This window comes from Streptacidiphilus anmyonensis, assembly GCF_000787855.1.
Taxonomy (GTDB): Bacteria; Actinomycetota; Actinomycetes; order Streptomycetales; family Streptomycetaceae; genus Streptacidiphilus; species Streptacidiphilus anmyonensis.
In genome coordinates, this window is record NZ_BBPQ01000046.1 from 8,272 (window position 1) to 63,405 (window position 55,134).

The following is a 55,134-nucleotide window of genomic DNA, read 5'->3' on the forward strand; positions in this document are numbered from 1 at the left end:
GGGGCACCGCGGCCCGGCGCTCGCCCCGCCCTGCTGACCCTGCCGTTCGGCGTCGCGGGCGCCCGGCACAGCCCGCTGCTGCTGCTCGGCGGGCCCGGCTGGCGCTCGGCGGGCGCGCCGCAGGCGGCCGTGCGGCCGGCGAGCCTGCGCGCGGCGGTGGACCTCGCGGTCGCCGCCCGGGACGTGCTCGTCGCCCCGCCCGTGAGCGGGCGGGCGGGGCGACGGTGACGCGGCCGCAGGCTCAGACGGTGCCGACGCCGTCGCTGTAGCCGGTCATGTAGAAGGTGCCGAAGCCGTTCTGCACCGGGTCCCCGCTGTCGTTGACGCAGCGCAGGATGCCGCCGCCGCCCGCCCCGTTCAGACACACCGTCATCAGGTCGGTGAGGACGACGCCGGGCGCGTCGGGCACCTCGTAGGCGCGGTCGGTGTAGATGTTCGCGTTCAGGTCGAAGAAGCAGTAGCTGCCGAGCCCCCACGCCTGGTGGTCGGTGACCGAGTCGGCGACCTTGTAGGCGGCGTAGCCGAGGGTTCCGCCGTGCGTCCAGGCCGACTGGGTCGGCACGTCGTAGGGGTGCTCGTTCTGGAAGAAGTAGGTGCGGCCGTGGTCGCCCTTCCAGAGCACCTCGTACTTCTGGTAGTGCTCCACCGCCAGGCCGTAGGCGGTGACCCGGTCGCCGTTCACCTCGATGCCGGTGTCGGCGGGGTTGACGGTCCAGCCGACCGAGCCGTCGTTGCCGTGGTCGGCGCGCCACAGCCACAGGTTGTCGCAGACGACGTCGTTGCTGTCGATCCGCACGCTGACGCCGGCGCCGCCGGGGACGGCCCCGCCGATGCGGGCGTAGACGTCGAACAGGGCGGTGGGGTCGGCCGAGTGACGGGTCCGGCTGCGACCGTCGCCGACCTGGAGCAGCACCGGTGAGTGGGCCGAGGCGGCCTCCAGCAGCACGCCGGCGACCGTCACCCCGCCCACGTCGGCGACCTCGATCAGCGCGTTGCCGTGCGTCGCCTGGAGGGTGGCGAGCCCGAGGCCGAGGACCACGGTGCCGGGGCGGCGCACCTCGATCGGGGCCGAGAGCGGGTACACGCCCGGGGTGAGCAGCAGGTGCCGCCCCTGGGCCAGCGCGCGGTTGATCGTCGCGGCGCTCTCGCCGGGGCGGGCGACATGGAAGCGTGACAGCGGGACGCTGTGCCCGGCCGCCCGTCCGGAGGTCCAGGTCGGTCCGGCGGAGTTCCCGCGCAGCGCGGGCACGAAGACCTGGTAGGAGCCGTCGGGTCCGGCGGTCAGGAACGGCTTCTCGCGCACGGTCGGGGTGCGGTCGACCACGGTCCAGGCGGGGTTCGGGAAGTGCTGCGCCGGGGCGCCCTCGGTGCCGACGAAGACCATGTTCCAGTTGGACCCGGTCCAGCTGCCGAAGTGGTCGTTGCGCGAGAGCCACTGCTGCTGGGAGCCCGAGTCGACTTGGCCGTCCACCACGCTGTCGGCCAGGAAGCCGCCGCTGGACCAGCGGTTGCCGGGCGGGCTGGGCCACAGCGTCATGTCGCCCTTGACGTGGGTCCGGCGCATCGGACCGGCCTGGGCGACGGCCCAGCGCTCCAGGCCGTCCGGCGGCACGATGCACAGGTTCTCCGCCGCGCGCCAGAAGTTCTGGGTGCCGTTGCCGCCCAACCACTGGGCGTCCACGGTGACGTGGCCGTTGATGACGACGTCGTCGGGCGAGTCGCCGAGCCCCAGGACGTGGGTGTAGAAGCCGACGTTGATGTCGACGTCGTAGGTGCCGGGCAGGAACGCGAGCGCGTAGCGCTCGGTGCCGAACTGGTTGGACTGCTGCGTCTGGAAGACGGCGTCGACCTGGGCCTGGATCGCCGCGTCGCCCATGGAGGGGTCGAACAGCAGCACGTTGGGGCCGAGGTCCGGAGCGGCCGGTCGACGGGCCCCGGCGGAGGACGACGGCGCGGCGGAGGCCGAGGGCGTGGGCAGCGCCCCCGCCAGCGGCAGCGCGGCGGCCAGGGCGATCGAACGACGCAGGACGGTACGGCGGTTCGGGGCGACGGGCATTGCTCTCCCAGCAGTGGACGGGTGGGGTCAGAGAGCGCTCTCTGCGGGAGTGAAGCACTGCCACTGATGGTGCGTCAATGGAGTGGAGGCAATCCCGGCCCCGGGCTCGCCGTGCGTTCACATCATGAAGCCGGAGGAGCGGCCGTGCCGGCCTTCGGTGCGAAGGTGCAGAATCGAAGGCATGGACGCCCTCCGCCACGGAGCCGAGCGGCTCCGCCGCGACGTCGGGACCGCGATCTTCGCGCGGGTGGCGGGCCCCGACGGCGAAGAGGTCCGCAGTCGGATCCACGACACCCCCGGCCCCCGCTGGTTCGGCCCGGACCGGCCGATCCGCACGGTCCATGCCGACGCGTCCATGTTCGTCGGCGGCCTCAGCGCCCTGCTGCTGCAGACCCTCCATCCGCTGGCGATGGCGGCCGTCGACCAGCACTCCGCCTACCGGCACAGCCCCTGGGGCCGCCTCCAGCGCACCAGCGTCTTCCTCGCCACCACCACCTACGGGACCGCTGCCGACGCGCAGGCCGCGGTGGACCGGGTCAGGTCCGTGCACGCGGACGTCCACGGCACCGCCCCCGACGGCCGCGCCTACGACGCGACGGACCCGCACCTGCTGGAGTGGGTCCATCTGGCCGAGATCCGCTGCTTCCTCGCCGCCTACCGCCGGTACGGCGCGCAGCCGCTGACACCGCGGCAGGAGGACGGGTACGTCGCCGACACGGCGCGGGTGGCCCGCGCCCTGGGCGTCCTCGCGCCGCCGACGGACGTGGCCGCGCTGGAGCGGCGGTTCGCGGAGTTCCACGCCGAGCTGTCCGTGACACCCGCCGCCCGCGACGCCGCCCGGTACCTGGTCCTCGACCCGCCCCTGCCGCTCGTCGCCAGGCCCGCCTACCTCGGCCTCTCGCTCGCCGCGGTCGACCTGCTGCCCTGGTGGGCGCGGATCGCGCTCGGACTCCCGCTGCCGATGCCCGTGCGCGCCTCGGCGCCGGTCGCCGGCCACCTCCTGGTCCGGGGCATCCGCTGGGCGACGCGTCCGCCGCAGACGCCGCGCGCTCCGGAGACGCCGAGCCCGCCGGGCCCACCGGACCCGCCGGACGCATGAGGCCGGGCCCCGCGCCCCAGGGGGCTTGGACGCGGAGCCCGGACCTCAAGGGAGGCGCGTCGGCGCCGGGGGACGTATCGCCGACCGCCTCCCTCGTGTCGGCCGCGGTTCGTCCTGCCGCGCCGACGGGCAGCGCCTGCCCCGTCCGCAGCCGGGCAAACGGGCCCGGGGGGAACGTGTGCGCCGCGTCGTCGGGGGCAGGCGCATCCCCGCGGGCGCGCCGTCAGGCCCGGTCGCACCCCTGTCGGAAGAGGGAAGAGGAGGACCCCCCCATGACCACCACCGTCTCGGCGCTTCGCCAACACACGGGCTACGAACCGGCCATGGACCTGTCCGGCTTCGAGGTGCGGGCGTCCGACGAGCGCCTCGGCAGGATCGCCGGGCACGCCGACGCCGACGGTGACGCGGACCGTGGCGGCGAGCCCCTGCTGCTCCCTGTCGGCGCCATCGTGTCGATCGACCTGACCGACCGCGTGGTCCACCTGGACTGCACCCGCGCGCAGGTCCGCGGCGCCGGACGGGCCGTTCGCGGGGGCGCCCGCTACGTCGTGCGGGAGGCCTGATCCGATGGGGCGGAAGCCGGAGCTTCCCGGACCGGTGACATGGGCCTGGGCGTGGCAGGAGGAGGCGGCCTGCGCCGAGCGCGACACCCGGCTCTTCTTCCACCCGGCGGGCGAGCGCGGCCGGGACTTCGCGGACCGGGAGCAGGAAGCCAAGCGGGTCTGCGCCGCCTGCCCGGTCATCCGCCAGTGCCGCGACTACGCCCTGGCCACCCGCGAGCCCTACGGCGTGTGGGGCGGGATGACCGAGGACGAGCGCGGCACCGTGCTGCGCCGCGGGCCCGGCCGCGGGAACGGGCGCGGTGCTCAGCGGCGCGGCGGCCGCGGGACGAAGCCGCTGGTGCGCGCCCGGTAGTCCGCGTAGCCGGGACGGTCGGCCAGGTGGCGTTCCAGCAGCGCCTTGCCGCTGCCCGCGGTCAGCAGGAACGTCATCACCAGCGGTGAGACGACGGTGGCCGCGGCGACCGGCACGCTGGTGCAGGCGAGCAGCCACAGACCCCACCAGACCAGGAAGTCGCCGAAGTAGTTCGGGTGCCGGGTCCACGCCCACAGGCCCCGGTCCATGATCCGGCCCCGGTTGGCGGGATCGGCCTTGAACACGTGCAGTTGCCGGTCGCCGACGGCCTCGAAGGCGAGACCGACCGCCCAGACCAGCGCTCCCGCGACGGCGGCAGGGCCGAGCGCCTCCGGTGCGTAGCAGGCGGCCTGCACGGGCAGGGACACCAGCCAGACCAGCGCCGCCTGGAGCAGGTAGACCATCCGCAACGCGTACCAGGCCCGTCCCGCCGAACCCCCTCCGGCTTTGGCCAGCAGCCGTGCGTATCGCGGGTCCTCGCCGTGGCCGCGCCCGCGCCACGCGATGTGGACGGCCAGCCGCAGCCCCCACGCCACCGTCAGCGCGGTGACGAGCGCGCGACGCGCCGGGTCCCCGTGCCCCTGCGTCGCCGCCAGCGCGCAGGAGGTCGCGGCGACGGCCGCGAACGCGAGACCCCACGCGCTGTCGACGATCCGGTGCACCCCCTTGACCAGCGCGAGCGCGAAGGTCGCCAGCATCACGGCGAGCGAGGCCAAGGCGGCCGCCCCCAGGCCGACCGCGAACGCCGCCCACGGGAACCCGCTCACCGCGTCGCCCCTGACGCCGCCGACGCGCTCATGCGCGGCCCTCCCGGGTCAGCTGGATCTGCCGGACGTCGAGGTAGCCGGAGCGGAACCCGGCCTCGGAGTAGGCGAGGTAGAGCGTCCACATGCGCCGGAACGCCTCGTCGAAGCCCAGCCCGGCGAGCTGCGCGGCGTGCGCGGTGAAGCGCTCGCGCCACAGCCGCAGCGTCTCCGCGTAGTGCTCCCCGAAGCCGTCGCTGCCGGTCACGCGCAGGTCCGTGTGCGTCCGGGTGACGGCGTCGACGGCCTCGTTGGAGGGCAGCATGCCGCCGGGGAAGATGTACTTGTGGATCCAGGTGTAGGTGCGCCGGGTGGCCAGCAGCCGGTCGTGCGGCATGGTGATCGCCTGGAGCGCCACCCGGCCGCCCGGCGCGAGCATCGCGTCGATGGCGCGGAAGTAGGCGGGCCAGAACTCCACGCCCACGGCCTCGATCATCTCGACGCTGAGCACGGCGTCGAAGCGCCCGTCGCGCACCGGGTCGAGCCGCCGGTAGTCCTGGAGCCGGATCTCGACCGCGTCCGCGAAACCGGCCGCGCGCACGCGGTCACGGGCGAGTGCGAGCTGCTCGGTCGAGAGCGTCAGCGACAGCACCGTGGCGCCGCGCCGGGCCGCGCGGACGCACAACTCGCCCCAGCCGGTGCCGATCTCCAGCACCCGGCTGCCGGGGCCGACGCCGGCCAGGTCCAGCAGGCGGTCGGTCTTGGCGTGCTGCGCCGGTTCCAACTCCGCCCAGCGAGCCGGAAGTTGGGGGAAGACGGCGCTGGAGTAGGTGAGCGAGTCGTCGAGGAAGAGCCGGAACAGGTCGTTGGAGAGGTCGTAGTGGGCGCGGATGTTCTCCCGTGCGGCGTCCTCGCCGTTGGCGTCGTCCGGTTGCCGCCGCTCCCAGAGGCGTCGCAGGCGCTGGAGGGCGGGCGGGACGAGCGTGGTCAGCTGCTCGGCCATGACGGTCAGCGCGCCGGGCAGGTCGGGCGCGTCCCACTCGCCGGCCTGGTAGGACTCGCCGAAGCCGATCAGGCCGTCCGCGGCGAGGCGCGCGGTGAACGCCTCCGGGTCGTGCACCACCAGCAGCGGGCCGCCGAGGCCCAGGACCTGCCCGCCCATCACCACCCGCAACGGCAACCGCCGCAGGGCGCGGGTGATGACGGCGCGGGCGACGGCGGTGCGCAGCGGTGAGCTGGCCGGCACGCGGACGACGTCGGCCCAGCGCTGCGGGTCGAGCCGGTCCCGCAGGAGCGGCGTCGGCTGCGTCTGCGAAGTCTGCTGAAGGGTCACTTCAAGCCCTCCTGGGGCTGGTGGCGGGGACGGGGCAGGACCGGCAGCCCGCGAAGGCGCAGCCGGACGCCGTGGAAGCGGATGGCGAGCGAGCCCGCCAGTGGGGCGAGCGGATGCCGCAGGGCGGAGGCGGCCAGCGTCCAGGGCGTGCAGGGCCGGGCCGTTCCGTGGACGGTCGCGGTGAACGCCGGCGCGCCGTCGAGGTCGAGCCGCACGGTGAGGTCGAGCCGCTCGCCGGGGACGGGCAGACGCATCCGGTAGCGGCCCGCGACGGGGAGGAAGGGCGAGACGTAGAAGACCTTCTCGGCCGTCGCGCCCACGGCGGCGTCCGGGCCCAGCAGGTAGGCGTGCCGGCCGCCGTAGGTGTTGTGCACCTCGGCGACCACCTGGGCGAGCGAGCCGTCGGCGTCGTGGCACCAGTAGACGGTCAGCGGGTTGAACACGTACCCGAGGACCCGGGGTTGGGTGAGCATCAGCACCCGTCCGTCCGGGACGGTCGCGCCCTGGCCCGCCAGGAAGCGGTCCAGCGCGGCGCGGATGGTCGGTCCGCGGCCGTCGAAGTGGTCGCGCGCCGAGAAGCCCGCCAGCGGCCGCAGCGGGCGGGCGACACGCGGGAGCCGGTCGACGTCGACGAGCCAGTAGTAGGTGCGGTGGTCGAGGCGGTAGCGCTGCCGCGTGGTGCGCACATGGCGTACGCGGCTCTCGTAGAGCGTCGCCGGGGCCGACCTCGCCTGGGCTGACCTCTCCTGGCCCGACGTCGCCCGGCCGGACGTCGCCTGGGCTGACGCCGCCCGGGCGGGGGCGGGCGACGAGGCCGCGGGCACGCTGCTCACCACGCCACCCCCAGCGCGGCGGCGGCCGCGACCCCGGATCGGCAGCCGTCCTCGTGGAAGCCCCAGCCGCGCCAGGCCCCCGCGAACGCGCAGACCGACGTGTCGAGTTCGGGCAGCCGCGCCTGCGCCGCGACGGACTCGCGGGTGTAGACGGGATGCTCGTACTCCATCTCGTCCAGGACCGAGGCCGGGTCCACCAGCCCGCCGCCGTTCAACGTCACCAGGTACCGGTCCGGGGTGTCCAGCCGCTGGAGGCGGTTCATGTCGTACGAGACCTGCACCGCCCCGGCGTCCGCGTCGCACGCCGGGAGCCGGAGGTTCCACGACGCCCGCGCGGCACGGGACCGCGGCAGCACGGAGGCGTCCTGGTGCAGCAGGGCGGGGTTGCGCGAGTATCCGAACGCGCCCAGCAACTCCCGTTCGGCGGCGGTGGGTTCGTCCAGCACGGCCAGTGCGTGGTGCGGGTGCAGGGCCAGGACGACGCCCCGGAACGCCCTGGCCCCTCCGGCCGCGTCCCCGACCTCGACGCCGCCGGCGCCGCGCACGACCCGCGTCACCCGCGTGCCGGCGCGGACCTCGTGCAGCTGCTTGGCGACCCGGCGCACGTACTCCTGCGAACCGCCGGTGACGGTGCGCCAGGTCGGCGAGCCGGTGACCGCCAGCAGGCCGTGGTGGTGCAGGAAGCGGAACAGGTGGCGGGCGGGGTAGGCGAGGGCGACCTCCCCGGGGCAGGACCAGACGGCGGAGACCAGCGGGGTCAGGAAGTGGCTGGTGAAATAGGCGGAGAACCCGTGCCGGCGCGCGAACTCGCCCACGGTCGGCTCGGCCGGGTCCGCCGCCCCCGCCAGCAGACGGCGGGCCCGCCGGTGGAAGACGGGCACCTCCGCCAGCATCCGCAGGTACCGGGGGTCCGCGGCCCGGCGGGGCTGCGCGAACAGCCCGCGCGGCCCCCTCGCGCCCGCGTACTCCAGACCGCAGCCGTCGCACCGCACCGACATGCTCATCTCCGACTCCTGGGTGGCCACCCCGAGTTCGGCGAAGAGCCGCAGCAGGTTCGGATAGGTGCGCCGGTTGTGCACGATGAACCCGGTGTCGACGCGCTGCGGCAGCCCGCGCCCGTCGACCAGTTCGTGCGTGTGCGCGTGCCCGCCGAGCCGCTCGTCGGCCTCGTAGAGGGTGACGTCGAACCGCTTCTGCAGCACGTGGGCGGCGGTCAGCCCGGCCACCCCGGCGCCCACCACCGCGACCTGTTCCCGCACCACCGTGAAACCTCCCCAGGTCCTCGACCGGTCCAGCTCCGACATGAGGCATTCGGAGCCGCCGGGCGCCCGGACGGGTGGGCCGGCGCAGGAATTCTGCGTCCGGCACCCGTCCGGGCGCCGCGCGGCTGCGAAGAAGGAGCAAGAGGATGGATCACGCGGGCCCGGCCGACCGGGCGCCGCCGGAGCCAAGGGGATGTGGGAGCGCCGTGGACGGACCGCACAGCACCAGGAGGGGCGACGGCTCGGAGCCGACGTTCCTCGGCACGCCGCCGGTGCCGGGGCAGCGGCCTGAGGAGCTGCTGCTCCAGGTGGCGAAGGGGGACCAGGACGCCTTCGCGGCGCTGTACGAGCACATCGCCGGACCGGTGCTGGGCATCGTGCGCAGTGTGCTGCGCGACCCGGCGCAGTCGGAGGAGGTCGCCCAGGAGGTGCTGGTGGAGGTCTGGCGCACGGCCGCCCGGTTCCGGCCCGAGAAGGGCGGCGTGATGGCGTGGGTGCTCACGATCGCGCACCGGCGGGCGGTGGACCGGGTCCGCAGCGCACAGGCCGCCACCGACCGCGAGCACAAGGCGGCCCTGCTGGAGCAGACCCCGGCCTACGACGAGGTGAGCGAGGCGGTGGACCACCGGCTGGAGCGCGAGCACGTCCGGCGCTGCCTCCAGGCGCTCACGCGGACGCAGCGCGAGTCGGTGGTGCTGGCGTACTACCGCGGCCTGACCTACCGGGAGGTCGCGGAGCTGCTGGCGGTGCCGCTGGGCACGGTCAAGGCGCGGATGCGGGACGGCCTGATCCGGATGCGGGACTGCCTGGGGGTGACGGCATGACCGGCGCCGACCTGCACATGCTCGCCGGGGCCTACGCGCTCGGCGCGCTCGAGGAGGACGAACGCGCCGCGTTCGAGGAGCACCTGGCCGACTGCGACTCCTGTGCGGTGGAGGTGGCGGAGTTCCAGGCCACCAGCGCCCGCTTGGCCCAGGCCGCCGCGCAGAGCCCGCCTGCGGCGATGAAGCAGCAGGTGCTGCGGCGCATCGCCGAGGTCCGGCAGGAGCCGCCGCAGGTCGAGGTGCCCGCTCCGCGCGCTTCGACGGCCCCCGCCCGGGCCCGCCGGGGCGCGCGGTTCGCCCTCGCCGCGAGCCTGGCCGCGGCCGTCGCCCTGGGCGGCGTCGCCGCCTGGCAGTACACCCGCGCCGAGGAAGCCCACCAGCAGGCCCAGCAGGCCCAGCAGGCGCAGGCGGAGACGGCGCAGATCGCCGCCGTGCTGTCCGCCCCCGACGCCCACGCCGTCGTCGGCGCCGTCGGCGGTGCGGGCCAGGGCGGCCACGCCACCGTCGTCACCTCGCGCAGCGAGAACAGGGCCGTCTTCCTCACCCCGGGGCTGCCCGACCTCCCCTCGGGGAAGACCTACCAGCTCTGGTTCGACGACGCCGGGGTCATGCGCCCGGCGGGCCTGGTAGCCCCGGGCGCGAGCGACCAGACCGTGCTGCTGAAAGGTCCCCTCGCCCAGGCCCAGGGCATGGGCATCACCGTCGAGCCCGACGGTGGTTCGCTGCACCCCACCACCGCGCCCATCGCGCTGATGCCGTTCGCGGCCGCGTGAGGCGCAGGCCGGGTCAGTGCCAGTCGCTGATCCTGAGGTCGCGCGGCGCGGGGTCGCCCTCGCCGGTCTCCAGCAGCTTCTTCAGGCTGAGCAGGAAGGTCGCCCACTTGGTGCTGCAGTGGTACATGAACTCCACCGGCTCCCGCCAGCCCTCGTGCCGGAAGCGGACGATCGTGAAGCCGTCCGCCTCGGAGAGGTCGAAGCGGACCCGTGTGCCGATCCACTCTGCGGGACCGTCGACGACCTCCCAGAGCACGAACTCCTTGGGGCGGGCGTCCAGGACCGACATGTCGAAGCCGCCGGGCTCGAACCGGAACCGCAGGACGCCGCCGACGTCGCCGTCGCCGTCCGTGTCCTCGGTCCACCAGCCGGCCAGGCCCTCGACGGTGGTGAGGGCCGCGTAGACCTGCTCCGGGGACGTGGTGACCCCGATCCTGTGCAGGATGTCCACCATGACGATGCCTCCTTGCGTGTGTCTTTGCCTGTGGTCGTGATGCGCATGCGCATGCGCATGCGTGGTGTGTGCGGGTGCGGGTGCGGGTCAGGTTTCGGGCCGGGGCTCCCGGCTCTGCTGGATGGCCTCGGCGATCCGCTTGATCCGGCGCAGGCGCGCGTCCCAGGCGGCCCCGACGGAGGACAGCTGCGCGACCGCGCGGGCGAACTGGGCCTCGTCCACCGCGTATATGCGCTCGCGGCCGGACGGGGTGGCGTGCACCAGGCCGACGCGGTCCAGCACGCCGAGGTGCTTGGCGACCGCCTGCCGGGTGACCGGCAGGCGCTCGCTCAACGTGGTCGCGGTGCCGCCGCCGTCGGTCAGCAGCAGGTCGAGCATCCGCCGCCGGATGGGGTCGCCCACCGCGGACCAGAGCTCGTCGTCGACGATGACGCTCACGGCGCCTGCACCAGCTTGGCGACGTAGGGGGCGAGCCGGGGCAGGTAGTGGTCCCAGCCCGTGACGTGGTCGCGGTACTGCTCCTCGAGGACGGCCGCCTCCCAGCCCTGCTCCCGGAAACCGGTCTCGGTCAGGCGCAGCAGGGTGCCCGCGCCGGAGGGGACCAGGTCGAAGGTGATCAGGAGGGAGTTGTCCGCCGCCGCGGACTCGTTCTCGTCGTGCATCCACCGGAAGGAGAACCGGCGGGGCGGATCGGCCTCGACGACCGTCAGCGGCACGGCGTGCGCGTCGGGCGAGGAGCCGTCTCCGAAGGTGAGGACCCCGGTGGCGCCGGGCGCCGACTCGAACCGGGCGTCGTCCGGCCACCAGCCGCGCAGGTGCTCGGGCGTGCTCACGACCTCGTAGACCACCTCCGGCGTCGCGTCGACGTGGATCTCCCGTTCGATGCTGCCGAACTCCATGGCGCTGCTCCTCGCTCTCGGCTCTCGCAACCTTTGGTTGCTTATCACTCTAGGCCGGTGGGCGAAGATGCGCAACCAAAGGTTGCCTGAACGGCGCGACGTGTCGCGCGAGTCGATCGGAATGGCCAACTCCGCTTTCTGTGGCGGAGGGTGGGGGTCGAGGAAGATCGTCGAGGTCGGGGGTGACGGGGTGATGGGTGACAGGGCCGCGTCGGGCGGGGCAGACTGGGCGTCGCCCGGCCCGGAACCATGTCTCGCACTTCCTCGGGACCGGCGGGGCGTCGATGCGTGTCGCAGTCACAGGGGGAGTCCGCATGTCCCGCACCATCTCCAGTCTGGTCGGTGAGCCGTTGTCGCGGCTCAACGCCGAGGTCACCACCGCGGGCGCGGAGCTGGCCCCGACCGGCGACCCGTGCGCCGTCCGCGCCGTCATGGACCGGGCGGTCGGCGCGGCCGCCGCCGTGGCGGTCCTCGACAACGCCGAGCTGCTCTGCGAGCCCGCCCACGACCGCCGTGCGCTGCTGCGCGCCCAGGAGGCGCTGCACGCGGCCCGCACGGCCGCGCTCTCCCTCGCCGCCCCGGCCGGAAGCGTCGAGGGCATCGACGCGATCATCCGCGCCATCACCGGCGCCCTGGACACCACGCGCGCGTCCTCGACCTGAGGTCCCGGCCCGTCCGGGGGTTCGGTCCGTTCCGTGCTCGGGCGCGGCCTGTGGGTCGGCCCGTCCCCGGGTCCACGCGCCGCCACGCGTGCGTCGTGACCGGAGGCGCGACCGCCGTTTCCCCCCGATCGGGGGGCCGGAGTCCCTCCTGTCGGGGTATGCACTGCGTGTATACCCCGTATGTATAGTCGTCGCATGACGATCGGCCACACCCTGTTGGGCCTGCTGGAATCCGGCCCGAGACACGGCTACGACCTCAAGCGCGCCTTCGACGAGCGCTTCGGCCACGACCGCCCGCTGCACTACGGCCAGGTCTACGCGACCATGGCGCGGCTGCTGAAGAACGGCATGGTCGAGGTCGAGGGCATCGAGGCCGGCGAGGGCCCGGACCGCAAGCGCTACGCCATCACCGACGCCGGGATCACCGACGTCGAGCAGTGGCTCGCCCAGCCCGAGAAGCCCGAGCCCTACCTGCAGAGCGCCCTCTACACCAAGGTCGTGGTCGCCCTGCTCACCGGGCGCAGCGCGCAGCACATCCTGGACACCCAGCGCTCGGAGCACCTGCGCCTGATGCGCGAACTCACCCGGCGCAAGGCCGGCGGAGACCTGTCCGACCAGCTGATCTGCGACCACGCCCTGTTCCACCTCGAAGCCGACATGCGCTGGCTGGAGCTGACCGCCGCGCGGATCGACCAGCTCGCCGAGGAGCTCACCCGATGAACCCGATGACCCCCACCGCCCCGTCCGCGCAAGGCGCCCACCCCGGCGGCAACGGCGCGCCGCTGCTCTCCGCGGCCGGCCTGCACAAGACCTACGGCGCCACCCCGGCGCTCGCCGGAGCCGACTTCGAGATCCGCGGCGGCGAGATCGTCGCCGTGATGGGCCCCTCCGGGTCCGGCAAGTCCACGCTGTTGCACTGCCTCGCCGGCATCGTCAGCCCCGACGCGGGCACCGTGCACTACCAGGGCCTGGAGCTGAGCGCGCTGAGCGACGCCCGGCGCAGCGCGCTGCGCCGCTCCGACTTCGGCTTCGTCTTCCAGTTCGGCCAGCTCGTCCCCGAGCTGACCTGCCTGGAGAACGTCGCGCTGCCGCTGCGGCTCGCCGGGACGCGCCGCAAGGACGCCGAGGCGCGCGCCGCCGAGTGGCTGGAGCGGCTGGAGGTCGCGGACATCGCCACCAAACGGCCCGGAGAGGTCTCCGGCGGCCAGGGCCAACGCGCCGCCATCGCCCGCGCCCTCGCGCCCCGACCGCGCGTGGTCTTCGCCGACGAGCCCACCGGAGCCCTGGACTCGCTCAACGGCGAGCGGGCCATGCAACTGCTCACCGCCGCCGCCCGGGACACCGGCGCCGCGGTGGTCCTGGTCACCCACGAGGTGCGGGTGGCCGCCTACTCCGACCGCGAGGTCGTCGTCCGCGACGGACGCGCCACCACGCCGGCGGCCGCGCTGTGACCGCCGCGGGGGGAACGCCCGACACGGGGGAGCGCCTCCGGAGCTGGGCGCGCGATCTGGCGCTCGGCGCCAGGTTCGCCCTGTCCGGGCGCGAAGCGGTCGTACGCACGGTGCTCAGCGCCCTCGGCGTCGGGCTCGGCGTGGCGATGCTGCTGCTCGGCACCACGGTCCCGGGCCTGGTCGCCGACCGCTCGCAGCGCGGCGCGGCCCGCGACCTCACCTACTTCGGCGCCCCGCTCCAGCCCGGCCCGGACACCATGCTCGTCGGCGACGGCGACACGTCCTGGCACGGCGAGGACGTCTACGGCAGGCTCGTCAAGCCCGAGGGGCCGGCCGTCAAGGTCGTCGCCGGGCTGCCCGCCTACCCGGCCCCGGGCACCATGTACGCCTCACCCGCCCTCCAGCGGGTCCTGACGTCACCTCAGGGCGCACTGCTGCGCGAGCGGCTGCCCTACCGCATCGTCGGCACCATCTCCGACGCCGGCCTGCTCGGGCCCTCCGAGCTCGCCTACTACGCGGGGGACGGCTCCCTGCGGTTGGCGAACAGCACCATGACCAGCGACGCCCTCTACCGCACGAACAGCATCGGCGGCCACTACGTCGACAGCGGGATGAACCCGATCCTCGTGCTGCTGTCCGTCGTCGCCTTCGTGGTCCTGCTGCTGCCCATCGCCGTGTTCGTGGCCACGGCCGCCCGCTTCGGCGGCGAGCGGCGCGACCGGCGCCTGGCCGCGCTGCGGCTCATCGGCGCCGACATCTCCGGAACCCACCGGACCGCGGCCGGAGAGGCGCTGGTCGGCGGAGCGCTCGGCGTGCTCGCCGGGTTCCTCTTCTTCCAGGTCGGCCGGGTGGTCATCGGCGGCATCGAGATCGCCGGGCTCAGCGTCTTCGCGCACGACGTCACGCCGGGGCTCGGGATGGCGGCGCTGATCGCCCTCGCCGTGCCGCTGTGCTCGGTCCTGGTGACGGCCCTCGCCCTACGCGGGGTCGCCATCGAGCCCCTCGGCGTGGTCCGTCGCTCGATGCCGGTCCGCCGCCGCCTGTGGTGGCGGCTGCTGCCGCCGCTGCTCGGCATCGGACTGCTCGTCCCCGCCCTCAACGGCGGCGTCGGCGACGGGAACTCCACCCTGCTTCCGGCGGGGATGCTCCTGCTGCTGGTGGGTGTGGCGTCGCTGCTGCCCTGGCTGATCGAGCGGGTGGTGGCCCGGATGGGAGCAGGCCCCGTGCCGCTCCAGCTCGGCAGCCGCCGGCTCCAGATGTCCGGCGGCACGGCGGCCCGCGCCGTGGCCGGGATCACCGTGGCCGTCGCCGGCGCGATCGGCATCCAGACGCTGTTCGCCGGGGTGACCGGGCTCTACACCAAGGACACCGGCCTCGACCCGCAACACGTCCAGGCCCAGCTCGGGCACGGCATCACCGGCTCCAGCGAGCTCGACGAGCTCACCAGCCGGCTGCGGGCGACCGCAGGGGTCCTCGGCGTGAACGCCCAGGTGACCGCTGGCGCGGTCGAGCCGGGCAAGGCCGGCACCTCGCCGTCGGACTGGAACCGGATCCAGCTGACCGTCGGGGACTGCGCCGCCCTCCAGTCGGCGGCCCGCATCAGCGACTGCCGTCCCGGCAGCGTCTACACCGTCGGCGTTCCCGCCGGAACCGTGCTGGACCTGGCCGATCCCGACGGCGACGGCCCGCGCCCCAAGCCGCGCCTGTGGAAGGTGCCCGCCGGAGCCGCGCAGACGGTCCTGACCGGCTCGGGCAGCGGCACCGTCGTCAACGACCCCGAGGTCCTGGCCACCCCGCAGGCCCTGTCGGTCGACCGGCTGAACCTGCCGTACGCCCAACTCCAGCTGCGCCTGGCCCCGAACGAGCAGGACGCCGTCGAACGCGCCCGCAACGCGGCGGTGTCGGTGGATCCCACCCTGGACGTGACGACCGTCAGCTCCAGCGTGACACTCCACTCCTTCGACGCGCTGCGCCGAGGTGTGATCGTCGGCGCGGCCGCGACCATGGTGCTGATCGGCCTCAGCCTCGCCCTCGGCACCATCGAGCAACTGCGGGAGCGGCGGCGGCTGCTGGCGGTCCTGGTCGCCTTCGGCACGCGGCGTTCCACGCTGGCGCTGTCCGTCCTGTGGCAGACCGCGGTGCCGATGTTCCTCGGCCTCGGCCTGGCCCTCGGCTTCGGCGTCGGCCTCGGCGCGATCCTGCTGCGGATCACCCGCTCGCCGGGGGGCTTCGACTGGACCTCGGTGGCGGAGCTGGTCGGCGCCGGTACGGCCGTCGCCCTGCTGGCGACCCTGATCAGCATGCCGGCGCTGTGGCGCCTGATGCGCGCGGAGGGGCTGCGCACCGAGTAGCGCGCGGCGGCGCCGCCTGGTTCGAGATGCGGTGTGACGCGGTGCGACTCGGTGTGATGCCGCGTATGCCTTGTGATGCCGCGTCAATCAGGCGGCGCCGGTGACGCCCGGGGGGATCAGGCGGCGGTGCAGCGGCGTGTAGCCGGTCTCGGGTGCGCCCGGGAGACCCACCTCCTTGATCGCCGCGCCCAGCCGCGCGCCGAAGTAGCGCTCGAAGTGCTCGGGGCTCTCCCAGACGTCGGTGATCTGGAGAGCCCCGTCGGCGAAGGACGCGACATGCAGGACCAGCCCGTCCGGCGCGTCGCCCTCCAGATCCACGAGGGCGCTCACCCGGTCGTACTGCTCGGGCGTGACGCCGGGCCAGCGCATCGTCATGACGACAGCCATGGTGGGCCGTTCCTTTCAGCCGTTCAGAACTGGGCCGGGGACTGGATCGCCGCGGCTACCTGGGCGGTGTCCTCGGTGCCGCGGTAGTGGACGATCAGCCCGTAGCGGAGGGTGAAGTGGTGATGGAGGTTCATCCGGACGGCCCGCCCGCTGGCCCGGTGCCGGGCATGACAGCGCACCACCGTCAGCACGTCGTCGCCGCTCGCGGCGTACACCAGCGGCGTGAAGTCCTCCACGTCCATCGTGGCGCCGAACGCCTGGAAGAACGCGCCGACCTCGGTCTTGCCCCGGCGCAGGCCGTACCAGGGCGCGACGTTCGTCGTGGTCTCCACGCCCCAGTCGACGTCGTCGCTCAACGCCGTCAGGATCCCGGCCGCGTCGCCCTTGCGGAACATCTCGTAGCACGAGCGGACGATCTCGATGTTGCCGTCGGTACTCATCGGTCAACCTTCCAAGCCACGTTGCGCCTCCCTGCACCCTAGGAAGCGGCCGCGGCCCGCACCGACGGCGCGAGCAAGCACACCCGCCGATTCACCGGGACGGCCCAGCAGTCACGCGGGCGGTCCGGCGGTGCTCAGCTACCGATGTACATGGTGCAGACCCCGCCGACGTCCTGCAGCACAGCGCCGAACGCCTGGTTCGGATCAGCGGTGCTGCGCGAGTACCAGACGTCGCCGGGCGACGCCTTCCAACCGGCGTGCCGTCCGGCGAACAGCTCGATCATCGGAAAGACCGATCCGTAGAGGTCGTACATCGAAGGAACCTTCCGCAGCGACGAAGTCGCGGCGAAGGTTGGAACGGCATCGCAGTCGATCGTGAAGTAGGCGAACAACGCGTTGCCCTCGCCGTCGAGCCACCCGACGTAGTGCACCGGGCCCATCGGCGCGCCGGTGTCGATCCGGAAGTAGCGGAACGCACGTTCCCAGGTGGTGTTCGACGACGTGTAGGAGAGCGCGCCGGGGAACTGCTCCTTCTTGCTGCCTCCGCCGAAGGAGAGCACTGCCGTGACACAGGCGATCGCCGCCAGCAAGGCCGATCCGGCCGTCACGGCGACCAGGCGTCCCCGCTTGCGCGAGCCCGCCGTCGTACGCTCCACCCGTGCGTCACTGCTGATCGTCTTCACGGAGTTGCTCCCGGACTCGGCGCGCATGGCACGGACGTCGTACTGGTGATCGTTCGTCGAATGGTAGTGGCCATGGACGGCGGTTCCCGGCGACGTGGTGTCAGTTCCCCTCGCCGGAGCGGCCCGCCGGGTGCCAGCGGTGGATCGCGAGCGCCGCGAGGAGAGTGGCCGCGGCGAGCGGGAGCCAGAGCGCGGCCGAGCCGAGCGCGAGAAGCGCGGTCAGCACGGCCGGGGAGACCGCGAGCCCGACCCCGCTGCTCAGCTGGAAGCGGGCCAACGCCGCGCCGAGACGGTCCGGTTCGGTGGTCGCGACGACCAGAGCCGTCGCACTGCCGGTGTACATGATCTCCCCGGCGGTCAGCACCACGGACACCGCCGAGACCCCGAGCGCGGCCCAGACCCCGCCCGCCATTCCCGCGAGCCAGAAGCCGAGGTACGACCCGGCCAGCACGACCCCGGACGCCGCCATCGCGGTCCGCCGACCCCATCGCGCCGTCCACAGCACCACCGCGACCTGGCAGAGCACCACCAGCACGGTGTTGCCGACGAAGATCCCGGCGCCCCAGGCGGCGCCCGCGTGCAGGGTGGTGACCAGGAAGGCGGGCAGAGCCACCTCCAGGACGTTGAAGTTGAACGCGTAGGGGAGGTTGGCGAGGTCGAACACCGTGAACCCGCCGCGCGCCGACCGTCCCGCGGCCGCGCGGCGGCCTTCGCTGCCGGGGAGCACGGGGAGCACGGGGAGCACCCGCACCCGCAGGGAGGCGACGAGCATCCCGGCCAGCAGGTAGCCCAGCGCGGTGAGGACCGCCAGCAGCCGCAGCGCCCCCGGGCCGCCCGCCGTCGCGACCGTGGCGATCAACGCCCCCGCCCCGAGTCCGGCATTGCGCACCGCCCGCCCCGCCGCGAGCGCTCCGTCCCGCAGCCGCTCCTCGGCGACGGCGGCGACCAGCGCCGCGTGCGCGGGCGGCCAGCACTGGTTGCCGACGCCCAGGAAGAGCGCGGCAGCGGCGAACACCGCGAGCGGCGACACCCCCGGGACGCCCGCCGCCAGGAGCAGCGCGACGCCCAGCACCCGCACCGTCATCGCGCCGGCCACGGCGGCTGAGCGGGCGCCCCGGTCGATCCAGCGCCCCGCGAACGGCACCGCCGCGAGAGCGACCAGGAACCCGACGGTCATGGCCAGTCCCGCGCGGGCCACGCCCAGGTGCAGCACCTCGACCCCGTACAGCAACAGGAACGGACGCAGCAGCCCCGAGCCCAGGGCGTCGACCGCGAGGGCGACGACGTACCGCGTACCGCCCCCGGCCCGCAGCAGCGCCCGCCACCCGGGACTCCCGGCGCGTGCGGCGGGGTCCGGCGAGGGGACGTCGGCGGACGTGCCCGGTCGGGCTTCGGCAGGTCCCGAGGCGGTGTTCGTCACGGTACTCACGGCGGTGCTCGTGGCGGTGCTCATGGCGGTGGTCATGCCGCTCACCGTCGCGCCGGGCGCGGGCACCGGTCACGTCGATTGACGACTCCCGTCAACCCGCGTCCGCGATCCCGCCGTGACCAGGCAGGATGGACCGCATGAGCCTCGTCGTCGACATCACCGGACTCCCCGACGAGCGGCTGCTCTTCGCCGCCTCGCCGCTGGCCGAGCTGACCGCGATGCTGCACGTGCTGGCCGCGCCGCCGCACCACCCCGCCAGCGTGTCCTGGGCGGCCAGGGTCCGGGCCGGCCTCGGCATGGAGCTGGCCGAGCGGCTCGGTGAGGCCGAGTTCCTGTGGCGCTCGTCCCGCGCCGACTTCCTGCTGCCCGCCCGTCCGGCCGCGACGCTCGCCGAGGAACTCGACGCGGTCGACGCGCTCGACGACGACCGGTTCGTCTCCGCGGCCCTGGTGACCACCTGCGGCTCGGACCGGGTGCTCTTCGGCACGCCCTCCCCGCTCGCCGACACGGCCTCCCGGGACCGGGCACTGGAACTGGCTCTGGCCCGAGGGCCGCAGCAGGCGGCCTTCGCGGAGCGACTGATGGCCGACCCGCCGACCGTCCGCGCCCGGCTGCGCCGCACCCTGGAGGCCTGCGGCCCCGCCTTCTTCGACGAGACGTGGCGCCGGATCCGCCCCGAACTGGCCGCCGATCTACGGCACAAGGCCGAACTGCGGGCCCACCGCGGCCTCGGCGAGGCGCTGCGCGCCGTCTCGGCGGCGATCACCCTGGAGGAGCCGGGGCCCTCCGAGACGGGGGGAGGCGGCACACGGCGGCGCATCGTCATCGACAAGCTTCAGGACAACAGCACCAGCGCGCAGGGTGACGGGGTCACCTTCATCCCCTCGGTCTTCGGCGAGCCGCACCTGGTCTGCGTCCACGCCCCGGGCTGGCGCCCGGTGCTGCACTATCCGGTGGCGTCCCCCGACGCCGCACCCCCGGTGCGGATGGACGTGGTGGCAAGGCGCCTGGAGGCGCTCGCGCACCCCGTCCGCCTCCGCCTCGTCCGCACCCTGGCCCGCGGCCCGCACACCACCGGCGAGCTCGCCTCCGCCTGGGAACTGACGGCACCCGAGGTCTCCCGCCACCTCACCGTCCTACGCAAATCCGGCCTGCTCACCTCCGTTCGCCGCGGCCGCTACGTCCACTACGAGCTCGACACCCGCGTCACCGCCTCCCTCGGCGCCGACCTCCTCGACGCCGTCCTGCGGTAGCCGTTGCCGTGCGGAAGCCTCGCCGGGTCGACGCACTGGGCGCGGCGCCGGTGGGCTGACGGTCCAGAACGCCTCCCAGCCAAGCGATCCGCCGGCTCGGCGATTCGCTTAACCGTCCGTCAGGTCCTTGGCCATGACACGTTCCCTGCCCGTGCCGTCAGGCAGGAGGTCACCCAGCAGGCCCGTGTCCGCGAACCCGTGGCGCTCGTAGAGAGCGACGGCCCTGACGTTGGCCGGCATCACGGACAGGCGCAGACGGGTGGCACCTCGCGCTGCCGCCCACCGCTCAACCTCCCGGATCAGGCGGTCGGCAACCCCTCTGCCACGGGCCAGCGGACTGACCCACATCGAGATGAGCTCGACGCTGTCCTCGGCATGCTCGACCGGAACGCCGCTGGCCATCCCCGCGGGGCGACCGTCCACCACCGCAACGACGTTGAGTGCACCAGGAATCCCCAGACGGGCCCGCCATCGGTCCTCGCGATCCCCGGACCCCTGCCACTCCGCAAGCGTCGACCCGAACGCATAGGGCGCCTCCGCAAGAGCCGCCTGCCGCAGCTCCCGCCAGATCGGCCAGTCGTCGGGTTCCAAGGAGCGCAGTTCCACCATGACGCAGACCCTGCCGGATGCACGTGGGCAACGGCAACGGCTTTAGGCCCCACTCCGCCGCGCTCCGACTCGAAGTCGTCCTCGCAGTGGCCGACGTGCTCGGCGCCCTCGGCCCAGAACACATCACCAGTAGCACGCTACTCAGGTACAAGATCGGCCCCCCACCGGTCGGCGGGGAGACCGTCCGTTGTCTCAGTCGTCGGAGGAAGGGTCCCAGGGCTGCCGCAGCTTCGCGTCCAGAGCGCGCGGCAGCGCGGCGCTCAGCTGCCAGACGACGACGGCGGTCAGTGCCAGGAACGCGAAGCGCAGCGCGTCGCCGACCAGCAGGCGTCGCAGCGCCTCGGCAGCCGCCTGCGCCGTCCAGGCGCTCTTCAGCGCGGTGAAGTCGCCGGTCCAGCGGAGGCAGGCCAGGAACGAGATCCACCACACCGTCAGCAGCGGAGCACCGCGGCGTCGGCGTGCGGGGGGCCGCGCCGCGGCCCACAGGTCATTGACGAACATCTTCGGCACGAACAGCTGCGCCACCGGGACCAGCCAGCCGAACAGCGCCCACGCGGGGTGACGGCGCTGACCCTGGGGCCATATCCGCTCCGCGAGTTCGCGCATGCTCCAGAGCCAGAAGACGAACAGCGCCACGGCCGCGACACCCGTCGCCTGCCACCACCCGGCCAGATTGCCGACCCACATGTCCGCCACCACGCGCGCGTTGTCGGCCGCGTCCGACTCCTGGTGCGCGAAGGTCCGCAGCACCTGGTACTTGTGCCAGCCCGCCGCCTCGGTCGCCGCCGTCATCAGGACGAAGCAGACGAACATGCCGCACACCCACAGGGCCAGCCCGCCCCGTGGCCTCGCCCACCTGGTCATCCCGCCTCCCGCAGGTCCGCCGACGCGGACTTTCCGCAGGTCGCAGGGGATCCTAGCGCTGTGGGTGCGGAATGCAAGGGGTGGGTCCACGCGGGCGCGGAGCGGCTCGGAGCAGTGCGCAGGCCGACGCGCGGGCCGACGTGCAGGCCGACGCGCGGGCAGGCGCGCACCGGCTCGAAGCCGCCGGGCAGTTGATGCCGGGCCGCCCGCGCCCCTGCGCGGACGCGCCCTCCGTTTGACCGGGGCCGTCGCGGTTAGACGCTCCGTCATGGAAGGCAGATACAGTGCGGCGGGCGCGGCCCGCGGAGTCATGATTGTCACCGATGTCGTCGCAGGCATCCTGGTGCTGTGGATCGTCCTCTACGTCCTGAAGGCCAACCCCTCCAACGATATGGCGCACTGGATCCACAACGCCGCCGACTGGTTGGCGGCCTGGGCGCACGACCTGTTCACACCGTCGGAGGGTTGGCTGCGCACCCTGCTCAACTACGGCATCCCCGCCGTCGCCTACCTGCTGATCGGTCACACACTGGCCAGTCGGATCCGCTGAGCTTCGGCAGCAGCGACAGGCGTCGCGTGCTGCTTCCCTGTGGCGGCGGCGCATCCGCCCTTCGCCGAGCTCGTCCAGGGCTGCGGCCTCGACTCGCCCGCATCGGGTCGGCCTGACGCCAGCCGTCCGGTGGTCGGGAAACGGTCCGCCCCGCGGCGCGCTGCGCTGCGGGGCGGACCGGCGGGGGCGCGTGCCTGGCTAGCGCGCCGGGGTCTCGGTGGCGCTCGTGGCCAGCGGGGTCGGCGCGTCCTGCGGCGGGACGTGCCGCCCGGTGAAGGCCGAGGCGACGGCCGCGACCAGGCAGGCGGCGAGCGCGAACCAGAACGCGACCGCCAGCCCGTCCTGGAACGGCCCGGTGACCAGGTGCGGGAAGAAGTCCCGGCCCGTCAGGTAGTCCGCCCGTCCGGCGGGCAGGTGCTGGAGCACCTGGGGGCCGAGCAGCTGCCGGATCGGGTTGTAGCCGAGGAAGGCCGCGAACAGCACCGCCAGCGGCGGAAGCTGGGAGACCTTCGCCGCGACCGGCGCGGGTACGCCCTGCGCGACCAGGCCGTGGTTCATCGCGCCGGGCAGGCTCTGGGCCAGGCCGAGCACGATCAGGCTGAAGAAGAGGCCGATCGACAGCACCATCGCCGCGTTCTGGAACGTCGCCGTCATGCCCGCGCCGACGCCGCGCTGGCGCGCCGGGACCGCGTTCATGATCTCGGCGCGGTTGGGGGAGGCGAACAGCCCCGCGCCCAGGCCGTTGAGGACGAGGATCGCCGCGAAGGCCGGGTAGGGGAAGTCGACGGGCAGCACCATGAGCAGGCCGAAGCTGAGCGCGTTCAGCAGCGCGCCCGCGATCGTGAAGAACCGCGACCCGAAGCGGTCGGAGAGCAGACCGGAGACGGGCGCGGCGACCAGCAGCCCGACGGTCAGCGGGATCATGTAGATGCCCGCCCACAGCGGGGTCTGCTCGAAGCTGTAGCCGTGCAGCGGCAGCCAGATGCCCTGGAGCCAGATCACCAGGATGAACTGGAGGCCGCCGCGTCCCAGCGCGGTGAGCAGGTTGGCCAGGTTCCCGGCGGCGAAGGTCCGCAGCCGGAACAGCGAGAGGTCGAAGAGCGGCTCGGCGACCTTGGACTCGATGACGCAGAACACGACCAGGAGCACCACGCCGACGCCCATCGCCGTGAGCACCCACGGGTTGCCCCAGCCGGTCGTCGCGCCGTGGTAGGGCTGGATGCCGTAGGTGATGCCGACCAGCAGCGTGATCAGGCCGGCGGCGAAGGTGAGGTTGCCCCACCAGTCGATCGCCGCAGGCTGACGGTGACCGGTGTCCTTGAGCTTGAGGTAGGCCCAGATCGAGCCGAAGACGCCGACGGGGACGGACACCAGGAACACCCAGCGCCAGCCGACCGGGCCGAGGACCCCGCCGAGCATCAGGCCGATGAAGGCCCCGGCTATGCCCGCGATCACGTTGATGCCCAGCGCGGTGCCGCGCTGCCGCGCGGGGAACGCGTCGGTGATGATCGCGGTCGAGTTGGCGAAGATCAGCGCTCCGCCGACGCCCTGCACCACGCGCCACCCGATCAGCCACAGCGCGGCCTGCGTCCCGCTGCCCCAGGTGAGGGACAGCATGATGGAACACGCGGTGAAGACGGCGAAGCCGAGGTTGTACATCCGCACCCGGCCGAACATGTCGCCGAGCCGACCGAAGGTGACCACCAGAACGGCGGTGACCACCATGAAGCCCATCATCATCCACAGCAGGTAGCTGGTGTTGTGCGGGTCCAGCGGGTCGAGGTGGATGCCGTCGAAGATGTTCGGCATGGCGATCAGCACGATCGACTGGTTGATCATCACCATCAGCATGCCGAGCGTGGTGTTCGACAGCGCCACCCACTTGTAGTGGGGCCCGTGCGCGTCCTCGCCCTCGGGCGGAGCCGGAACAGCCACATCGGGGACGGATTTCGATCCGCCCGGTCGTGAGGCGGCGGGCGAGCTGGGTGGCATGGTGAGGGCTTCCCTTCGGTCAGTGTGCTGTACAACTATTTCAGGCCGAAGGGGGCCCTGTCACGGCCGGACCGCTCTGCGCGACCGGTGCGTAGCGTGCGGAGCGGGGCGGACTGGGGTGAACCAGCGGGGACCGGCGCAGACCGAGGCGCACGGCGGCTCACCCGGCCGCTGCGGCGCCCGGCGGGGGGTGTGCTTCTAGCGCCCGGAGGAGCCGAATGCGTGCTCGGCTGGTGCCGGGCCGCGGTTGGCGAGCCAACAGCCCCGGATGGTGGCGACCTTGACGTCGAGGCCGCGGTCCCAGGAGAGGAATCCGGTGCTGGGCATCCGCAGTGGGGTCCGTCGTCCGTTCGCCTCGCACAGCACCACGCGCCGTCCGCCGCTCCACGGCTCGACCGAGACCTCGGACACGTCGGTCCAGGCGATGGTCCGGCGGCGCAGGTTGTGCACGACCGCCGCCTCGGCGGTCAGGGTCACCCCGAGGTGTCGATTCAGCGTCCAGGTCCCGACCAGGGTGAACACCGGCAGTCCGAGCCCCAGGATCCGCCACCCGAGCGGCAGGACCGGCATCCCGGGCCGACCGTGCGGCCAGAGAAGAGGATTTGTCAGCTGCATCAGGAAGATGGAGCCGAAGATCAGCGTCAGGGGGAGCGACTGCTGCCACGAAGCCCGGTAGCGGATCCGACCGCCGGTGTCCGACGATTCCACTCCGCCGTGGAGGGCTGCCCGCTTCATGTTCTTCCCTCCCTGCCGCACGAACGGTGCGGGGCATCATGCCTGGCCAGGAGCTGATCACGCAACGGCTCAGAGTGCCTCGGCCGTCCGGTAGACCGAGACGTGGGATCGAGAGTCTTCAGTGAACTCCGCTCCCGTCCAGTCGGCGTGCCGGGACTCGAGGGTCATGCCGGCGAGCTCGGCCATGAGGTCGAGTTCCGCGGGCCAGATGTACCGGTGCGGGCTGCGGCCCAGGCGGGCCTCGTGGCCGGGCGCGGCGTCGAAGCGGAAGTGGTGCGAGACGACGTGCTGGTGCAGGACGTCGTAGGTGTCGAGCCCGATGTAGCCCGGCGCCGACTCCCAGACCACGGCCTGCTGGCCCGGCGGGAGCTGGCGGAGTTGGGGGACCCAGAGCTCGATCACGAACCGCCCGCCCGGCGCGAGATGGCGTGCGGCGTTGCGGAAGCAGGCGACCTGCTCGGCCTGCGTGAGCAGGTTGGAGATGGTGTTGAAGACGAGGTAGGCGAGCTGGAACTCGCCCGGGACGCGGGCCGTGGCCATGTCGCCGACGACGACCGGGACGGCCGCCTCGTCCACCTTGGCGCGCAGCCGGTCGACCATCGGCTGCGACAGCTCGATGCCGCTGACGGGGACTCCGCGCTCCGCCAGCGGCACGGCCACCCGGCCGGTCCCGATCGCGAACTCAAGCGCCCGTCCGCCCCCGGCCAGCTCGACGAGGCGGTCCACCGTCGGTCCCAGTACCTCCGGCGCGAACATGCCGGTTCCGGGTGTGTCGTAGTTCTGTGCGGCCTGGTCGTCCCAGATCTCACTCTGAAGCATGAGCGTTGATGCTTCCGCGCCGGCCGGCCGTCGTCAACGCAGTTTCGTCGCAGCCGACAGCCGACAGCCGACAGCCGACGTGCGGCTCCCCTCACGCCGGGGCGCGAGGGGAGCCGGGTTGCGGGCGGGTCAGCCGAGTTCGGCGGAGAGGAAGTTCGCGCCGTTGTAGGTGCCCCAGCCGGTGACGCGGTCGTAGCCGGTGCCGGCCTTGTAGGCGCCGTTGCTGCCGCTGGTGACGTCGTGGAACGCCTTGCTGTAGTTCGACGACTGCGCCAGGGCGTAGATGGTGGAGTTGGCGAAGCCGAAGGACGCCTCGCCCTTGGCCTTGGCCTCGCTGTCGTAGATCGCGGTGAAGGCGGCCCAGTTGGGCGCGGCGGCGCTGGTGCCGCCGTACTCGTCCCAGGCGCCCTCGCTGTAGACCGACCAGCCGCTGCTCGGGTTGGCGTCGGCGGAGATGTCCGGCACGTAGCGGTAGCTGCCGGTGTCGACCTTGCTCTGGAAGCTGGGGGTGGCGAACTGCGAGGAGACGCCGCCGCCGCTGCCAGACCAGCCGGCCTCCTTGCTCCAGCCACCGGAGGAGGTCAGCGTGAGCGTGGTGCCGCCGGTGCCGGACACCCACGGGTCGCTGGCCGGGAAGTCCACCGACGTGCCGCCGTTGCCCGCGTCGTCGGAGCCGCTGTCGCCGGAGGCCGCGTAGAAGGACTGGCCCTGGGCGGCGGCCTCCTGGAGGTCGGTGTTGACGGCGGTCAGGTTGGAGGGGGTCTCGCCCGCCTCGTACTCGCCCCAGCTGGTGGAGATGACCGGGACGTCGTCGCTGACGAGCGCGGCGTAGACGGCCAGCTCGCCCGCGTCGCTGTTGGGCGCCTCGTAGACCTTGACCGACGCCTGCGGGGCCAGGGCCTGGACGACCTCGATGTCGAGCTCCACCTCGTCCTCGCCGGAGGTGTCGGTGGTGCCGCCGCCCGCCGTGCGGACGGTGGGGGCGGGCGGGGTCAGCGAGTAGCCCTTGTCGTAGGTGGTGACGTCGGACTGGCTGTACGCCGAGAACTCCAGCAGGCCGACGGTGACGCCGCTGCCGGTGTAGCCGGAGCTGATCGCCGAGGCGACGTTGTAGGCGGAGCGGGCGTGCGCCGGGGTCAGGCCGGGGTGGGTGGCCTTCGGCGCGGCCTGGGGGGACGCCTGCGCGCCGGTGTTGCGGGCCAGGTCGCTGTGGTAGTGCGCGTAGTCGTTGAGGCCGGCCACGTCGGTGACGGCGGCGGCGATCGAGGCCGGGAGCACCGGGGCGGCGGTGTTCGCGTAGAAGTCCTGCTTGGCGGAGGCGTCGTGGTAGGTGGCCAGGGTGGTCCCGAACGCCTTCTCGACCTGGGCGGCCGTGCCGTCGGCCTGGAGGGTCAGGTGGTTGGCGCTGAGGGCGCCCACCTTGAGGCCCTGGCTCTTGAGGTAGGCGGTCACCTGGGCGACGGTCTGGGCGGTGGCGCCGAAGCGGTCCGCGAACTGCTTGACCGTCAGGTAGTGCTTGTACTCGGCGGAGTGGGGGTCGCTGACCCGCTGCAGGAAGGACGTCAGCCCGGCCTGGTCGCGCAGGGCGAGGCTGAGCGTCACGGGTATGGACTGCCGCGCGTCGATCGCTCCGCCGCGTTGCGCGTGGGCGATGGCGGGGAGCACGTCGCCGCGCAGGGCCGCCGGTGCGGCGGGCGCGGCGTGCGCGGGGGAGGCCACGGCGAGGGCGAGGATCGGCAGCGGGGCCGCCAGCAGCCCGACGGCGGAACGGAGCGAGAGCTTCACGGGGTGTCCTCCTGGGACGAGGGGATGCGTAACGTCCGTGCTCTGGAGCGGCCTTGCTGTGGGGCCTCCGCGCTCGACGGCGGCCTTGTCCGGCAACGGTCCTGCTCGACGACGGCCGTGCTCGGCAGCGGTCCTGCTCTGCGGCGGCCTTGCGCGGAGCGGCAGGGTGTCAGGGCGTGAGGGGCACGCCCCGGCGGTCCTCAGCGGGGGATCAGGAGGGACCGCCGGGGCGGCGGGGTCGGGCCGGCCGGCGGCCGGGGGCGGGCGGGCCGCCGGGGTGCGTTGCCCCGGCGGCGGAGGCGACACCGCCGGGACAACGACTGGAAGGGCCCGGTGTCAGAGGCTGTTCCAGGTGATGGAGAAGTTGCTGCCGCTCAGCGAGGTGATGGTGGCCTCGGCCGTGCCGGAGTCGGAGACCATGTTGATGCCGGTCGGGTTGGTGCCGGCGAGGCTGGAGCCGTTGACCGTGTTGTTGGTGAACTTCACGGTGCCGAAGTCGTCCAGCGGCAGGACGCTGCCGGACCAGGGGGCCTCGGCGATGACCTCGGCGGAGGAGCGGGCCAGGCCGCTCTCGCGCTTGGTCGTGGTCTTGGTCCAGCCGCGGGTCTTGTCGGCCAGCGTCAGGGTGTAGCTGTTCGAGGCGTAGCTGACCGTCTCGGTGATGGTGTCGCCGGGGCGCACGGTGTTGCTGTAGGTGACCGGGTTGGCCGGGTACATCTCGTACCAGGCCGAGTACTCGGCCTGGCCGCCGGAGCAGTCGGCCTCGGTACCGGTCTGCTCGACCGAGCTGGAGTTGTAGCCGTCCAGGCCGACCCAGAAGCTCGAGTAGCCGTCGCCCTTCGAGCAGTTGACGGCGGGTTGGACGAACGTGGTGCTGACGCTCGTGTACGGGCCGCCGGTGGCCGCGTAGCCGGACCAGTTGTCGCTGGTGGTCGTGGTGTGCTTGAGGCCGCCGCCGTGGCTGATGAAGAACGGCGTGCTGCCGTGCTGGCCGGCCACGTGGTGCATCGGGGCCTGCAGCAGCGCCGCGGCCGGGGCCGCCGCGGCGGTGGCGGTGGGGGCGAAGGCGGCGAGGGTGAGCGCGAGGGCCGAGCCGGGGGCGAGTATGCGGCGCAGGTGCACGAAGGATCCTCTCTGCGGGACGTGCGGCGAGGTGCGGTTCAGTGCGGTGCGTGGCGACGGCGGGCATACGCGGGCATGCGAGGGCGTGGGGGAGCCCCGCGCGGCGGTGCGGGCGGTTCGTGGGTCTGCCTGGCGCTGTACGGAGCGGACAGAGCGAGGACGTCACTGTCCTTGGCCCTGTGAGGCGCTGACACCCTGTCGCGTGGTGCCTACATGAGAGTAGGACTGACGTGCACACGCTGAACAGGGGAACGGGCGGAAAACTTCTGAGAATCCTCTGATCCCGGCCCGGTCGACCCGCCCCGGCCCCGTGTGCGGGGACTCCTGAGCCACCGTCAGGACCGAGGGCCGAGCCGCCCTGGGCCCGGAGTCTCCGCAGGTCGTCGACGTGGACCGTCGCCGCGACGGCCTCGCGCCCCCCATGCCCGGCCCGCCCGACGCCGGCGCTCCGTACGCCGACAGTGTGATCCACGTCTCCCGCCCGGACGGCGCGGGGCGCGCACCCGCGCGACTGGCTTGATTCGGCGTCAGATCAAGGCCCCACCCTCTGCCGTGGTTCCCGGATCGGGCCGGTGGGGGCGGACTTGACTGGCTGCCAGGATGCGTCCGGTATGCGCCGAAGGGGTGTTTTGTGCGATGAAGTGCTCGCAGCCGGGAATGCCTGACCGTGCTTGGCGTACGAAGGGCGTTCCCGGAACCGGGCGCCCGTCAGTTGAGTCCATGGAGGACAGCTGTGAAGAGTATCCGCGTGACCGTCATCGGAGCCATCGCCGCCGCGGCGGTGCTGGGTGTGGTGGCTCCGGCGACCGCGCAGGCGGCGCCGCGCAGCGTTGCTGCGGTGCAGACCAACCACCACCGTCACTGCGACGGCGACCGTGACTGGCGCTGCCGTTGGGACCACGACCACGCCCGTCACTGCCGTCACCACCACGGTGTCGAGGCCGGTGGCGGTGGCATGGCCGCGCTGGTTGCAGCCCGGACCTCGCACATCGGTGGCTGACAACCCCGCATGCGGTGGCGGCCGCTCTGTTGCGGCCGCCACCGCGGTCTTGCTCGCGACCTGCCTGCTCGCCCCGGCCCTGGCCGGCTGCGGCTCGGACGCGCACCAGGCGGCGGCCGTCAAGGCCGGAGCCGCCGCTGCGTCGGCCTCCGCCTCGCCGTCGGCGGGGCAGGGCACCCCGGCCGCGCGCCCCGTCGAGCCGATGACCCGTTCGGACCCGGAGCGGATCAGCATCGTGCGCCTCGACGTGAACGCGCCGCTGGTCCCGGTGGGCCGGGCGTCGGACGGCACCGTGGCGACCCCGTCGTTCGCCCAGCCCCACACGGCCGGCTGGTACAGCGGCTCGGTGACCCCGGGCCAGCAGGGCACCTCCGTCATCGTCGGGCACGTCGACACCCCGACCGGGCCCGCCGTCTTCTACCCCCTCGCCGTCGCCCGTCCCGGCGACACCGTGGTGGTCACCCGCGCCGACCACAGCGTCGCCGACTTCACCGTCGACGCCATCAAGGTCATCCCCCGCGACGACTTCGACGAGAGCCAGGTCTACGCCGCCACCGGCCGCCCGGAGATGCGCCTGATCACCTGCGGCGGCACTTTCGACAAGGTCACCCAGGAGTACTCCAGCAACGTCGTCGTCTACGCCCACCTCACCGGCGACCAGACATGACGTACCCTCAACTCCAGTCTCCGCCGCCGCGCGCCCGACGGCGCAGCGAAGGCCGGCCCGGCTACCTCGACCTCCCGGCCAGGATCCTGGCCGCCGTCGGGCTCGCGGTCGACGGCGCGGTCCACGCCTACCTGGCCGGCCACTACGCCCTGTCCGCGCCGGGGATCAGCATCGGCACCTGGTTCCGGGTCGAGGCCGTCGTGGCGGGCCTCGCCGCGCTGCTGGTGATCGCCCTGCGGCGGCTCGTCAGCGACCTGCTGGGGTGGCTGACCGCCGCCGTCGGGCTGATCGGACTGATCGTGTACCAGTTCGCGGGCCTGTACGAGGCCAGTCCCTTCGTGGACCTCAACGAGCTGCTCTGGACCGCGGAGCGGACCCTGTCGCTACCCGCCCAGGGTCTCGCGGTCGTCTGCCTCACCCCGCTGCTGGTCGAACGCCTTCACCGCACGGCCGACCGCCCCGCCTGACGCCCCGCCATGGCGGCCGCGGGCAGCCACCGAGCCTTGTACAGGCTGCTCCTGCTGACGCTCTGGACGCCGTCGGGGACGTGGAAGGTGATGGTGGAGGTACACCACTCGCACGGGTTCTCGCCGTCGGGCGCCACGGTGACCACCTGGCCGCCCACGGGGTCGTCGCTGATGCTCTTCACCCCGGGCCCGTCGATCTCCGCCGCCCCGGAGTACGACACGAACGCCTTGCCGGCGATGGAGTACTGGTAGACGTGGCTGTCGGTGGTGACCCACAGCAGGCCCGGAGCGGAAGCCACCGCGTTCACGTCGTGGCCCTCGCGGCTGGGCAGCGCGACGGACCGCACCAGGTGCAGGCGCGGACGGGCGGCGGTGCCGCCGACGCTCAGCGCCACCAGCCTGGTCGTGCCCGCGGCCCACAGGAGCCCCCCGGCCGGATCCCACTGGAGGCCGTGCGCCCCCGCGAGCTGGAACTGGGCGTAGTGCATCGAACGGGACGACTGCGAGGCGGTGTAGACGCGCACGAAGTCCTGCGTGCTGGCGGCGACCGCGATGTTGCCGTCCGGGAGCACCTCGAGGGTGTGCGCGTTCGCGTCGGTCCGTCCGGCCCACCGCACCGTTCCGTCGGGCAGGGACACCATCGCGGCCAGTCCACCCGACGCGCAGGTGAGCAGCCAGTGCTCGCCTCTCCACAGCCGGTACTTGGCCTCGCTGACGTTGCTCCAGGTGCGCTTCGGGCTCAGCCTGGCCAGCGAGCTGTGGTCCAGGGGCGACCACGACCACGAGGCCGCGCGGACGGCCCGCATCGGGTGCATGGCGTGCTGCCAGGACGGGTTGTTCGCGTCGAGCACCAGCACCCGCTCGCTGGCCTGGTCCGCGGCCAGCAACAGGCTGCGCCCCTGGCTGCCGTCCGCGGACGGCCGAGCCGCCCGTGGACGGAGCCCGGGTCTGCTCAGGGCCGTGGGGGCGCCGAGGCCGAATGCTCCGGCGGCCTTGATCACGGAGCGCCGGGAGGTGCCGGCAGGCGCGGGGAGCGGCGAGGGCGGACAGGGCGAGGCTGCGGATGCATGGGAGAAGATCACCTCTCCACGGCAACATGCGGAGGCCCGTCGACGCGGAAGCAACACGCGCGGTTCGCCCGGACGCAGGGGGATGGCGCGCGATAGGCGGGGCAGACGAATGCGCCGACGGGGACAGACGCTGGGCCGGCGCGGCCGGGCGATGCACGGGGCGGACGCGGCGCTGGTGGGCCCGAACGCGGCCTGATCGCACGGGTGGCGGGGCTCGGCGCGGGCGCGACGGTGGCGGGGCCCGACCCGGGTGTGGCGCTGCTGGGCCTGGACTCTCGTCCTGGCGCGGGGGTGGACGGGGTGTTGGTGGGTTCGAGCGGACCGCGTGCGGGAGGCGACGGCCAGGGCTGACGGGCCGGGCGGATGCGGCGGTGGCGGGGCCCGACCCGGTGGGGCGCTGGTGGGCCCGAACCCTCGTCCGGGCGCGGGCGCGGGCGAGGGGCGGGGCGGACGGGGTGTTGGTGGGCGAGAGCCGGGGCTTGAGCGCGAGAGCCGACGGCCAGGGGGCGGATGCGACGGTGGCGGACCCGGTTCCGGCGTGGCGCGGACCCGGCGGGCAGCCCGGGGGCAGGCGTGGTCGCCGGACGCCGCCGCGTCCGAGGAGTGTTGTGTGACGTCCCGTCAGCGCTGGTCCCGTTCCTCCAGTGCGTCGCGCAGCGCGGCGCGGGAGGTGACGCCCAGTTTCGGGAACGCCTGGTAGAGGTGGGTGGAGACGGTGCGCGGGGACAGGAACAGCTGCTGCCCGATCTGCTTGTTGGACAGGCCCGCGGCCGCCAGGGTCGCGATCTGCCACTGCTGCGGCGTCAGCACGTGCCCGTCGGGACGGACCCGGGCCGAGGCGGGGCTGTCGCAGGCGCGCAGTTCGCTGTGCGCGCGTGCGGTCCAGGGTTCCGCGCCCAGGCGCGCGAAGGTCCGGGCCGCCGCGCCCAGCAGGAGGCGGGCCTCGGCCTCGTCCTTGCCCCGGCGTAGGCGCTCGCCGCACCAGAGCTGGATCCGGGCCTGGTCGAAGGGCCAGCGCTCGGCCCCCTCGACGGCCAGGGCCGCGTCGAACCCCTGGACGGCCTCCTCCTCGTCCTCGGCCGCCAACGCGGCGGAGCCGAGCAGGACCATCCGCAACCGCGGTGACACCCCGTCCAGCCCGGCGGCCCGAGCCGCTCGGACATGGTCGACGGCCCTCCCGCGTCGGCCGCTTCGCACCGCGGCCTCCGCCAGGTCGAGGACCGTCCACAGCGCGTGGCCGGTGAACGGAGCCAGGGTCCCGGCGGGGGTGATCGTGCAGGCGTGGTGGTACGCGTCGTCGAACCGGCCCTGGGACAGGGCGAGCAGGGCCCTCGCATGCGCCGCGTAGCACCGCACCGCGTGCGCGCGCCGGGAGCCGGCCCACTGGTCCATCTGGTCCGCGAGACCGCGCGCGGTCGTCTCGTCGCCGCAGGCCGCGGCGACGCAGGCGAGGGCCCACTTTCCGGTGAACGACCGCAGCGGGTAGTGGTACTCGTCGCAGAGGTCGAGTCCGTTGCCGACCACCTGCCGCAGCTCCGTCCACTGGCCGGTGAACCAGGCGTGACTGCCCCACAGGAACGAGGCCTGGATGGCCGGGAAGTTGTTCTCGCCGGTGCGCCCCCCGCGTGCGGTGCGCCGCAGCGGCTCGTCCATGGCGCCGAGCCGGTCGGCGTAGGCGGCCGCGGTACCGATCCTGACGATCCGGATCGGGTCCGGGCTGCCGGGAAGCGCGGCGACCGCCGCGTCCAGGCGGGCCCAGTCGGACGGCAGGGCGCGGGCCGGGTCGGCGAAGGTGGCCCGCAGCAGGATGAGCGTGTCGGGGACGTTGACGCACTTCGCCAGCGCCTCGTCGCACTCCGCCCACAGCTCGGGCCGGCCGCCGTAGACGCAGACCATCAGCAGCGTGGACAGCGCCTCGCGCAGGGTCGTGTCGGCCAGGTCGTACGGCTGCGGCTGCAGGGCGATGGCGCCGCGCAGTACGCGGTGCGCGGTGTCGATGTCGCCGTAGCTGTTGAGCAGGTACAGCGCGGCCGCCACCGCGGCGGCGGGGGAGTCCGCGTCGGGCGCGACCCGCCGCGCGTCGTCCAGCAGGCGTGGCACGTCGAGCACGTCGCCGGTGAGGTTGGCGCCCATGTACGCCGCCTTGGCCAGCCGCCGGGCCTGTGCGGCGGTGGCCGGGCTCAGCTCGGCGGCGCGGACCAGCGCCGACACCGCGTTCGGGCCGTCACCGCGCTGCGCGCTGATGTCGGCCACCTGTTCGAGCAACTCCGCGATCTGCTCGTCCGGCTCCACCGAGGCCTGGGCGAGGTGCCAGGCGCGCTGTTCGGGGACCGCGTCCCACGCCTGGGCGAGCGCGCGGTGCGCACCGCGCCGCTGGTCGCTGGTGGAGAGCTCCACCACCGCCGAGCGCATGAGGGAGTGGCGGAAGGTCAGCCGCCCGGTCGCCTCGTCCACGCGGACGAGCTGGAGGCGTTCCGCCGGGGCGAGATGCTTCAGATCGCAGCGCCCCGCCACCGCCCGGACCACGACCCGCAGATGGCCGCTCCCCTCGAGCGCGGCCACCAGCAGCAGGTGCCGGGTGGCGGCCGGCAGGGTCGTGATGCGGGAGGCGAACGTCGACTGGAGCCGCTGCGTGAGCGGGATCCGCTGCGGCAGGGCCTGCGCGGCGGCCCGCTGCGAGTCGGTGAGCGCGGCCGGGAGCTCCAGCAGCGCCAGCGGGTTGCCCTCGGCGTCGGCCATCAGTCGGCGGCGCACCCGGGGTGCCAGCGCCGGGAAGTGACGGATCAGCAGCTCCTCCGCGGCCGCCTCGCTGAGCGGGCCGAGTTCGTGCGATTCGAGCCCGGTCCGGTCGAAGAAGCTCGCCTCCCCGAGCCTGGACGCGCACAGCATCCCCGTGCCGGCCCCCGCGAGTCGGCGCGCCACCCGCCCGAGGACCACGGCGCTGGCGCGGTCGAGCCACTGCACGTCGTCGACCACGACCAGGGTGGGCGCGGAGCCGGCGAGGTCGACGACGAGCGAGACCACGGCGTCGGCGACCGCGTCATGACCGGGCGCGGAGCCGGGCGCGGAGCCGCGCTCCAAGTCGTGCTCCAAGCCGCGCTCGAACTCCAGGGCCGAGGCCAGGACGGGGGCGTGGGCCGCGGCGGTCCGACTCTCGGGGAGCGCGGTCAGCAGCTGCCGCAGCGCGGCGTAGCCGGCCTGCGCGCGGTACTGCACACCCGTCGTGTGCAGGACGCGCATCCCGGCGCCCTCGGCCTCCCGGGCCAGGGCGTCGAGCAGGGCCGTCTTGCCGACCCCCGGCTCGCCGAGCAGCGCCAGCGCGCCGGCCCCGCGCGGGACCTCGCCGAGGAAGTCGCGCAGCCGCGCCAGGTCGGCACCCCGGCCCACCAGCGGCTCCGCCGCGCCACCGCTCCCGCTGCCCTCGTCGCCCACGCGCGCCCCCCGTGTCGAACCACCAGAACCGTCTCCGACCGTTTCGGATCATCGACGGTACCGCTCGGCTCGTGACTGTGGAGTCGGCCGTCCCCGTCCCCGGACACCCGGACAGCCAGCACGGGGGCTCACGGTGGGACACCGCCGCCCGTGGGGCGTCAGTCGCGGGCGGCCGGTGCCGCCGTGCTGGAGCGGACGACCAGGCGGGTCGGGACCAGGACGACGCCGCGCTCGGGAGTGTCGCTGCGGATCTGGCGCAGCACGCCCTCGACGCAGAGGCGGCCGACCTCGCCGAAGTCCTGGTGCACCGTGGTCAGCGGCGGAATGAACGCGGTGGCCTCGGGGATGTCGTCGAAGCCCACGACGCTGACGTCCTCCGGGACCCTGCGGCCCTGCTCCGCCAGGGCCCGCAGCACTCCGAGTGCCATCTGGTCGTTGGCGGCGAACACGGCCGTGCACTCCGGGGGGAGCTCCAGGCCGGCCTGATAGCCGGACTCCGCGGACCAGTCGCCGTAGAGGACGGGCGGCCGAGTGCGGTCGGCGTCCTCCAGTGCTGCGAACCAGGCCTGGGCGCGGCGCTGCGCGGCGAACGAGTCCTTCGGGCCGGCGATGTGCCACACCGTGCTGTGGCCGAGCCCGAGCAGGTGCTCGACGGCGAGCCGGGCGCCGCCGCGCTGGTCCGTGTCGACGACGCTGTAGCGGTCTCCCGCGTCCGAGTCGACCACGACGACCTGGACCTGGGGTGGCAGCTGCACCGTCGTGGAGTCGAGCAGGTGCACTTCCATGATCACGATGACGCCGTCCACGGCCAGTTCCCCGAGGCGGGTGAAGGCGCCGCGGACCCCGGTCTGCGTCGGCACGGCGACCGGCATGAGGGTGATGCCGTAGCCCTCCTGGGCGGCCGAGTCGGCGATCGCCTCCAGCGTGCGCATGTTGCCCGTCGTGGAGAGGGTGAACAGGACGACGCCGAGTGTGTGGAACCGGCCCTGCTTGAGAGCGCGTGCCGCCCCGTTCGGGCGGTAGCCGAGCTGTTTCATCGCGGAGAGCACCCGCTCCCGGGTTTCGTCGATCACCCCCTCGTGACCGTTGGAGACGCGGGAGACGGTCTGGGACGAGACGCCGGCCAGGCGGGCGACGTCCGCCATCGACACGCGGCGGCGCAGGCCGGCCGCGTGTGGGGCCTCGTCGTGCGACGCGGGCTCCGGCTTCGCATCAGCTGCCTTCTTCACGCCTGTCCCTTCGTCGCCTGCCGCTTCGGCGTACGAACGTGCGATCGGCGACGGATCTCGACGCTCGTGGGGCCGCCTGGCGCTGCCAGCCTCAGGTTACTCCGGCGTTTACGTCACCATCCAGGACCGCGCCTCTGCTGCTCCGCGGGGACCCGAGCCGCTGCAAAGCCGGTACGCCGCGACATACAGTGAGGTCGGGGGATGCCCCGCGCAGGGAGTGCGACATGTCAGCCGGCGCCGAACAGCAGACCGGGCGGCTCTCCGGCATCCGGGGATTCGCCTTCGTCGGACGGGACGAGGAGCTCGCCGCCCTGGTCGCGGCGCTCTCGGCCCGACCCGCGATCGTACTGCTGCGTGGGGAGGCCGGCATCGGCAAGTCCCGGCTGGTCGCGGAAGCCCTGGCCGTCCTCAGCCGCGCAGGGGTGGGGACGCTCGTCGGGGTCTGCCACCCGTTGCGCGAACCGCTCCCGTTCGGCCCGGTCATCGACGCGCTGAGCCGCATCGGTCCGGTCCTGCGTCCCGGCGCGCACATCGGCGCCGCGGCCGGGGCACTGGCCCCCTGGCTGCCGGACCTCGCCGACCGGTTGCCCGCCCCGCCTGACGAGCCGACGGGGACCGAAGGCCGGCCCCACGCCGCGTGCCGTGGGACCCAGATGCTGCTGTCGGCCGCCGCCCCGGTCGTCATCGTCATCGAGGACCTGCACTGGGCGGACGACGCGACCAGGGAACTCCTGCTGCTGCTGGCCGGATCGCTGCCGGACGACGTCGGCCTGGTCCTCACCTACCGAACCGAGGAGCAGCCCGGCCCCTTGCTGGGCCGGGAGTTCCGCAGGCCGGCCGGCGTCGGGCTGCTGGAGTTGTCCTTGGACCGGCTGAGCAGGACGGCGGTGTCCCGGATGGCTCGTGCCGCGCTCGGAGGACAGGCTGCCGGCGAACTCACGCAGGCGCTCTACGAGCGCAGTGTCGGGCTGCCGCTGATCCTGGAGGAGGACCTGATCACCCTCAGCGGGCGTCCGGCCGCCGCGGAGCGGCCGGAGCTGCTGGGGGTCCCGCGCAGCCTTCGCGAGGTGCTGGCGACGCGGATCGAGGGCATGGCGCCGCAGACCCAGGGACTGGTCGCCGCCGCCGCAGTGGTCGCCGTGCCGACGGGGGAGCAACTCCTGGCCGATGCAGCGGGATTGACTTCTGATCAAGGAGCCGTGGCCATCGAGGAGGCACTGGAGCGGAGCGTCCTGGTCGAACACGGACCCGACGCCTACGGCTTCTCGCACGCGCTGGCCCGACGTGCCGCGTACGACGCACTGCCCGGGCCGCGACGCAACCGGCTGCACCGGCGGGTCCTCGGGCTGCTGTCCGCGCAGGAGCCGCCGCCGCTGGTCCAGCTCGCGCACCACAGCAAGGCGCTGGGCGACAGCGACCTGTGGCTCCGGTACGCCCGGGCCGCTGCCGAGCAGGCACTGGCCGTCGGCGACCTCGGCACAGCGGCCGCGCAGTTGCGCCAGATCATCGACCACCCGGGGCTGCCCACCGGTGAACTCGGCGATGCGGCGCGCTCGCTGGCCGAGGCCGTGGCCTACACCACCGACGCGTCCGACGCCGTCGTGGCGGCCCTGCGGCGGATCGCCGCGACACCCGGTCTCGCGCCGGCCGTGCGCGGTGAGATCCGGGCTCGCATCGGCAACATGCTGCGCATCCGGGTGGGAGGCTCCGCCGGGGTCGAGGACCTTGAGGCCGCCGCAGTGGAGTTGGAGGCCGACAACCCCGCCCATGCGGCCAAGACGTTCTCCGTGCTGGCGTCGATGGACACCGGGGATGCCACGGCCGCGGAGCGGAAGGTCTGGATGGATCGCGCACTGGCCCTGCTCGAACGCGTCGACGACCCCGAGACTGCGGCGATCGTCCACGTCAACCAGTTGGTGTCGGTGCCGGCGTGTGCCGACCCCGGCGTTCCGGGCCTGGTGGCCGCGCTGTCCCGTGAGACCGGGTCGCCCAGGCTGCTCCAGACGACGGCGGTAGGGCTGTCCAACGCGGCCGAGATCGCGTACTGCGTGGGCCTGGATGCACGGGTGCGGGCCTGGGCCGACGAAGCGATCGCCATCGCGGAGAAGGCCCAGATGTCCGGTCTGATGCCGTACAGCCGAAGCTACGCCCTGCCGTTGACCTGGGCCGCCGGGAGGTGGACGGAGTGGGACGAGGCCCTGGCCGAGTACCGTGCCCGCTCTCCGGACAGCCCGGTCACCGACATCGGCCTGCTGGGCGCGGCCCAGGGAGTGACGGCTGCGGCCCGGGGCCACAGCGCGCGCGCCAAGGCGCTGTTCGAAGGGGCCCTCGCGCAGGACGCGACCAGTGTGCTCACCATGCCCTCCTCCGCCGGTCTGGCTCGGCTCCACCTCGCGCGCTCCGAGCCGGATGCCGCGTGGCAGGTCCTTGCGCCCGCCGTCCGGATGCTGCGTCGGCGGGAGGCCTGGCCTTTCGCCTTCGACCTGCTCCCCACCGCCGTCGAGACCGCGCTTCTGCGGTCCGACCGCCCCACCGCGGTGTCCCTGGCCGAGGAGCAGTTCGCCGGGATCACGGGACTGGAATGCCCAGGGGCGGTCGCCGAGCATCATCTCGCCGACGGGCTGCTGTGTGCGGTCGACTCCCCGGCCGAAGCCGCCGCGTGCTTCGAGCGCGCGGCCGACCTCTGGCTGGCGATCGGCCGCCCGTACCCCGCCGCGCTCGCCACCGAGCGCGCCGCCCTCGCCCGGTTGGCCGACCCGACCGTGGAAGCAGGCCTGCTCGCACGGGCGACCGACGCGTTCGACCGCATCGGTGCCGCAACGGACAGCTCACGCTGCCGCCGCCTGCTGCGCACACTCAACGCCGGAAGACCACCGCAGCACGGCTCCCGCGACACTCGAAGCGCGCTGTCGCCGCGTGAACAGCAGGTAGCCGCACTGCTGGCCGACGGCGCCTCGAACCGGGACATCGCCGAGGCGCTCTACCTCTCGGAGCGTACCGTGGAACATCATGTCGCGGCCGTGCTAAGGAAGTTGGGGACAACTCGGAACGTTCTCAAGCGCAGCTGACCTACGGCGGCGTCCGTTGGCGCGGATATGGGGCGGACCAACTCCCGGGAAACAACATGAGGATTCGTCGTGTTAGCGGTGTTTGGTAATGTGTTTTTGTGTGTTCATTTGTTGATTGCCTTGTCTGTACAAGTGGGGGCTTGACTCGTGGGCGCCGCAGCCGCTGTCCGGCGGACGGCATCTTCATCCCACCAACGAGAGGACGTCCTCGATGGACCCTCGCATCCCACGGATCCGGGGCGGGTTCGCGCGCCTGCCCGTCGCCGCCCTGGCGGCCGTACTCCTCGCACTGACCGCGCCGACCGGAGCCCGCGCCGCCACCGCGAGTGCCAACCTGTTGTTGAACGGGGACGCGGAGACGTCCCAGTGCAGCCCCGGCGGCTGGGAGGAGACGACCGTCCCCGGCTGGCAGATCGCCTCCGGCGATCCGGTGATCAACTGTTACGGGGTCCCCACCGGCGCCTCCGCGACCACGCCAGGACCCTCCGCGCGCGGCGGAGCCTACTTCCAGGGCGGCGCCCGCGGAGCCTCGCGGCTCTCGCAGACGACCGACCTGTCCAGCGCCGGGGGAGCGGTCGACTCGGGCACGGTGCACGCGACCCTGTCCGGGTGGCTCGGCGGCGTCGGCTCCGACGGCGACGCCGCCACGGTGACGATCACCTACCGCGACGCGTCGGGCTCCTCGCTCGGAACGGCGTCGATCGGCCCGGTCAGCGCGACCGACCGCGCCGACACCACCGAGTTCCTGCAGCGCAGTTCGACGACGACCGTGCCGGCGGGCACCCGCTCCGTCGTCACCACCGTCGACTTCTCGCTCACCTCGGGAACGAACAGCGAGGCCATGGCGGACGACCTGTCGCTGACCTTGGACGCGTCCGTGACGGTGCCGACGCTCGCCGTCCCGGCATCGACGGTGCCGCGCTTCGACCACGTCTTCACCGTCATGCTGGAGAACAACAACTACTCGGCCACATCGAACACCGCCGACAACGGCACCGGCATCATCGGCAACACCTCCGCTCCCTACATCAACGGCACCCTGCTGCCGATGGGCTCGCTGCTGACGAACTACCATGCCGGAACACACAACTCGGACCCGAACTACGAGCAGATCGCCTTCGGCAACTCCTACGGGCGCAGCAGCCAGTCGGGCAACGCCAACTGCATCACCAGCCCGTCCTGCACCGCGACCAACAATGGTCTGGGGGACAACCTCGACGCCGCGGGCCGCAGTTGGAAGCAGTACACGCAGAGCCAGACCAGCAACTGCCAGACCGCCGACAGCGGTGAGTACGCAGCCGACGACGTGCCGTTCTACTATGCGGCCCGGATGAAGAACGACAACGCCTACTGCCAGGCCCACTGGCAGCCGCTGTCGCAACTGCTGGGCACCGACCTGGCGTCGACCGCGACCACACCGGACTTCGTGTGGTTCGACCCCGACTCCTGCGACGACATGGAGGACTGCGGCATCGCCGCGGGCGACACCTGGCTCAGCCAGACGCTGCCCACGCTCTTCGCGTCCCCCGCCTGGACCCAGCAGAAGTCGCTGCTCGTGCTCACCTTCGACGAGGACGGCTCCGGCAGCTACGCAGGTTTCGGCACCGGGCAGACCAACCAGGTGATGACCCTGGTGATCGGCTCACAGGGCACGGTCAAGGCCGGCTATCTCGACGCGAACCGCTACGACCACTACAGCACCGCCCGCGTCTTCGAGGGCGCGCTCGGTCTGACCGCCACGATGACCGACAACGACAAGTGGGCCACGCCGTACAACGAGGTCTTCACCGCCGGCTCCGCGCCCGCCGACGACTTCAGCATCGCCGACACCACCTTCGCCGCACCGGTCAACCAGGGCGCGTCCGCCGGCGCCGCCGTTGCCACCGCGGTCACCTCCGGCGCCGCTGAGGCCGTCACCCTCGCCGCCTCCGGCCTGCCCGGCGGCGTGACCGCGACGTTCGACCCCGCGACGGTCACCGCCGGCGGCACGTCCACGATGACCTTGCACGCCGCCTCGAGCGCTGCACTCGGCACGGTGACGGCCACCGTCACCGGCACCAGCGGGTCCACGACGCACTCCGTCCCGTTCACCGTGACCGTCGGCGTCCCCGGCAGCGGCGGCGGTCTCGTGTCCGGGGGCACCTACGAGATCATCCAGGGCGGTAAGGCCGTGGACGACCCGGGATCGTCGACGACCGCGGGCACCCAGTTGATCGTGTGGGGTCTGCACGGCGGGACGAACCAGCGGTGGACCTTCACGCAGAACGGCGACGGTTCCTTCCAGATGAAGAACGCCGTCTCCGGACTGTGCGCCGACGACTCGGGCGCGTCCAGCGCGGCCGGCTCGAAGATCGTGCAGTGGACCTGCACGGGCAACAACAACCAGCGCTGGACCGTCGTGCCCAGCGGGTCCGGCTACGCACTGGTCGACAGGGCGAGCGGGCTGGCGCTGACGGCCGGCGGCGCAACCGACGGCTCCCCCCTGACCCAGCAGCCCGACACTGGTAGCGCGCTGCAGACCTGGGCGTTCACCCGGGTCGGCTGACCGCGGTCCAAGAGGCGCGGCGCCCGCCGCCAGGCGGGCTCCGCGCCGAGCGGAAACGACTACCCATGAAGTCGGCCGCCGGTACCCACAAGAACGCCCCGGTCGATCGGTGAATGGGTACCGACATATCTCGACGAACCGCTCCGGCCTCATGTCTGCTGAATGGAGAAAAGGAATTTCCCACCGGTCGACACCGGTGGCGGCACAGAAAGAAGCAGAGCGGCATGGATGTGGAAAATGTGGTTCAGTACCCGCAGAACAGTGCCATCTACCTGCGCTGCTACCCGGCGGACGCCTGCTATCTGATCGAGTGCTCAATCACGCTCAGCGAATACGCGAAAAGTCTGCGCCTGGGTGACCCGACCGTTTTCATGGACAATGGCCGACGTTCCTGCGAGCCCCGATTCGCACTGGAGTCCCTGCTGTACGCGGTGGAATGCGGCCTCTACCGCACGGTCATCATCCCGGGGCCTTTCGTCTTCTCCGTCCGCGACCGCGAAGCCATGGAATGCGTGCGCAGACTCGAGTCCCTGGGCTGCCGTGTCCTCCAGCTCTCCCGCGAGTGGACCAGGAGCGGATGCTGATCCCGCCCCGCGCAGAGGTGACGGGCCCGCCGATTTCGGCGGGCCCGTCACCGTTTCATCTCCGGGGTGTCCGGCGGGCTACGTGGTCAGAGACCATCGCTGATTGCCGGCGCCGTCGCAGGTCCAGAGGTCGACGCCGGTGCCGTTGCCGGTCGCCTGCCCGGCGACGTCGAGGCACAGTCCCGACTGGCGGCCGACGATGCTTCCGTCGGACTGCACCGTCCACTTCTGGTTGGCGCCGCCGTTGCAGGGCCACATGTCCACAGTGGCGCCCGGGGACGTCGACTGGTTGGCGACGTCGAGACACAGGCCCGACTGGGTGCCCTCGATGCTGCCGTCGGCGCTCAGGCTCCACTTCTGGTTGGCGCCGCCGTTGCAGTCCCAGACGTCCACCCCGGCCCCGGCCGAAACCGACTGGTTGGCGACGTCGAGGCAGCGTTGGGACTGCGCGCCGACCACCGATGCGGCCCCCTGCGACCAGGTCCCGGCGGAGGCGTTCAGGGTCCACGGGCTGTACCAGGACATCGAGACCGAGGTGCCGGTGATGGTCAGCGGCAGCCAGATCATGGGCGACCCGCCGAGGTCCGAGGTCTGCCAGCGGTCGCCGGCGTAGATGTACGTCGTGCCCGAGGCGCCCTGGACAGGGATGATGTTCGCGGTCTGGCTGTCGTACGTGTCGGTGCCGCCGGGGGCGAAGGACTGGAAGGCGGACCACGGCCCGGCGAGGGAGGTGGCCGTCGCGTAGACGTTGTCGTTCGTGCTCCAGCCGCTCAGGTGCGAGCCGAAGAGGTAGTAGGTGCCGCCGACCTTCGTCATCGCGGGCGCCTCGTAGTCCGGCAGGACGGCCACGGAACCGACCACCGACAAGTAGTCGGCTGACAGCCTGTCAATGCGCAGGCCGTTGGCCCGGTCCTCGCTGAGCAGGTACGCCGTGCCGTCCGTGTCCTGGAACAACCCCAGGTCGCGGCTCTGGAAGCCCAGCGGCTGGAAGCTGCCCCGGTAGCTGTACGGACCGCAGGGGCTGGCGCTGGTGGCCACGCCGACCTTGGCCTCCCCGTACGACGAGCTGTCGATGTGCATGTACATCACGTACTGCTTCGTCGACGCGTTGTAGATCACCTTCGGGCGCTCGACGACCCGGCCCGGCCCGAGGTCGCCGCTCGCCTGCCGGGTCAACGCCCGGCCGCGGTACGTCCAGTTCGACAGGTCGGTGCTGCTGTAGCACGGGATGTCCTGGAAGGCGGCGTCGTTCGCGTTCTCACCGGTCTTGTCCTCCCCGAAGCCGTACCAGGTCGAGCCGACCTTGACGATGCCGAGGCCGTGCATCTGGAGCACGTTGCCGGCGGTGTCCGTCCAGGCCTGGCCCGGGTCGAACCGGCCGGATGCCTGCGCGGTGGCGGACGTCGGCGTCCACTGCTGGTTCGCGCCGCCGTTGCAGGTCCACTCGTCGACCTGGGCGCCGTCGGCGGTGCTCTGCCCGGCCACCTCCAGACACAGCCCGGAGGCGACGTTCGTGACGCTGCCGTCGGGATGCTGGACCCACCTCTGGCTCGAGGCGCCCGAGCACGCCCTCACGACGACTGCCGTGCCGGGTGCGGTACCGCTCTGCGTGTCCAGGCACCTGGACCCGCCCGAGCCGACGATGGCGCCGGAGGCCCGCAGCTGGAACTTCTGACCGGCGGCGCCGGTGCAGGTGGAGGAGACGGACGGCGCGCCCGTCGCGACCGCCGCCGTCAGGCAGCGGCTGGACTGGCCGCCCACCAACTCCTGGTCCGCGTAGCCGCTGCTCCCAGGGGAGCCCGAGCTGGACAGCACGTACGTGGAGATACTGCGGGCCGGCAGGGAGGCGCTGATCGTCGAACCCGAGACGCTCGGCGCGGCCACGCCTGCCATGTCCTCCGTCGCGCTGGTCCGGTACGCGCCGGCCGGCGCCAACCCCGTGCTGTGGAGGTTCAGACCGAAGGACGTCGAGGCGGCATTGGTGTTCGCGACGACGACGACCCAGCTGCCGTTCTGCCGGAACGCCAGCGGCTGCACGCCGGTCGGAGCGCCGGTGACGGCGTAGCGGACGGCTCCCGGCCGGACGTACTTGCTGTACTGGCCCAGGGCGTAGAAACGCTTGGAGACGTAGAGCGTCTGGTTGCCGTCGGTGGCGTAGTTCGGGTCGTAGTAGATCAGGCCGTCGTTCCAGCCGTCGGAGTTCACGGACGTGGCGCACGACGCCTGCGTCGGATCGCAGCCGATCTCGGAGGACAGGGCGGTCCACCACTGGAACGCGCTGTCATTGCCGTAAGCCAGGTCGTCGTACAGTGAGTTGACCATCGTCAGGGCGCCCGTGACGGTCGGGTCGTACTGCGAGCCGTAACCCCCGCCGCCGGCCTGGCAGCAGATCTCCGTGGCCCACAGGGGCTTCCCGGCCGTGGCGCCCAGCGCGCCGACCTGCTCGAGCTGTGAGCCGGTGGGGAAGTCGTAGGTGTGGTGCGCGATGGCGCCGACCGACCGGGGCGCCGTCGGATCCGCCAGCCAACCGGGCGCCTCGCTGGTCAGCTGGGTGGTCAGGCTCGACTCGTCAGCGATCACCTTCGTGCCGGACCGACCCGCCTGCTTGAGCGCGGACCCGACGGCGTTGATGACACCGGCGCGGTCGGCGGGGGCGACGGCCATGCCCTCCTGGCCGCAGGAGCCGAACGAGTCGTCGGGCTCGTTCATCGGGCTGATCTGGCTGAGCCCGATGCCCTGGGAGGCGAAGTGCTTGACCACGGCGGCCAGGTAGCCGCCGTACTGGGTGTCCTTTGCCGTGTTGATCGAACCGGCACAGCTCTGGCCGTTCGTGGTGAACTGCGGTGGTGCGCTGTTGACGAAGCCGATCAGGTCGGGGACGTCGTCGGCGGCCGCGAGCTTCAGGAAGGCCTGCCCGCCCGGGTCCTTGGTCCAGTCGTAGCTGCCGTCGGCGTTGAGGAAGGTCTGCGGAGCGCGCGCCGGTGTGGTGACCCCGACGCCTCCTCCGCCGATGTTGTAGCGGTACTGGCTGAGCCGGATGCCCGAGTTGGTGAAGAGCAGGTTCGCCACCTGCTTCTGCGCCGCCGAGGAGAAGGCGGCCAGATCGTTCGGCCACCACGCGCCCGAGGCGCCGAACCCGGTGATCGTCTGCGCCGCGCCGGCGACCTGGGCGGGCGGCGGCCCGGCGGGGGAGTTCGCGGCCGGGGCGGGGGAGCTTGTGGCCGCCGCGGTAGCGCTTGTGGCGACCCCGGCTCCGGCGGTCGTCATCACTGCTGCCAGGAGCAGGGCGATCCGTCTGGATCGAAGTATCTGCCGTAGTGAGGCCCTGGGTTCAGGCACGGAAACCTCCAGAAACGGTGGGTGGGACGGCGGAGCCGAGCGGTTCCGGCAGGTCATGGCGTGCGGAACTCAGGTGCGGGAAAAGGGCGCTCGGCTCAGGGCGCGCCGTGCGGCTTCCGTCGTCGTGGCCCCGAGGCGGAAACGCAGCGGCAAACGGATGTTTACGTAAACATCACGCTGCGGAAGAGCCTGGAGGTCACCCGTGGTCGGTGTCAAGGCCCGTGCGACCAGCCGTTTTGGACATGAGGGGGCCTCGCATCCGCGGGCTCTGCCTGGGCGCGCGGACGCGCTGATGCCGGATCAGCAGATCCGGGGCAGGCCGCGGTCGCCGCTCCGGCGTGCGCAGGACCGCTCGGTGGGCGGGGATGCGAGGAGCGCCCGCGTGCGGAAGGGAGGGCGTGGCGTCGGACAGGATCGCGGCCTTGGTCGCCTCGGGGTCATCGCCGAGGTTCGCCTCGAGCCCGAAGCACCCTGGGCGGTCGCGGAGGATTCATCTCTGCCCGCTGACGGCGCGTTCCAGGCCGTCGAGGACCAGGTCGAGGCCGAAGGTGAATTCGTCGGCGTAGTCGTAGCCGGGGCGGAGCACGTGGTGGGTCGCCATCTCGGCCAGGTAGGGGTACTGGTCGGCCGGGAACTGCGCAAGCATCGACTGGGCCAGGCGCGCGGTCTCGTCGGGGGAGTCGAAGGGGAGGCCGCGCTCCTGGAGGGCGAAGCCGTAGATGTAGCTGTCGAGCGCCGAATAGGCGTGCGCCGCCAGCTCGATGGAGAAGCCGGCGGTGCGCAGGCAGGCGAGGACGGCGTCGTGGTGACGCAGCGTCGCGGGGCCCGGGGTGGTCCGGGACTCCATCAGGCCGATCGCCCAGCGGTGCCGGGCCAGCGCCCGGCGGGCCGAGATCGCCCGGAGCCGCATCGACGTCCGCCAGTCCCGACTGTCCGACGGCGGCAGGTCGATCTCGGCGAAGACGGTGTCGATCATGCCGTCCAGGAGGTCGCTCTTGTTCGCGACGTGGGTGTAGAGGGACATGGCCTCCACCCCGACCGCCTCGCCGAGCCTGCGCATGGTGAGGGCCGGCAGCCCGTCCGCGTCGGCGAGGGCGACCGCCGCCTGGAGGACCCGGTCGCGGGTGAGCGGGGCGCGAGGCGGGCGGTCGGGACTGGTGCCTGCGGTCATCTGCTCCTCCGGCTCCTGCGGTCGGGAGCTTGACAGCTTACAGCGTAAGGGCAGAGCCTTACGCTGTAAGGAGGCAAACGGACCGTCCCGGAAGAGGGTCGTGATGAACGCCGAGCAGCCGTCGGTGCTGACCGCCACCGCCACAGCCGCGAAGTCGATGCAGTCGATCGTCCAGGAGCGCTATGGCTCCTCGCCCGAGCGCGTCCTCCGCCTGGCGAGCGTCCCGCTGCCCGCCATCGGGCGGGGTGAGGTCCTGGTCCGGGTGAGGGCGGCCAGCGTGGACCGTGGCACGTGGCACCTGATGGCCGGACTGCCGTACCCGGTGCGGGCCGCGGGCTTCGGCCTGCGGCGCCCCAAGTACGCCAACCCCGGCCGGGCTCTCGCCGGGACGGTCGAGGCCGTCGGCGCGGACGTCGCCGGGCTCGCGCCCGGCGACGAGGTGTACGGCGTCGGCGCCGCCACCTTCGCCGAGTACGCGCGCTCCAGGGCCGACAAGCTCACCGCCAAGCCGGCCAACCTCACCTTCGCCGAGGCGGCCACCGTGCCGATCTCCGGGCTCACCGCCCTCCAGGCCGTCCGCGACCACGGGCAGGTCCGCGAGGGCCGGCGGGTGCTCGTCATCGGCGCGTCCGGAGGCGTCGGCAGCTTCGCCGTGCAGGTCGCCAAGGCGTTCGGGGCCGAGGTGACCGCCGTGTGCGGCGCCGGCGCGGCCAAGGCGGCCCTGGTCCGCTCGCTCGGCGCCGACGAGGTCGTCGACCACACCGCCGTCGACCCGACCGACGGCCGGGTCCGCTACGACGTCATCCTCGACACGGGCGGTAACCGCCCCCTGTCCCGACTGCGCCGCGCGCTCACCGCCACCGGGCGGCTCGTCATCGTCGGCGGCGAGACCGACGGACGGTGGCTCGGCGGCACGGACCGTCAGATCCGGGCGCAGCTGCTGTCACCGTTCGTCGGGCAGCGGCTCGGCTCCTTCGTCGCCTCAGAGAACGCGGCCGACCTGACGGTCCTTCGGGAGCTCGTCGAGGCGGGCCGGATCCTCCCGGCCGTCGACCGCACGTTCCCGCTCGCCGAGACTCCGGCGGCGATCCGCCACCTGCTGGACGGGCGGACGTGCGGCAAGGTCGCCGTCACGGTGTAGCAGCTCATTCCCACACGTCGGGCCCGTCGCCGAGCCATTCGACGACCGCGGGCTGGTCGAACGCCTCGGGGGGCATTCCGCACCGCACCATGATCGCCTTGACGTCCTCCGTCGAGTAGGCGCGGCCGACCTCGAGCCCGAGCATGTCGACGCGCCGGTAAGGGACGCCCGCGGCGTCGACGGCGACGCGGTGCACGACCACCCTGGCGTCGCTGTGGCCCGCGCGGAGGAAGTAGGGGCTGCCCATGACTCCAGCCTGCGGCGGCGACGCCGTGATCGCCACCGCGAGGTCGGGGCCGGGCCCGGCCGGAGGCTCGGCAGGGATTCAGCAGGAGAGGTTGCCGGGGCCGACGTCGGTGCCGAGCACGCCCGTGAAGCGCTCGAACAGGTTGATCCGGGCGTTGCGCTCGGCCGGGTTCTTGCCGTCGCACTCCAGGTCGCCGTTGATCGTGCGGATCGTCTCGCCGAAGCCCTTGCCCTGGACCATGGCGTCGTGGGCGGTCCAGTGCCCCGCCCCGGTCTGGGTGTTCCACATCCACAGGGCGGTCTTCCAGGACACCGCCGAGTCCCTCTCCACCGCCCAGGGGTTGTGCAGCAGATCGACGTGGAGGGCGTCGCCGGCGGCCTTGTAGTTGAAGTTCCAGCTGAGCTGGAGCGGCCCGCGTCCGTAGTAGGCGGCCTGGCCGGCCGGGCAGCCGTAGGGCTGGCTGGTGTCGCAGTAGTGGGGGTAGTTGGACGTGTTCTGCTCCACGACGTACCGCAGGCCGGCCGTCTCGTGGGAGACGTTGGCCAGGAAGGCCGCCGCCTCCCGCCTGCGGGTCTTCTCGTCGCCGGTGGTGACGAAGGCCGGGTAGGCGCGCAGCGCGTCGACCAGGCCCTGGTAGCTGTAGAACGGGCTCCGGGACGGGAACATCTGGTTGAACTGTCCCTGGCTGACGACGAATCCGGATGCGGCGGCGGGCACGGCCGGGGCGGCGACGGCGAGGCCGCACGCGACCGCTGCGGCGCTCATTCCTGCGAGGAGGCGGGATCGGAAACGGGCGAGCGCGCGCGTGGCGGGCATCGGTGCTCCTACGGCGTAGTCGATCACTGACAACGGTGATCACTATCGCCGAGGGGGCTGTGACTGTGCGTCATTGACGCTGCCCACGCACGGATGAAGCCGAGGTGGTGCCGGTTGACCGAGGGGTCTGCCGACTGCCGCCAGTAGGTTCAGCCCGTGGGCGGAATCGACGTACTTGTCGTGGTGGGCGGCGCGTGCCCGTGGGTGCGTCAGGACTGTGCCGCCGCGGCGATCCGGGCGAGTTCCGCGCGGGCGGCCGCGACCAGTTCGGCGTTGGTGTTCGCGTGCCCGGCCAGACCCCAGCCGCCGTCCGGTGCCTCGGTGAGCAGCACCCAGGTCCGCTCGGCCGCGGTCGGGTCGCCGGACGCGTCGGCCACCAGGTCGGTCAGACGCCGGACCACGGCCAGCTGCTTGTCGCGGTCCAGGGCGCCCGCGTTCGTCAGCACCTGGACCCGGATGTAGCCGCTGTCGCCGTCGACGTTCGACAGGCGGTCCGCGGGCATCTCGTGCACGAAGGCGGCGGTGTTCCTGCGGAACATCGGGATGTCGGGGACCTGCTCGATCTCCATCAGCGTGGCCGCCAGCGTCTGGGCGAGCTTCTTCGTGTCGCCGAAGGTTCCCGCCGCGGCGTAGACGTCGATCATGGGCATGGTGTCAGCTCCTGCGAGGGTCGACGGTCGAAGGGGATTCAGGACGGAGCGGCACTAGAACCAGCCGCCCACGGCGGCGGCGACCGGGTCGGCTCCGGGCTCGCGCAGCGCGTAGAGCGTCTTCGCGCCCACCCACAGCAGGGTCCTGCCGTAGGGGAGGTCGGGGTGGCGGTCGACCATGGCGTGGAAGAACTCGGTCGCCGACGAGCAGGTCGCCAGCGCGGCCCCGACATCGTCGAGATACCGCCGGGACTCGGCGATGACGCGGGTGGCGTCGTCGTCGCGCTCCCTGTCCTTGTGGCCCGCGACGATGTACCGCGGCGCGAGGGACTCGACGGTGGTGATGGCGTGGCGCCAGGCGTCGAGGCCGCCGCCGGCCGACTCGCCGACGAACATGTGCGCGCCGTTGTAGAGCACGTCGCCGGCCACCACCAGGCCGAGATCGGGGACGTGCAGGACGCTGGTCCGCTCGGTGTCGGTGTGCCCGACGTCGACCAGGCGCAGGGCATGCCCCTCCAGGGTGAGGGTGTCGTCGGGGACGGTGATGGCGGTGACCGGGGTGTCGGGGATCTGCCCCGGCCACAGCTTGTCCCAGGCGAACGGCCGGGCCGCCACGTTGCCGTGCATCACGGCGATGGTCCCGGCGGTGGCCACGACCGGCGCGTCGAACCGCCGAGCGAACTCGTCGTCGCCGAACCAGTGGTCACCGTGTCCGTGGGTGGCGACGACGGCGACGAGGTTCTTGCCGCTGGCGGCCACCCACGCGGCGACCTCCTCGATCTGCCCCACGGTGAACGGCGGGTCGACCAGGACGGCGTCCCGTTCGCCGTGGACCAGGGTGGTCGAGATCGGCTGGAAGAACCGCTTCCCGCCGTCCGGCAGGGGTTCGTCGACGCTGATCGGCAGCGGGTCGCAGACGTGGACGGCGTAGCCGAGGGAGTCTGTGGACATGGGCTCTGGCCTTTCTGCTGGCTGGTGGTCAGCTCTCAGCTGAGGAACGCCTCGACGTCGGCGGCGAACTCGGCGTGGTGCTGGAACAGGAACCCGTGCGCTGCGTCGGGGTAGATCCTCAGCCGGGCCTGCGGGATCAGACCGGCGAGCAGGTAGGAGTAGTGAGGCAGGATCATCGGGTCGCTGTCGCCGTTGGCGACGAACACCGGCAGCGTCAGGCAGCCCAGTCGTTGGAGCAGGCCGTGGTCGGGGACGCCCCACGTGCAGACCGCGTCGTACTGCGCCTCCCGGGTCGCCCAGGAGGCGGGCGCGTCCCGGTCCGTGCTCCTGGCGAAGATGCGCTGCAGGGCCAGCTGCCCGGCCTGCCGGCTGGTCGGGGAGGGGGCGTAGAAGACGTCGAGGACCTCCTCGGCGGTGGTCTCGGGGGAGCCGATGACGCCGATGACCTTCGGCGCCCAGCCGTGCATCCCGGCCGCGCCCTGGGGCGCGGACGAGGCCAGGACCAGGCGCCTGACCATGGCGGGCCTGGTCAGGGCGATCTGCTGGGCCACGAAGCTGCCGAGGGAGAAACCCAGGAGGTCGACCCGGGTGAGGCCCATCGCGGTCAGGAAGGCCACGGCGTCACGGGCCATCTGCTCCACGGTGTCCGGGGTGCTGCCGCTGGAGCCGCCGACCCCGGTGTTGTCGAAGGCGATCACCCGCCGGGTGGAGGCCAGCGCGTCGACGAGGGCGGGGTCCCAGTTGTCGAGGTTCCCGCGGAAGTGCTGGAGCAGGACCAGCGGGGCCCCGCCGGCGGCCCGGCCGGTGTCGCCTGCGCCCTCGCCGGTGTCGCGGTAGGCGTAGTCGACGCCGTTCGCGGCGGTGACGGTGCGGTTCGGCAGGTCGGCGTACGAGCCGTGCCGCGGCTCTGCGGTGGTGCTGTCGCCGGCGGTCCCGGTGGCCATGTGACGCTCCGATCAACGATCTGCGCGGTACAGGTCAACTGTCACACTCGCCCGCTTCCCGGTCTCTCACCTGAACGTGTGAGGGCGGGATCCGAGGGGACGACCGGGTCCGGCGGGTCGTCGCCAGGCTCCTCGGGGTCCTCGGGATCCTCGGCGGGGTCCGCGGCTCGGCGGCGGACCCTGCGCCGGTCGTGCAGGGTGGCGACGGCCAGGGCCGCGAAGAACAGCAGGCAGATCGGCGCGGCGAGCACGGTCATGGTGAGGGGGTCGCCGGTGGGCGTGGCCATCGCGGAGAAGGTGAAGATCAGCAGGACCGCGCCGCGCCACCAGCGGCGCAGCCGGGCGGCGCTGAGCACGCCGGCGAAGTTGAGGGCGACGAGCAGGAGCGGCAGTTCGAAGGAGAGCCCGAACACGAGCACCATGCGGATGAAGAAGTCCAGGAACTCGTCGCCCGGCAGGGCCAGCGAGAACGAGCCGGGGTTGAGGCCCGCCAGCACGGCCAGGGCCTTGGGGAAGGTCCAGTAGGCCAGGTAGCCGCCGAGGCAGAACAGCGGGACGGCGGCGGCGGTGAAGCCCAGGCCGAAACGCTTCTCCTTCTTGTAGAGGCCGGGCGCGACGAAGGCCCACAGCTGGTAGCTCCACACCGGACTGGCCAGGACCAGGCCGACCGTCATGGCGACCTTGAACGTGAGCGACAGCGGGGCGAGGACGCCCTGGTTGACGAGCAGCCCGTTGGGGCACTGCGGGTCGGGCTGTCCGACGCCGTGGACGCCCTTGATGGCGCAGGCCGGCCCGGTGAGCAGGTCGATCACCCGGTCGTGGACGAGCCAGCCGACCAGGCCGGTGACCAGCAGTGCGGCGACGCAGACGAGCAGGCGCGTCCTCAGTTCGCGCAGGTGGTCGGCGAGTTGCATGATGCCGTGATCGGGCTCCACTAGCTCGGCCAGGTGCGCTGGGCCTTCGGCAGGTCGTCGGCGGCCGCAGGGGCGGCCGTGGGGGATTCCGCGGGGGGCGCCGTCGGCGTCGGTGCAGGGCTCGCCTCGACCTGGAGGGTTCTCGGGGTCGGTTCGGCAGGCGCCGGGCCCGCCTCGACGGTGACGTCCGGTGACTTCATGGCGCCCACCTCCGATTTGAGGATGCGCAGCGACTTGCCCAGGGCGCGGGCGGAGTCGGGCAGGCGCTTGGCTCCGAACAGGAGCAGGACGACGACGGCGATGATGACGATCTCAAGTCCGCGGTTCTCCAGCATGGTTCCTTCACCCTCCAAAGTATTGACCGAGCGCATGGTCAGTTATAGCTTTCGCGGCAGCCGTGGGGAAGCCCCGCGGACATCGAAGTGGAGAGCACATGAACGAGCCCATCGAGTCGGCCCGGCCCGCGGAGACGCAGCCCGGAACGGAAGCGGAGACGGCGGCGCCGGCCACGAAGCGGAACCGGCCGGTGGACCGGCGCAGCTTCCTCGCCATCGCCGGGCTGACCATGGTGGGTGTGGTGTGGGCGGCCAACAGCGCCGGTTCCCAGCCCGCCCGCGCCGCCACACCGACCCCCTGCGGATCGCCGACCCCGACGCCGACCCCGACCGGCACCGGAGGCGCCGGGGGCAGGACCGGGACCTTCGTCGTCCCGCTCGACAGCGTGACCCACACCCGCACCTGGATGGCCTGGCCGGACGACCCGACGATCTGGACCGGCGGCAGCGGCGGACGGCGCGGCTCGTCCCCCTCGCTCAGGCAGATCCAGTCGAACATCGCACTGGTCGCCAACACGATCGCGAAGTACGAGCCCGTCATCATGTGCGCCAACCCGGCCAGTGCCGCGTCGGCCCGGGCGGCCTGCACGAACCCCAACGTCACGGTGATCACCAGCATCCCCGTCAACGACTGCTGGATGCGCGACACCGGCCCGGTCTTCCGGACCGACGGGGCCGGCGGTCTCGACGCGGTGGGCCTCAACTTCAACGGCTGGGGCGGGCGGCAGGTCGCCACCAACGACTCCAAGGTCGCGGCGGCCGTCGCGGCCTACGTCGGCGTGCCGTTCACCGCCGCCGGGTTCACCGGCGAGGGCGGGGCCGTCGAAGCCGACGGCTCCGGCACGCTGATGGCCACCAAGAGCAGCCTCGTCAACACCAACCGGAACCCGAACATGACGCAGGCCCAGGTCGAAGCGGCGATGTGCGCGGCGTACGGGGCCTCGAAGGTGATCTGGTTCCCGGGGATCGCCGGCCAGGACATCACCGACGACCACGTCGACGCCACCTCGCGCTTCGTGGGCGTCGGCACCGGCCTGGTGCAGACCCCGAACCCGGCCGATGCGTCGGACATGTGGTCCAACGACGAGCAGCAGCAGTACGACACCCTGTCGGCCGCCACCAACGCCCAGGGCGCGACGATGCAGGTCACCAAGCTCCAGTCGCCGGACTACAACTACATCCGCCAGACCAGCAGCAACTTCGTCGACGCCTACGCCAACTACTACGTCTGCAACGGGGCCGTCATCTCCGCCCAGTTCGGCGACACCACCGCCGACGCCAACGCCAAGGCCGTGCTGACCAGCCTGTTCCCGGGCCGCGTCATCGAGCAGATCAACATCGACTACATCGGTCTCGGCGGCGGCGGCATCCACTGCGTCACCCAGCCGCAGCCCGCGCCGTAGCCGCGCGGCAACCAACCAGTAGCGCTCGCACACGACACGGTGGCACCCGTCGGGGAAACCCCTGGAGCTCCGTGTCGTGTGCGGACTATAATTTCAGTCAGTTGGAGCTGACCAACCGAGGCGACAGACAGACGAAGAGGGTGCCCGGCCGTGGCTGACCGCAGGACGACGCTGTTGGAGGCCGCCGCGCGGGTCATCGCCCGGCGCGGGGTGCGCGGCCTGCGGGTCGAGGAGCTGGCCGCGGAGGCGGGCGTGTCCACCGCGCTGATCTACTACCACTTCAAGCACCGCATGGGCATCGTGCGCGCGACCCTGGAGTTCATCAGCGAGCGCGCCGACCGCTACACCGGCCGGCGGGACCCGGACGCGCCGCCGCTCGACGCCCGCGGCGAACTCCTGGAGACGCTCCTGCTCGAGCTCCAGGACGTCCCCGAGGTCCGCGAGAACAGCACGGCCTGGTGCGAGTTGCGCGCCTGCGCCGTCTTCGAGCCGGAGCTGCACGAGGAGGTCGCCAAGGCCACCCTCGTCTGGGTGCAGGACGTCGCCGAACTGCTCGGAAGGGTCCGCCCCACCGCCGGCGCGGCGGTCCTCGCGATGTCCGCGGAGCGCCTGACCGCGATGGTCGAGGGTCTGAGCACCCGGTGGCTCAGCGGGAGCCTGCCGCTGGCCCACGCGCGCGAACTGCTGATCGAAGCCGTCGATGTCGAGTTGACCCGGCTGCCCGGATCGCGCCCGGCGCCGGTCGCCTGCTGACCGCCCTCCCAGGGCGGTTGTGCCGAGAGCCTCGCTCCCCTTGGACGGGTAGCGAGGCTCTCGGTCATGAGGGTGGTGCTCCTGG

At 72.8% G+C, this 55,134-nt stretch carries 51 protein-coding genes and 1 pseudogene; 21 read left to right on the forward strand and 31 right to left on the reverse strand.

Features of this window, described 5'->3' with window-relative positions:
* A pseudogene (locus TR50_RS47145) lies at positions 1-228 on the forward strand (hypothetical protein); the annotation flags it as partial.
* 13 nt (positions 229-241) lie between these two features.
* Here the strand turns inward: TR50_RS47145 and TR50_RS29605 are convergent.
* Entirely contained in the window at positions 242-2,056 is a 1,815-nt protein-coding gene (locus TR50_RS29605) for a pectate lyase-like domain-containing protein (RefSeq protein ID WP_084701181.1), read from the reverse strand.
* A gap of 181 nt (positions 2,057-2,237) precedes the next feature.
* On the opposite strand from TR50_RS29605, the gene TR50_RS29610 reads away from it, so the two are divergent.
* The 3 genes from TR50_RS29610 (at position 2,238) to TR50_RS29620 (ending at position 4,070) form a co-directional block, all read left to right on the forward strand.
* A complete protein-coding gene (locus TR50_RS29610) occupies positions 2,238-3,155 on the forward strand; it encodes an oxygenase MpaB family protein (protein WP_042428981.1) in 918 nt (305 codons plus the stop codon).
* Positions 3,156-3,427: 272 nt separating this feature from the next.
* Positions 3,428-3,718 carry a hypothetical protein gene (locus tag TR50_RS29615; RefSeq protein WP_052441472.1) on the forward strand — a complete coding sequence of 97 codons (291 nt, stop codon included), beginning with the start codon at positions 3,428-3,430 and terminating at the stop codon, positions 3,716-3,718.
* A 4-nt stretch (positions 3,719-3,722) separates the two neighbouring features.
* Positions 3,723-4,070, forward strand: a complete 348-nt coding sequence (locus TR50_RS29620; protein WP_042428984.1) for a WhiB family transcriptional regulator — start codon at positions 3,723-3,725, stop codon at positions 4,068-4,070.
* Here the strand turns inward: TR50_RS29620 and TR50_RS29625 are convergent.
* From TR50_RS29625 to TR50_RS29640, 4 genes are all read right to left on the reverse strand, one after another.
* Complete coding sequence (locus TR50_RS29625; RefSeq protein ID WP_042428987.1) at positions 4,022-4,837, reverse strand: DUF1295 domain-containing protein; 816 nt, start codon at positions 4,835-4,837, stop codon at positions 4,022-4,024. The two genes, TR50_RS29620 and TR50_RS29625, sit on opposite strands and share 49 nt — an antisense overlap.
* 28 nt (positions 4,838-4,865) lie before the next feature.
* A complete protein-coding gene (locus TR50_RS29630) occupies positions 4,866-6,146 on the reverse strand; it encodes an SAM-dependent methyltransferase (RefSeq protein ID WP_042428990.1) in 1,281 nt (426 codons plus the stop codon).
* The gene (locus tag TR50_RS29635) at positions 6,143-6,832 is read right to left on the reverse strand and encodes a DUF1365 domain-containing protein (protein WP_042428993.1); all 690 of its coding nucleotides are present in this window, start codon (positions 6,830-6,832) and stop codon (positions 6,143-6,145) included. Before TR50_RS29635 ends, TR50_RS29630 begins: the two co-directional genes overlap by 4 nt.
* A 143-nt stretch (positions 6,833-6,975) precedes the next feature.
* The gene (locus TR50_RS29640; RefSeq protein WP_042428995.1) at positions 6,976-8,283 is read right to left on the reverse strand and encodes an NAD(P)/FAD-dependent oxidoreductase; all 1,308 of its coding nucleotides are present in this window, start codon (positions 8,281-8,283) and stop codon (positions 6,976-6,978) included.
* A 230-nt stretch (positions 8,284-8,513) separates the two neighbouring features.
* On the opposite strand from TR50_RS29640, the gene TR50_RS29645 reads away from it, so the two are divergent.
* Positions 8,514-9,065: a sigma-70 family RNA polymerase sigma factor gene (locus TR50_RS29645; RefSeq protein WP_042429093.1), complete on the forward strand. Its 552-nt coding sequence runs from the start codon at positions 8,514-8,516 to the stop codon at positions 9,063-9,065.
* Positions 9,062-9,838, forward strand: a complete 777-nt coding sequence (locus tag TR50_RS29650; protein WP_042428998.1) for an anti-sigma factor — start codon at positions 9,062-9,064, stop codon at positions 9,836-9,838. Before TR50_RS29645 ends, TR50_RS29650 begins: the two co-directional genes overlap by 4 nt.
* Positions 9,839-9,851: 13 nt before the next feature.
* Here the strand turns inward: TR50_RS29650 and TR50_RS29655 are convergent, their stop codons facing one another.
* The 3 genes from TR50_RS29655 to TR50_RS29665 form a co-directional block, all read right to left on the reverse strand.
* The gene (locus TR50_RS29655) at positions 9,852-10,292 is read right to left on the reverse strand and encodes an SRPBCC family protein (RefSeq protein ID WP_042429001.1); all 441 of its coding nucleotides are present in this window, start codon (positions 10,290-10,292) and stop codon (positions 9,852-9,854) included.
* A gap of 87 nt (positions 10,293-10,379) precedes the next feature.
* Positions 10,380-10,730: an ArsR/SmtB family transcription factor gene (locus tag TR50_RS29660; protein WP_042429005.1), complete on the reverse strand. Its 351-nt coding sequence runs from the start codon at positions 10,728-10,730 to the stop codon at positions 10,380-10,382.
* Positions 10,727-11,191 carry an SRPBCC family protein gene (locus TR50_RS29665; protein WP_042429008.1) on the reverse strand — a complete coding sequence of 155 codons (465 nt, stop codon included), beginning with the start codon at positions 11,189-11,191 and terminating at the stop codon, positions 10,727-10,729. Before TR50_RS29665 ends, TR50_RS29660 begins: the two co-directional genes overlap by 4 nt.
* Positions 11,192-11,505: 314 nt before the next feature.
* Here TR50_RS29665 and TR50_RS29670 point away from each other — a divergent pair, with 314 nt between their 5' ends.
* The 4 genes from TR50_RS29670 to TR50_RS29685 all read left to right on the forward strand — a co-directional run bounded on the left by TR50_RS29670 (position 11,506) and on the right by TR50_RS29685 (position 15,655).
* Complete coding sequence (locus tag TR50_RS29670) at positions 11,506-11,853, forward strand: hypothetical protein (protein ID WP_042429010.1); 348 nt, start codon at positions 11,506-11,508, stop codon at positions 11,851-11,853.
* A 195-nt stretch (positions 11,854-12,048) separates the two neighbouring features.
* On the forward strand, positions 12,049-12,573 hold the full coding sequence (locus TR50_RS29675; RefSeq protein ID WP_042429013.1) for a PadR family transcriptional regulator: 525 nt from the start codon (positions 12,049-12,051) through the stop codon (positions 12,571-12,573).
* A gap of 5 nt (positions 12,574-12,578) precedes the next feature.
* Positions 12,579-13,304 (forward strand): ABC transporter ATP-binding protein, encoded by a 726-nt coding sequence (locus tag TR50_RS29680; protein WP_042429097.1) that lies wholly within the window; start codon positions 12,579-12,581, stop codon positions 13,302-13,304.
* Positions 13,301-15,655 (forward strand): FtsX-like permease family protein, encoded by a 2,355-nt coding sequence (locus tag TR50_RS29685; RefSeq protein WP_042429016.1) that lies wholly within the window; start codon positions 13,301-13,303, stop codon positions 15,653-15,655. The genes TR50_RS29680 and TR50_RS29685 overlap by 4 nt, the downstream gene beginning before the upstream one ends.
* Before the next feature lie 87 nt (positions 15,656-15,742).
* Here the strand turns inward: TR50_RS29685 and TR50_RS29690 are convergent, their stop codons facing one another.
* The 4 genes from TR50_RS29690 to TR50_RS29705 all read right to left on the reverse strand — a co-directional run bounded on the left by TR50_RS29690 (position 15,743) and on the right by TR50_RS29705 (position 18,630).
* Positions 15,743-16,042, reverse strand: a complete 300-nt coding sequence (locus TR50_RS29690; RefSeq protein ID WP_042429019.1) for a hypothetical protein — start codon at positions 16,040-16,042, stop codon at positions 15,743-15,745.
* Positions 16,043-16,065: 23 nt separating this feature from the next.
* A complete protein-coding gene (locus tag TR50_RS29695; RefSeq protein WP_042429021.1) occupies positions 16,066-16,482 on the reverse strand; it encodes a nuclear transport factor 2 family protein in 417 nt (138 codons plus the stop codon).
* Positions 16,483-16,616: 134 nt separating this feature from the next.
* Positions 16,617-17,165, reverse strand: a complete 549-nt coding sequence (locus TR50_RS29700) for a hypothetical protein (RefSeq protein ID WP_152648711.1) — start codon at positions 17,163-17,165, stop codon at positions 16,617-16,619.
* Positions 17,166-17,265: 100 nt separating this feature from the next.
* Entirely contained in the window at positions 17,266-18,630 is a 1,365-nt protein-coding gene (locus TR50_RS29705; RefSeq protein ID WP_236654637.1) for an MFS transporter, read from the reverse strand.
* Positions 18,631-18,731: 101 nt separating this feature from the next.
* On the opposite strand from TR50_RS29705, the gene TR50_RS29710 reads away from it, so the two are divergent.
* Positions 18,732-19,847, forward strand: coding sequence for a DUF5937 family protein (locus TR50_RS29710; protein WP_042429028.1), 1,116 nt, complete (start codon positions 18,732-18,734; stop codon positions 19,845-19,847).
* A 108-nt stretch (positions 19,848-19,955) separates the two neighbouring features.
* Here the strand turns inward: TR50_RS29710 and TR50_RS29715 are convergent, their stop codons facing one another.
* A complete protein-coding gene (locus TR50_RS29715) occupies positions 19,956-20,456 on the reverse strand; it encodes a GNAT family N-acetyltransferase (RefSeq protein ID WP_042429031.1) in 501 nt (166 codons plus the stop codon).
* Between the two features lie 192 nt (positions 20,457-20,648).
* A complete protein-coding gene (locus TR50_RS44730) occupies positions 20,649-21,320 on the reverse strand; it encodes a DUF4328 domain-containing protein (RefSeq protein WP_160311208.1) in 672 nt (223 codons plus the stop codon).
* A gap of 310 nt (positions 21,321-21,630) precedes the next feature.
* On the opposite strand from TR50_RS44730, the gene TR50_RS29725 reads away from it, so the two are divergent.
* On the forward strand, positions 21,631-21,870 hold the full coding sequence (locus TR50_RS29725; protein WP_236654638.1) for a hypothetical protein: 240 nt from the start codon (positions 21,631-21,633) through the stop codon (positions 21,868-21,870).
* A 198-nt stretch (positions 21,871-22,068) separates the two neighbouring features.
* Here TR50_RS29725 and TR50_RS29730 read toward each other — a convergent pair whose 3' ends face one another.
* The 5 genes from TR50_RS29730 to TR50_RS29750 form a co-directional block, all read right to left on the reverse strand.
* Complete coding sequence (locus TR50_RS29730) at positions 22,069-23,721, reverse strand: MFS transporter (protein ID WP_236654640.1); 1,653 nt, start codon at positions 23,719-23,721, stop codon at positions 22,069-22,071.
* 339 nt (positions 23,722-24,060) lie between these two features.
* Positions 24,061-24,597 carry a hypothetical protein gene (locus TR50_RS43055; protein ID WP_052441474.1) on the reverse strand — a complete coding sequence of 179 codons (537 nt, stop codon included), beginning with the start codon at positions 24,595-24,597 and terminating at the stop codon, positions 24,061-24,063.
* Positions 24,598-24,666: 69 nt separating this feature from the next.
* A complete protein-coding gene (locus tag TR50_RS29740; RefSeq protein WP_042429040.1) occupies positions 24,667-25,416 on the reverse strand; it encodes a class I SAM-dependent DNA methyltransferase in 750 nt (249 codons plus the stop codon).
* Positions 25,417-25,545: 129 nt separating this feature from the next.
* On the reverse strand, positions 25,546-27,201 hold the full coding sequence (locus TR50_RS29745) for a S53 family peptidase (protein ID WP_042429043.1): 1,656 nt from the start codon (positions 27,199-27,201) through the stop codon (positions 25,546-25,548).
* A 336-nt stretch (positions 27,202-27,537) separates the two neighbouring features.
* Positions 27,538-28,323, reverse strand: a complete 786-nt coding sequence (locus TR50_RS29750; protein WP_052441477.1) for a G1 family glutamic endopeptidase — start codon at positions 28,321-28,323, stop codon at positions 27,538-27,540.
* A 748-nt stretch (positions 28,324-29,071) separates the two neighbouring features.
* Between TR50_RS29750 and TR50_RS29755 the strand changes: the two genes are divergently transcribed.
* From TR50_RS29755 to TR50_RS29765, 3 genes are read left to right on the forward strand one after another with little or no spacing between them, the layout of a single operon-like run.
* Complete coding sequence (locus tag TR50_RS29755; RefSeq protein ID WP_152648712.1) at positions 29,072-29,323, forward strand: hypothetical protein; 252 nt, start codon at positions 29,072-29,074, stop codon at positions 29,321-29,323.
* A gap of 49 nt (positions 29,324-29,372) precedes the next feature.
* Positions 29,373-29,990 (forward strand): class F sortase, encoded by a 618-nt coding sequence (locus TR50_RS29760; RefSeq protein WP_052441479.1) that lies wholly within the window; start codon positions 29,373-29,375, stop codon positions 29,988-29,990.
* Complete coding sequence (locus tag TR50_RS29765; protein ID WP_042429051.1) at positions 29,987-30,457, forward strand: hypothetical protein; 471 nt, start codon at positions 29,987-29,989, stop codon at positions 30,455-30,457. The genes TR50_RS29760 and TR50_RS29765 overlap by 4 nt, the downstream gene beginning before the upstream one ends.
* Here TR50_RS29765 and TR50_RS29770 read toward each other — a convergent pair.
* The 3 genes from TR50_RS29770 to TR50_RS29780 form a co-directional block, all read right to left on the reverse strand.
* On the reverse strand, positions 30,430-31,344 hold the full coding sequence (locus TR50_RS29770; protein ID WP_052441481.1) for a DUF6528 family protein: 915 nt from the start codon (positions 31,342-31,344) through the stop codon (positions 30,430-30,432). The two genes, TR50_RS29765 and TR50_RS29770, sit on opposite strands and share 28 nt — an antisense overlap.
* Before the next feature lie 804 nt (positions 31,345-32,148).
* On the reverse strand, positions 32,149-34,959 hold the full coding sequence (locus TR50_RS29775) for a helix-turn-helix transcriptional regulator (RefSeq protein WP_042429054.1): 2,811 nt from the start codon (positions 34,957-34,959) through the stop codon (positions 32,149-32,151).
* Positions 34,960-35,117: 158 nt separating this feature from the next.
* Complete coding sequence (locus TR50_RS29780; protein ID WP_042429113.1) at positions 35,118-36,104, reverse strand: LacI family DNA-binding transcriptional regulator; 987 nt, start codon at positions 36,102-36,104, stop codon at positions 35,118-35,120.
* A gap of 308 nt (positions 36,105-36,412) precedes the next feature.
* Here TR50_RS29780 and TR50_RS29785 point away from each other — a divergent pair, with 308 nt between their 5' ends.
* From TR50_RS29785 to TR50_RS29795, 3 genes are all read left to right on the forward strand, one after another.
* Positions 36,413-39,256, forward strand: coding sequence for an ATP-binding protein (locus TR50_RS29785; RefSeq protein WP_042429057.1), 2,844 nt, complete (start codon positions 36,413-36,415; stop codon positions 39,254-39,256).
* Between the two features lie 211 nt (positions 39,257-39,467).
* Positions 39,468-41,801 (forward strand): RICIN domain-containing protein, encoded by a 2,334-nt coding sequence (locus tag TR50_RS43060; protein WP_052441483.1) that lies wholly within the window; start codon positions 39,468-39,470, stop codon positions 41,799-41,801.
* A 224-nt stretch (positions 41,802-42,025) separates the two neighbouring features.
* On the forward strand, positions 42,026-42,385 hold the full coding sequence (locus TR50_RS29795; protein WP_152648714.1) for a hypothetical protein: 360 nt from the start codon (positions 42,026-42,028) through the stop codon (positions 42,383-42,385).
* A gap of 78 nt (positions 42,386-42,463) precedes the next feature.
* Here the strand turns inward: TR50_RS29795 and TR50_RS43685 are convergent, their stop codons facing one another.
* Together TR50_RS43685 and TR50_RS29810 are read right to left on the reverse strand one after the other, a co-directional pair.
* A complete protein-coding gene (locus tag TR50_RS43685) occupies positions 42,464-45,652 on the reverse strand; it encodes a ricin-type beta-trefoil lectin domain protein (protein WP_063775169.1) in 3,189 nt (1,062 codons plus the stop codon).
* 562 nt (positions 45,653-46,214) lie between these two features.
* A complete protein-coding gene (locus tag TR50_RS29810; RefSeq protein WP_042429063.1) occupies positions 46,215-46,895 on the reverse strand; it encodes a TetR/AcrR family transcriptional regulator C-terminal domain-containing protein in 681 nt (226 codons plus the stop codon).
* Positions 46,896-46,998: 103 nt separating this feature from the next.
* Here TR50_RS29810 and TR50_RS29815 point away from each other — a divergent pair, with 103 nt between their 5' ends.
* Positions 46,999-48,036, forward strand: coding sequence for an NAD(P)-dependent alcohol dehydrogenase (locus TR50_RS29815; protein ID WP_236654639.1), 1,038 nt, complete (start codon positions 46,999-47,001; stop codon positions 48,034-48,036).
* A gap of 4 nt (positions 48,037-48,040) precedes the next feature.
* Here TR50_RS29815 and TR50_RS29820 read toward each other — a convergent pair whose 3' ends face one another.
* The 7 genes from TR50_RS29820 to tatA all read right to left on the reverse strand — a co-directional run bounded on the left by TR50_RS29820 (position 48,041) and on the right by tatA (position 52,893).
* Positions 48,041-48,283, reverse strand: coding sequence for a hypothetical protein (locus TR50_RS29820; protein WP_042429066.1), 243 nt, complete (start codon positions 48,281-48,283; stop codon positions 48,041-48,043).
* Between the two features lie 78 nt (positions 48,284-48,361).
* The gene (locus tag TR50_RS29825) at positions 48,362-49,099 is read right to left on the reverse strand and encodes a chitinase (RefSeq protein ID WP_042429069.1); all 738 of its coding nucleotides are present in this window, start codon (positions 49,097-49,099) and stop codon (positions 48,362-48,364) included.
* A 209-nt stretch (positions 49,100-49,308) separates the two neighbouring features.
* Entirely contained in the window at positions 49,309-49,749 is a 441-nt protein-coding gene (locus TR50_RS29830) for a tautomerase family protein (RefSeq protein ID WP_042429071.1), read from the reverse strand.
* A gap of 54 nt (positions 49,750-49,803) precedes the next feature.
* Positions 49,804-50,700 (reverse strand): MBL fold metallo-hydrolase, encoded by an 897-nt coding sequence (locus TR50_RS29835; RefSeq protein WP_052441485.1) that lies wholly within the window; start codon positions 50,698-50,700, stop codon positions 49,804-49,806.
* Between the two features lie 35 nt (positions 50,701-50,735).
* A complete protein-coding gene (locus TR50_RS29840) occupies positions 50,736-51,644 on the reverse strand; it encodes an alpha/beta fold hydrolase (protein ID WP_084701193.1) in 909 nt (302 codons plus the stop codon).
* Positions 51,645-51,685: 41 nt separating this feature from the next.
* Positions 51,686-52,558 carry a twin-arginine translocase subunit TatC gene (tatC, locus tag TR50_RS29845; RefSeq protein ID WP_042429136.1) on the reverse strand — a complete coding sequence of 291 codons (873 nt, stop codon included), beginning with the start codon at positions 52,556-52,558 and terminating at the stop codon, positions 51,686-51,688.
* Between the two features lie 20 nt (positions 52,559-52,578).
* Positions 52,579-52,893: a Sec-independent protein translocase subunit TatA gene (gene tatA / locus TR50_RS29850; protein WP_063775170.1), complete on the reverse strand. Its 315-nt coding sequence runs from the start codon at positions 52,891-52,893 to the stop codon at positions 52,579-52,581.
* A gap of 98 nt (positions 52,894-52,991) precedes the next feature.
* Between tatA and TR50_RS29855 the strand changes: the two genes are divergently transcribed.
* Together TR50_RS29855 and TR50_RS29860 are read left to right on the forward strand one after the other, a co-directional pair.
* Positions 52,992-54,296, forward strand: a complete 1,305-nt coding sequence (locus TR50_RS29855) for an agmatine deiminase family protein (protein WP_152648715.1) — start codon at positions 52,992-52,994, stop codon at positions 54,294-54,296.
* 150 nt (positions 54,297-54,446) lie between these two features.
* Positions 54,447-55,049 carry a TetR/AcrR family transcriptional regulator gene (locus TR50_RS29860; protein WP_042429074.1) on the forward strand — a complete coding sequence of 201 codons (603 nt, stop codon included), beginning with the start codon at positions 54,447-54,449 and terminating at the stop codon, positions 55,047-55,049.
* Positions 55,050-55,134: the final 85 nt, after the last annotated feature.

Coding starts and splice junctions, on each gene's coding strand:
- TR50_RS29605 (WP_084701181.1), bottom strand. CDS start 2,056: ATGCCCGTCGCCCCGAACCGCCGTACCGTCCTGCGTCGTTCGATCGCC.
- TR50_RS29610 (WP_042428981.1), top strand. CDS start 2,238: ATGGACGCCCTCCGCCACGGAGCCGAGCGGCTCCGCCGCGACGTCGGG.
- TR50_RS29615 (WP_052441472.1), top strand. CDS start 3,428: ATGACCACCACCGTCTCGGCGCTTCGCCAACACACGGGCTACGAACCG.
- TR50_RS29620 (WP_042428984.1), top strand. CDS start 3,723: ATGGGGCGGAAGCCGGAGCTTCCCGGACCGGTGACATGGGCCTGGGCG.
- TR50_RS29640 (WP_042428995.1), bottom strand. CDS start 8,283: ATGTCGGAGCTGGACCGGTCGAGGACCTGGGGAGGTTTCACGGTGGTG.
- TR50_RS29650 (WP_042428998.1), top strand. CDS start 9,062: ATGACCGGCGCCGACCTGCACATGCTCGCCGGGGCCTACGCGCTCGGC.
- TR50_RS29655 (WP_042429001.1), bottom strand. CDS start 10,292: ATGGTGGACATCCTGCACAGGATCGGGGTCACCACGTCCCCGGAGCAG.
- TR50_RS29665 (WP_042429008.1), bottom strand. CDS start 11,191: ATGGAGTTCGGCAGCATCGAACGGGAGATCCACGTCGACGCGACGCCG.
- TR50_RS29670 (WP_042429010.1), top strand. CDS start 11,506: ATGTCCCGCACCATCTCCAGTCTGGTCGGTGAGCCGTTGTCGCGGCTC.
- TR50_RS29675 (WP_042429013.1), top strand. CDS start 12,049: ATGACGATCGGCCACACCCTGTTGGGCCTGCTGGAATCCGGCCCGAGA.
- TR50_RS29680 (WP_042429097.1), top strand. CDS start 12,579: ATGACCCCCACCGCCCCGTCCGCGCAAGGCGCCCACCCCGGCGGCAAC.
- TR50_RS29690 (WP_042429019.1), bottom strand. CDS start 16,042: ATGGCTGTCGTCATGACGATGCGCTGGCCCGGCGTCACGCCCGAGCAG.
- TR50_RS29695 (WP_042429021.1), bottom strand. CDS start 16,482: ATGAGTACCGACGGCAACATCGAGATCGTCCGCTCGTGCTACGAGATG.
- TR50_RS29705 (WP_236654637.1), bottom strand. CDS start 18,630: ATGACCACCGCCATGAGCACCGCCACGAGCACCGCCGTGAGTACCGTG.
- TR50_RS29710 (WP_042429028.1), top strand. CDS start 18,732: ATGAGCCTCGTCGTCGACATCACCGGACTCCCCGACGAGCGGCTGCTC.
- TR50_RS29715 (WP_042429031.1), bottom strand. CDS start 20,456: ATGGTGGAACTGCGCTCCTTGGAACCCGACGACTGGCCGATCTGGCGG.
- TR50_RS44730 (WP_160311208.1), bottom strand. CDS start 21,320: ATGACCAGGTGGGCGAGGCCACGGGGCGGGCTGGCCCTGTGGGTGTGC.
- TR50_RS29725 (WP_236654638.1), top strand. CDS start 21,631: ATGATTGTCACCGATGTCGTCGCAGGCATCCTGGTGCTGTGGATCGTC.
- TR50_RS29730 (WP_236654640.1), bottom strand. CDS start 23,721: ATGCTGATGGTGATGATCAACCAGTCGATCGTGCTGATCGCCATGCCG.
- TR50_RS43055 (WP_052441474.1), bottom strand. CDS start 24,597: ATGAAGCGGGCAGCCCTCCACGGCGGAGTGGAATCGTCGGACACCGGC.
- TR50_RS29740 (WP_042429040.1), bottom strand. CDS start 25,416: ATGCTTCAGAGTGAGATCTGGGACGACCAGGCCGCACAGAACTACGAC.
- TR50_RS29765 (WP_042429051.1), top strand. CDS start 29,987: ATGACGTACCCTCAACTCCAGTCTCCGCCGCCGCGCGCCCGACGGCGC.
- TR50_RS29780 (WP_042429113.1), bottom strand. CDS start 36,104: ATGGCGGACGTCGCCCGCCTGGCCGGCGTCTCGTCCCAGACCGTCTCC.
- TR50_RS29785 (WP_042429057.1), top strand. CDS start 36,413: ATGTCAGCCGGCGCCGAACAGCAGACCGGGCGGCTCTCCGGCATCCGG.
- TR50_RS43060 (WP_052441483.1), top strand. CDS start 39,468: ATGGACCCTCGCATCCCACGGATCCGGGGCGGGTTCGCGCGCCTGCCC.
- TR50_RS29795 (WP_152648714.1), top strand. CDS start 42,026: ATGGATGTGGAAAATGTGGTTCAGTACCCGCAGAACAGTGCCATCTAC.
- TR50_RS43685 (WP_063775169.1), bottom strand. CDS start 45,652: ATGACGACCGCCGGAGCCGGGGTCGCCACAAGCGCTACCGCGGCGGCC.
- TR50_RS29810 (WP_042429063.1), bottom strand. CDS start 46,895: ATGACCGCAGGCACCAGTCCCGACCGCCCGCCTCGCGCCCCGCTCACC.
- TR50_RS29815 (WP_236654639.1), top strand. CDS start 46,999: ATGAACGCCGAGCAGCCGTCGGTGCTGACCGCCACCGCCACAGCCGCG.
- TR50_RS29820 (WP_042429066.1), bottom strand. CDS start 48,283: ATGGGCAGCCCCTACTTCCTCCGCGCGGGCCACAGCGACGCCAGGGTG.
- TR50_RS29825 (WP_042429069.1), bottom strand. CDS start 49,099: ATGCCCGCCACGCGCGCGCTCGCCCGTTTCCGATCCCGCCTCCTCGCA.
- TR50_RS29830 (WP_042429071.1), bottom strand. CDS start 49,749: ATGCCCATGATCGACGTCTACGCCGCGGCGGGAACCTTCGGCGACACG.
- TR50_RS29835 (WP_052441485.1), bottom strand. CDS start 50,700: ATGTCCACAGACTCCCTCGGCTACGCCGTCCACGTCTGCGACCCGCTG.
- TR50_RS29840 (WP_084701193.1), bottom strand. CDS start 51,644: ATGGCCACCGGGACCGCCGGCGACAGCACCACCGCAGAGCCGCGGCAC.
- tatC (WP_042429136.1), bottom strand. CDS start 52,558: ATGCAACTCGCCGACCACCTGCGCGAACTGAGGACGCGCCTGCTCGTC.
- tatA (WP_063775170.1), bottom strand. CDS start 52,893: ATGCTGGAGAACCGCGGACTTGAGATCGTCATCATCGCCGTCGTCGTC.
- TR50_RS29855 (WP_152648715.1), top strand. CDS start 52,992: ATGAACGAGCCCATCGAGTCGGCCCGGCCCGCGGAGACGCAGCCCGGA.